Below are 53,397 nucleotides of genomic sequence, written 5' to 3'. Positions count from 1 at the left end.
AATAATAAATTTATAAACCAAACACTCTCTTAATTTTTAGAAAGAGGTGTCCAAATCATTTTGACAACGTACATGCAGCAGGTACATTCTTCAATCAACCTCTTTCGGTTATAGATGAAGGTCGAACGCAAATTTATACAACAGGCTCTAATACAAATGCTGTTGTTGCCCAAAATTATTTTTATACAAGTACTGGAGTTGTAAGTGATGCTTCCTTTGTGAGGTTAAAATCACTTTCGATAAACTACAATGTACCTCTTAAGAAAAATTATAAAGTAGCTTTATATGCGCAAGGTTTTAATCTGCTAACGCTTACGAACTACAAAGGAGGGGATCCCGAACAAATTGAAGATTTTTTACCTCCATTAAAACGTATCGCATTTGGAACAACTATCTCATTTTAAAAAATTGAAACCATGAAAAATAATAGAACAATATATGTGATGAATAGATTCATCCTATTGATTGCCATATTTACATTGGCTGCTTGTAATGATTGGATTGAAACTGATGATCCTAAAGGAGAAATAAAAATTGAAAAGGTTTACAACAACGAGCAAACTGCTAATGCAGCAGTTGCGAGTATTTACAAAGACATGAAAAATGATGGTTTGTTGTCGGGAAGTACAAATGGATCAAGCGTATTATTTAGTTTATATGCAGATGAACTTGATTTTTATGGTTCTACGAGCAATAACCTTTCAATGTTTTATACCCATCAATTATTGCCTTCTAATACACTTGTAACGTCTATATGGGCAAATAATTATAGAATTATTTATGAAACAAATTTAGCTATTGAGGCATTAAATAATTCAACGAATTTATCCCTTGAGTTAAAAAATAAATTGATAGCAGAAGTCTTGTTTATAAGAGCATTTACGCACTTTAATTTAATGAATGTATATGGTAAAATACCCTATATCACTACATCCAATTATCAAATCAATCGATATGTTTACCGTGACGAAATAAAGATTGTTTACGATAATATCGAAAAAGATTTGCTTCAAGCAAAAGGTTTATTGGTAAATAATGTAGCGTCTAATGCAAATAACAGGGCAACTATATATGCCTTATCAGCCCTATTAAGTAAGTTGTACTTATACCAAGAAAAATGGGATAAAGTAGTGAGTGAATCGCAAGAAATTGTTCAAAATCAGAACTTTTCATTTCAACAACCAATAGAAAATCAATATAAAAAGGAAAGCAAGTCTACAATATTTCAATTTTCATCAACCATAAATGGTGAAAATACGTTAGAAGGATCATATTTTATCATTAATACAGGACCTCCAACTCGGGTAGCTTTACGACAAGATTTTATAAACCAGTTTGATCCACAGGATAAAAGATTACAATTTTGGATAAAGAAAGTAAGCAATACAACAAATACACAATCTTGGTATATACCGTATAAATATAAAGAAAATGCAAATACAGGTTCAAGTAAAGAGTTTTCTATTGTATTTGGTTTGTCAGAAATAATCTTGATGAGAGCAGAAGCTTATTTACATACAAACGAATTGGCATTGGCAGTAAAAGAAATTAATATCATTCGAGAGAAAGCAGGATTAAATCCGTTTAATTCTTCTAATCCAAATGAAATTCAAAAAGAACTTATACTTCAAAGAAAACTAGAATTATTTACAGAACATGGAAATAGATGGTTTGATTTGAAACGTTGGAAAATAGCCGAGGAAACTCTAAAACCTATAAAATCAAATTGGAAACCAAGAGATTTAATTTTACCAATTCCAGAAAGCGAATTATTGATTAATCCTAATCTAAATCCTCAAAACGATGGCTATTAAATATGTCAATTCAATACTAGTTATGCTGCTTGTCTGTTTGGGATGCTTTGCAAACGCGCAAGAGAATCAAAAAACTTCGAATTGGACAAAACATACTTTATTTACAGACGTAAGTAGCGATGGAAAGTGGGTTGTTGTAAATGATATGCAAGATAAAAATAATGTTATACTTATACAGACAGAATCAGGTGTTAGAAAAGAATTGGGGTCAATCATTCTTTTGAACTTTTTGAAAAATAATGATATTCTATCTTTTGTTGATGATAAATCAAATTTGCATCTAATTGATTTAAAAACACTAAAAACAATCTTGCAAGTTGAGGTACTACATAAAAGATATTTTACAAATCATGGTCAAACGATAATTTCATACCTAAGAAAGGGCGAAAAAGAGAAAAAAGATTTACAGTTACTTAATTTGAAGAGTAACAAGTCATATACGATACACGATGTAGAAAACTACCAGTGGCATCCCGCCAAAGATGAGTTAGTTTTTCTAACATCAAATACGGATTCTAATACTAAAACATTAAAAAAATGGGAATCGGGTTCAGAAAATCAGCAGTCTCTTTTTATATGCTCTAAAAATGAAGTAAAGATATTAGGATGGCAAAGCGATCAAAAAAGTATACTTCTACTAGAAGACACGGTTGATGGAGGGATACTTTACACGATTAATACCCAAAATAAGGAGGTAAAATCTTTGGCTTGTAAAACATTATTTTCTGATGAGGAAGTTCGTAAAATAAATGGTTTTGATACTACCAGTGATCGTAACGGAATAGTCTTTTTTAATGTAGATATCGTAAAGAGTAAAAATGATAATTACAGTATTTGGGATACCCAAGATGCTTTAATCGCACCTAGAAAAGCTGTTGCAGAAAAATATGTTATGAATAAACAGAGCATAAGATGGGATACAAAAACGAATGAATTTTCTATCATTTCTTCAAATAAATTGAATGCTGTTATCATTAAACCTAATTTTAATTATGCATTAGCGTATGACTTTTTAGAAAATGAACCTTCTACAGAACAATATACAGTTGCCGATTTATACCTAAAAAATTATGAAAAAGGAGAAGAGAAATTAATTGTTCCTGCACATTATTTTTCTTACGACTATCTTTCATTTTCACCGAGTGGAAAATATATCATGTATTTTAAAGATAAAAACTGGTGGGGGTATGATACAGAAAATGATAAGCACATTAAAATTACCATACCATCAAATTATTCTTTATATAAAATAAACGATATGTATTATAAACATCCAACACCATATGGAGTAGAAGGGTGGTCTATAAATGAAAATGAAGTATTTGTGTATGATGAGTTTGATATTTGGATGTACAATATAAAAAATGGTACTGCTAAAAGATTAACAGCAAGTAATGGGGATATAAGTTATAGATTTAATAAAAAAGAACGAAAAAATACCTCTCACATTGATATCAATCAAAAGTTGATGTTAGATCTATCGACTAAAGATGAGCAAAATGGTTTTGCTTTTTTTGAAAAAGGTAAAATTATACCAATTGTCTTAGAATCCAATACGATTGAAAATGCCGTATGCATTAACAAACAAACTTGTTTTTTTAAGAAGTTTAGATATAACTTATCTCCTGTTATAGAGCGTGTAGATTTGGCTACGAAAAAAAGAAAGATAGTATATCAAAGTAATCCCGATTTGGCAAAGTTAGATTTAGGTAAAAGTGAAAGTATAGAATACAAGAACATAAAAGGAAACAAATCGAAAGGGATTTTACTTTACCCAACTAATTTTAATCCTACCAAACAATATCCTGTTATTTACTATATATACGAGAATATGACGTATAAAGTAAATCAGTTTGCAAGTCCAACAAAACATACAGAAGACGGTTTTAACATTCTTAATTATATATTGGATGGGTATTTTGTTTTTTTACCCAATTTAGATTATCAAATAGGAAATTTAGGTGAGTCAATTGTCGTGAATATAGAAAATAGTGTAGAAGAACTAGTAAGTCGATCTTATATTGATAAGAATAGATTAGGACTAATAGGGCATTCGTTTGGTGGTTATGAAGCGGCATTTATAGCAACACATTCCAATTTGTTTAAGGCAATTGTAGCGGGTTCTGGCGTGATGGATTTGGTTTCTTGGTCGCATGATGTACAATGGGAAGGTTGGTTTAGAGAGCAAGCATGGAGGTTAGAAAGTCAGCAGTTTCGAATGAAAGATAGTTATTATACGGATAAAAATAACTACATAAGAAACTCACCTTTCTATCAGGTGGAAAACATGAAAACACCTTTATTGTTGTGGGCTGGTAAATCTGATTATAATATAAATTGGTATCAAAGCATATATATGTATATGGCAATGAAAAAATTAAATAAAGAAGGTAAATTGATTTTATTTAATAACGATGGTCATTATTTAACTCGTAAAGAGAATCAAGAAATGTTATATAATTCAATCTTAAATTGGTTTAATACATATTTAAAATAAGAGAAAGGAGCTATTACGCTCCTTTCCTTTAAATTATGGTTGCCAATGCATCAAGTTTTGACTACATTGAGTACCATTTTTAAATTCAAATACTTCTTTAGAACCAATTGTACAACTTACAGTTCCTATGTTATTACAAGTGGCATCTACCTGTTCACATTCTTCTAAATCATTGTAAATATATGCAGTTGCATACTCTGTAGATTTGTTAGAAGATTTACCTTCAGTGGCAAATGCAAAAGCAACAGCCATCATTCCTACCCCAATAGGTAGAGCTTTTTTTAGAAAATTTGTTTTCATTTTGTATAATTTTAATGTGGTGACTTACTCTATTGTACAGGTTTTCAGTCTTCCCCTGAGCTGCGCAACGATTTATTTTTTCAATTGATAGCGATAAATTTCATTATCAATTACAGCAAAAACAGAGTTTTGGTATATTTTAAAATCCCTAAGTTGTTGTTTAGGTTTATGATAGAGGTAAAAACTGTGGAGATAATGGTTGTTTACAAGATCATATACATCTATGATGCTTGCACTTTGGTGTTCTTCTTCAAAATTTCCCAGCCGTTTGCTGTGGATGTAGAGATAATCACCATAGGTAGCTATCGTTTCATTCACTCGAATTGTTTTAGGACCTAATCGATAGTTTTGGTCTTTTTTATAAAAAGCAACATCAAGTTCTGGTTCATTTAAAGGATCGATGCTTTTCATAACATTTTTTTCATTCATCATAGAATCAAGGATGATAATTTCATTTTTATAATAATAGACATATATAAAGATCTGATATTGTTCATTCCAAATGAGTAATCCATCCAAATCAAATGCTCCATTTTGTTGGCTTTTTAGAGTTGTATCGTTTATTTTTAGTTGAAATCCATCAACTGTTTTATACAATAAAGCGAGTGCTGTTTGTTTAGTTTTTTGACTTGTTACAGAAAGACCAAAATGATCATCTTTTCCAGGAACATATTGATTATAATAAGCATTATCAATAGTTTCAGGAGAAGTCGTGTAATCATTTAATATTCCTTTTTCTATAATTCCTACTGTACCATCTCCTAAGTAGAAATAAGGGGAGTTAACGTATGTTATTATTCGTTTATAAGGGAGTAGCTCATTTTTTATTTTGATCCGATTATTAGTCACATTTTGTGTATTATAATCATAAGTTCTAAGAAATAAAGGTGCATTAGGATGAGCTAAATAAGCATAGCAACTATCAATACCTGTTAAATAATATCCTGTGGACTCTAGATTGAGTGTAGTTAGTTTTTCTGCAAAATGCGGAATGTATTTACGTGTAAAAGCATTATTATATTGAGATTTTTTTTCAGATAAACCGTATATAATGGTTACACTAACAATTCCTATTATTGTAAGAGTAGTTTGTTCAATTATATAGCCTTTACATGTTTGAGAGGATTTTGTTATCCTAATGGCAATTAGAGCTAATCCAACAAATACGAGATTAAAAATCAAATGTTCTGTCCACCCCATTTTTTCTAAAACTCCACCGCAAGAACATGGTGTAAATGCTGTGAAATGTAGAATAATGACAATATAAGTAGTGAACATAACCATCAATAAAAGTGAAATTAGTAAAGCAATTGTTCGGAATCGATCAAACATCAAAAGAACCGCTGTTACCAGTTCTATTGTTATAACTCCATACGAAATAGGAATCGCATAACTGGCTAATAAGGGCGATTGTCCCAACTGTGTTTGAAAGGTTTCAAAATCGATAAGCTTACTGACTGCTGCGTAAATAAACAAAATAATAAATAGGTAGCAGATGAATGTTTGTATAAACGGTGCAATTTTTCTCATCTTTTAGAAGTTTTAATTCATAAAAAATAGCTTTTTAACATCTAACATCTAACATCTAATATCAGTTTTCATCTTCATCAATAGTTCTCGTATAGGGATCTTTATCACGAGGTGGGTCGTTTTTAAAAGGAATGCTATCCTTAATACTATCTTTAGAAGAAGTAATAGTAATACGTTCTGAACGAATCGGGGTTTCAATAAGAATATTTTCATCTTCTATACAGCTATTGAATACAAAACACCCAAGTACGATTAAATAAATAGATTTCATAGTTTATTATTTTAAAGTTTGTATCGAAATTAGGTTTAGCGTAATAAATAGGAGGTATGTCAATGCGTCAAAAACATAAAATGCATGTCTAATTTATAAATTCATACACTTCAAGTTTTTAAGAAAACCGAAAAAATGTCAACCTGAATTCATTTCAGTTTCTAATATCGTCAGTCTGAGTGACGTTTGCAAAACGTTGTATCGAAGACTTAGACGATGATAACGAATTATAAAAACTCCGACGATTTAGAATCGAAATGACAACGAATTTGAATTAATAAAAGGGATATAGAAAATGTCATAAGTTTTGGAGGCGAGTGTCAAAAAGTTGAGAGGCATGATTAAAATGTTTTACTGTTTGCGTAGCAAATGATCTAAAACATTCAATGGCTGAACTAATTTTGACCGTCGAAAATCAAAGACTTGATGTTTTGTAATCACATACTCTATTAGCACAGACTTTGCATTAAGGTAAAAGTTAGAAGAAAAAGAAATAGAAAGATTCTGCACTTCGAGCGCCTCAGTGCCCGTTGTTAAAAGTGAATTTGAATATTGAAAAAGGCTTATAAAACCCCGACGATTTAGAATTAAAATGTAATTCAACTCGAAATTATTGAAATAAAAAAGTTGGAGTGTTTGAGCGAAGCGAGTTGCCAACTTTATGGAAATAATTTAGCAAGTTGAATCATTGAGAATCTACTGTCGGCATCTTTTTTTGTTTCGTTTTTTTAGATGAGTTTCCCCGAAGGGCATATGAATACCGACAATAAAAATAGATAAGTAATGAATAAAAAAATGAAAGTAAGAAATAAGTATTACCTGAGCCACACCGTGGCTCCTCCTTTTAATTTCAAATGTTTTTGTGTCAAAACTTCCCCGAAGGGCATATGAATTCAATATTCATAAAATAATATAGTTCATGAATAAAAAATGAAAAAAGAAGAGATTCTTCGACAACCCCAGAATCACAAAATCCATCACGAAAGAGAACGAAGAAATTAATAAGAAAAAACAAACAAACCTTACTTCAAAATTTTAATTTTGCTTACCACATTACCACATTACCACATTACCACATTACCACATTACCACATTACCACATACTCCCAACATCAAGGCAAGATGAAGGCAAGATGAAGGCAAGATGAAGGCAACATGAAGGCAACATAGTGGCAGTAGAGTGGCAATAAAGTTGAGGTAATAAAAAAAGAGAAGTAAAACTTCTCTTTTTTATTCATCATTTAAGTTTCTTTGAAGTAATCGATTAGACTTATATACTCAAAGACACTCAAAACTAAAGAAATTCATAGAACAATAAAGATTACAACAGGTATATTTTATAAAAAGAATGTATAATTTATAAATTATACACTTTTAAACGATTAAGTACTTAATAAACGATTTAATATTTATAATAAAGTATTTTAGTAGTAATCAATAAATCTATACCATGAAAAGAGTTGTAATTTGCACATGCATACTCTTACTACTTCCGCTTATAATAATGGCTAATCAAGTTGATTCCTTAGCCTCAAAAGATAATGCCTATTTAATCGAAAGATTGGATGCATTAATAGATGAAAAGCATCATCCAAATGCGATGTTCTATGTGCAAGCTTATATAAGAAATGCTAAAAAAGAAAAGGATAAGCTAAATTTATTTTATGCTTATAAAGAAGGAATCTTTTTTTCGAGTCATTTAAACACGCAATTAGAATATGCAGATAGTGCAATAATTACTGCACGAAAATTAAAAAACAAAGAATTAGTTGCATCAGCTTTATTATCGAAAGGCTTAGCCTATTACAAAGCAAAATATTATAGAGACGCGTTGCAAAATTACTTAAATGCTGATCAGGAGTTAAAATATTCAAAAGACCAATATTTATTACATAAAGTAACATTTAACATGGCTATGATAAAAATAAAATTACATCAATATAACCAAGCAGAAGAATTGTTACTTAAATGTAAAACCTTTTTTAAAACAAAACCAGAGAACAAAGATTACCAAGCCTATTTATTAAATACAATATATCAATTAGCATGTCTCCATCAAGAAGTTGGTAACAAAGCAAAAGCGAAAGAATTCAATCAACTTGGATTAAATAAGAGCAAACTTGAAAATAACGAATTTTTCTACAGATACTTTACGATAAATAAAGCAATTGATGAGTTTTTAAATGATCAATTTGAGACTGCTATTCATATATTATCGACTAAAGAAGATATTTTAATAAAAACGAATGATTTTAATACACTAACCAAAATCTATTACTACAAAGCAAAGGGATTTGATAAATTGAATAATCAACAACATAAAATATTATATTTTAACAAAATAGATAGTATTTTCAATGAATTCAACTTCTTAGATATTAAATACAGACCGATATACGAAAACATTTTAGATGAGGCATTAGCAGCTTCTGATACGAGTAGGCAGCTATATATAGTCAATCAATTACTAAAAATGGATGAGTTAAATTATAAGTTAGATGCAGAAATGATACAAGTGGTGTACAAAGAATACGACACAGTGCAATTACTTAAATTAAAGGAAAAAATATTGAATAAGTCTCAAAAATTATATTACGTATTAGCTACGTCTTTTACTGGAATTATAGTATTGATCGTAGGAATTGTAAAAACGAGAAATAAAAATAAATATTTAATCGAAAAATACAATCTGTTTATTGAAGAATCTGCTCAATCAAGTTACAAAGAACGGAAACCATCGATTAAAAATGAAGATGAATTGAACAAAGAGGCATTTGAAAGTTTATTGTTAAAATTTGAAGAATTTGAACAAAATAAAGAATTTTTAAACCCTAATATAACAGTGGTAAGTTTAGCAAAATCTTTTTCAACGAATACCACTTATTTATCAAAATATGTCAATCAGTACAAAGGAATTAATTTTTCATCGTACATCAATCGGTTGAGAATAAAATTTATTACTGATTTATTGCAAGAACAGCCACAATACCTTAATTATAGTGTAGGGGCATTAGGAGAAATAGTAGGTTATATGAATCCAAGACAATTTTCAAATGTATTTTACAGTGAAACAGGTTTACGACCTTTAGATTTTATAAAAATTCAAAAACAAAAAAATAACGAGAGTATATAATGGCTTATTAATGTAATTTATTGACATACAGGTGCTAAAAAAGACTTGGCTATTGCTTTAAACATATTGCTGTTGCAACTTTACAAAACCATTGCGCAATGGAGATCAATGTTTAATTTAAAATTTAAAAAAATGGCAAAGCAAAAAGGCTTTTTAAAACTTAGAGGTTCAATCGGAGATTTAAACTTCTACAAATCAAAAGATGGTTATATGGTGAGAGAAAAAAGTTCTATAGACCGTAATACCATAATGAGTGATCCGCGTTTTCAGCGTACCAGAGAAAATATGCAAGAATTTAAGAATGCAGGTACTGCTGGAAAAACATTACGAAACGCATTCAATGCGATCATAAAAAATGCAAAAGACAGCAGATTATCCAGTCGTCTCACAAAAGTAATGCATGGTATCCTAAAAGAAGATACTACGAATGCTCGTGGACAAAGAAATGTACACAAAGGAAATCAATTATTGATGAAAGGATTTGATTTTAATGCAGGGGCATCATGGTTAAAAACAGTCTTAATTCCGGTACAAGTAGAAATAGAGCGTATTTCTGGTGAAACAAAATTTACATTAGAAGCATACAAACCCTTAGATGTGATAATAGCACCACAAGGAGCAACCAATTACCGTTTTGTAGCAGCTTCTACAGAAATTGATTTTGAGAAAAACGAATACATTACAAAAACATCGTATACAAACTATTACCCATACGATGAAGTAGAGGTGAACGATGTAGAATTGTTAAACAATCTTTCTCCAAATTCAGAGCATACAATCGCTTTAGCAATTGGAATCGAATTCTATCAAGAGGTGAATACCGTTTTGTATCCATTGAAAAATGGAAGTTTTAATGCGGCACATTTAATCGAAATCAATTTACCATGACGACAATTGTAGTAAAACGAACGTATTATCCAAATGGTACAAATGGTAGCTTATTCCTCAACGATAAGTTTATTTGTTATACTATCGAGTTACCATGGAAAGAGAACGAACCACGCAATTCATGTATTCCAGAAGGATATTATGCAATCCAAAAGAGAAGCTCACCAAAATTTGGTCAACATTTTCTGATTGCAAATGTACCCAATCGTTCATTGATCTTAATTCATCCTGCCAATTATGCAAAAACAGAATTGAAGGGATGTATTGCTCCTGTAACAAAATTAACAGGTGAAGGGAGAGGAGAGTTATCAAGAAAAGCATTTACAAAACTTAAAGCTTTAGTAAATGATAAACTTGATCGTAATCAAAAAGTAAATGTAAAGATTAAAAATAAAGAATATGACAATTCTTAATCGTTTTACAGCACCTACACCTAAATTGTTCCAACGAATACGAAATGTTGGATTAACCTTAGCTGCAATTGGAGGTGTATTAATAGCTGCACCTATTGCATTACCAACAACAATTATAACGATAGGTGGTTACCTAACAGTTGCTGGTGGTGTTTTATCAGCAGTGAGTCAATTAACAGTAAACGACAAAAACTATAGTAATGATGATGAATAATAGTAATACATCGCTAATTGTTGGGACAATAGGAGGAACTGTGACAAGTTTGGTAGCGACCATTCAATGGGAACAACTTGTTTATACGATTTGTATGGGAATAGTTGGTGCAATTTGCAGTTATGGAACATCATATTTATTGCATAAGAAAAACAACCCCTTCGACGAAGATTAAGTGTATGATTAGAAATAAGATTTGGAAATCTTAATTTATTAATGTAAATTTTAACAACATTCATTTAAGTTTCATTGAGGTAATACTAATTATTACAGAAATGAAAAATAACGAATTACAAAGAATGGTGATTTATCCAAAAGATGTATCAATTATTACGGGAAAGGGGTATAGGCAAAGTCTACGCTTACTCAATAGAGCCAAGCAGTTAATCGGAAAAGAAAAAAGTGACTTCCTTACATTTGACGAATTTTTGATTGCTTTTAAGATGAAATCGTAAAACCAAAAAATGAAAAAGGTTCTCAATTAAAAATTGAAAACCTTTTTCTATATTATATAATTTCTAATAAGTATTATTTCCCGATACAGAAAGTAACAAACTCTCTATTTAAAAGGGGTGCAAATGATTGTGGTGTACTATTGGTGTACAAAAAGTATTAATATTTTAACGAAATATTAGTAATATCCGATAAAAGAATCAACCTTATTTATTACAATTTAATATTACTGATTAAATAATTCTTGATTTGTTTTGCTCTTTAATGATATAAATAATTTGTTTTTGAATCCAAACAGGTGTGTATTTTAATTAATTTTTAAATAACCTATTCGTCTACGTTTAAATACTGAATTTAATATTTGTATGAAGAAAAATAAATTAAAATAAAAATTTAAAATCAAGTCCCTTATTTGGTTTAATTACTTTTTCAAATTTTTCAATTTCTTCATTCAGTTGAGAAGAGTATTCTTTTTTCATAAAATCTCTGAAAATAGATATGTCATCTTTTTCTCTAGTTTCAATTAAAGCCTCGATATAATCTACTTTAGATTCTGAATTAACGATTGCTAGAGGGAGGTTGTAATATTGTTGAATGTAATTCATTAATAATCTCGAGCTTCTTCCATTTCCATCATAAAAAGGATGAATTGACACCATATTAAAATGAGCGTCAAAAGATAAATTTAATTGATCTTCTATGGTTTGAATTGTACTCATTTTATTTTGAATATTAATGACCAAATCATTCATCAACCTTTCCACTTTATCATAATTAGGAAAATAAGTATTTCCAGCCATTACATTTCCTTTTCTAAATTCTCCTTTAGTAGCATCAACAGTTCCAAGCATGGTCTCATAGACTGATCCTGTATTTTTTAAAACAAATGCTCCAATATTTTTAATTAATTCTATAGAAATAGGTGTTTTATTATTAGCTTCTTCAAGTATGTAAATTAAAGCCTTATAATGATCCGTAACCATTAAAGAATGTTCTAAAGGTTTTCCTTTAGGAGTTAAACCATCATTAATTAAAACTGAAGCTTCTATTTCAGATAAAGTTGATCCCTCTAAAACAGTTGAATGATAAACCACAGAAATTAGATTAGATTTATCATGATCGATTATTTTATCTATTCCAAGTTCTTTATATTTTTTAATTAAGGATTCCATAGTTTTAATTTTTATATATCAGGAACATATTTTTAATTGAGTTTATCTTGACTTTTTATAAAAAAATAAAAAAATTGTGGAATACGTATTCTAAAAACAATCCCTCATTCTAGAGGATGAAGCGCTAAGCAAAGATATAATAGAATTGTGCGATGTCAAAAGAATTTTTATCAGAACTTAAGATAAATACCTTGAGCTAAACGTTTTCCGTTTTTTCTAGCTCTAAGCACAATAATACTTTACGAACATTATTAGAAGAACCATAATCATTAAAGTCATCCAAAAAAAAATATTTCGCCAAAAGGAGATTTTGAAATTTTTGTTTCTATTTGATTTTTAGATGATTTCATTTTGTTTTTGGTTAATTTTATGTCACAAATTTTCACTAAATTTGTGACAAAATTTAATTTAAAAAATGTAATTACAATAATTCTATATCTTGTAATTTTCTACCAAACTCATCATCTGCTGCTAATTGAAAGAAATCATCTTATAAACCTAACACTCTTAAAACATTAAAATAAGCTCCCATTGCTACACTAGGTTTTCCTCAATTCCCATCATCATTTCATAATGACCTATATTATTTGTGTGTATAAAAATATCTTTAAAAACCTTTAAATAAGCTTCAATAGATTGATCTGGTAATTCAATGAATAAATCATCAGGTAATGTATGAGAACCTTCATTAATCCAACTAAGTAATGATCTGAAAATTTCTTTTTCTTGGGGATTTTCAAATTTTGAAAGTAAAGTGTCATCTCTTTTATTCCCAAGAATGCTAAAATAATTTTCTATAACTCTTCTCATAGCATTTTGAACAGTTATTCCAGAATTGTTATTATATTCTTTTATTTCATTCCATAATAATTCATACGAAGATGAAATAGGATTCTTATCATTGTATGGAAAAATGTTAGCTACAGAATTAATTTTTCTTATGATATAATAGTTGTTTTTTTCGCCTTTTCCTCTATTTATCCCTTCAAATGAAGCTTCTTTGTGAAAATAAATATTATGTGTTAAAAGAATTACTTGTTTAATATTTCCTTTATTATCACGAATATCTTTCAAAATTTCTTTAATTAAGGTACTAACTATGAATAGAATATTACTATCTAAACTTGAAATAGGGTCATCTATAACTAAAATTCTTTCTTCGTTTACTGTTTCTTCTGAAAAACCTCCTTTTGTTAATTGTAAATAATAAAGAAAAGTGATAAAAGTAACTTCGCCTTCACTAAGCGTATGTTCTGCAACCTCTCCGTTTTCCCTTTGAATTTGATAAAAGCCTTCTTCTGAAGCAGGAACAATTTCAAAATTGAGAAATCCATATGATTTTAATAAACGGTTTATTTCGTCTATTGTTGGTTGAATACTTGTTACGTTTTTACTTAAATTTTTTATTTCAATATCAAGCTCTCTATATGCTTTTAGTTTAGCATCTAATTGTAATTGCAATGCTTGAATACCTGTTTCTAAACCACTTTTTTGAGAATTAAATGTCGTTATATCGGCTTTATATTCTTCAATAATAAATTTCCATATTGAACTAACAAGATTCTTTTTTTCTGTATTGAAATTAGCAACTATATCATTATGCTTTTCGATTTCAGTATTTGTAAAAGTCATTAAATCTGAAATTAAATCCAACTGCTCTTTTAATGATACTAATTCAATGGTTCTGCTCGGTTCTTTGGTTTTGTTACTCAATAACTCATTATTTGCCGTATTCTGACTAATCAAAGTTTTAAGATAAGCAGAAAATTTATCCACATCTAATTTAGTGCCTTTGAAACTTTTTTGATTTGTTTCTATGATATTTAACTCATTAACAAGATTTTGAATTAAAGAATCATATTCTTGTTTTAATTTTTTCAAAGACTCTATATCGTTCATATAAGTTTCATCAAAAAAACTTTCTAATTGACTTCTGAAATCTTCTGTTATAGTTTGTTGCTGACAAAAAGGACAAGTTTCATCATCTTGCTGTATGTAAGTTCTACCTTGATTTACCCAATCGTTAATATTCAGTTTTTGAATTAGTTTTGCAATATCGACATCAGATTTACCTACAATGATTTTCTTCCAAATAGAATCATTTTCTATTTCTAAAATTCTATCGTATGTGATTGTATTTAATAATGCTATATTTTGTGGGACTTCTCCAAAAATAGTTTTTGCTTTTTCTTTTAATTGTTCTAAAGTAAATAGAGTTGCTGAATTACTTGAAAGCTCTTGCAAGAGTTTATCTTTAAACCTTTCTTTTGTCAAGGCTCCCACAAATGCTTCTTTAAATTCGATTTCATATTTTTTATAAATTTTAGTCCAGCAATTTTCTTTAAATTCATTTTCTAAATCAAGTTTTTTATCATTTAGAGTTTTTAATGTTTCTCGTTTCTTTGTTCCGTCATCTTTTATGGTCTTTAGTTTTTCATTATTTTTTTCAATAACTTCAATCTCATCTTTTGTAGCCTGACCAAGAGTAAAAACACCATTTAATTTTCCATTACCAAAATTCCGTTCTCTAAATTTTTTGTTATATACTAAAATTTTAAGACGAGTATCGTTTTCCCATACTTTCGTGCAATCAATAAACTTTTCATTATCAGGTTCCAAAAGAAAATTTGACAAAGTGGTTTTTCCACAACCATTTGCACCATAGATAAAATTTATCTTTTTTAGATTATCTATAACAACACCATTTGAAGAATCATAAGTTGCTATATTTTTTAAAGTAATTGTTTTTATCATAATTATTAGTTTTTATTCTCCTCCAAACTTTGCCAACAACAAGCTTTGGAGTTCAGAAAGTTTTATTCATTCACAATTACCTTCAAATCAATGTCAGCAACTTCTTTTAGATAATTTGCTGTTACACCAAGTAAAGTCATTACAGAATCGGATGTTTTTTGTTTAGATAAACTTGGTTGAACGATGAAAATTTCAAAATTCATAGGTTTTCTGTTTTTAGCAATAGTCAACAACCTTTCGATATCTTCTTTAGAACCTTTTTCAATGCGACTTCTTTCATTTCCCCTTCTAGCTTTTATTACTCGTCTCAATAAGTGTTGAAAAAACTCGTATCCTTTCTTATGCTTCCAATGAATTGATTTTTGAGCTTGACCACATACTTCATAAAAATTATCAACCCTTGTATTTACTTTTCCATCTTTTGCAAATTTTAGATGATAAAACTGTATGTTTATTTCATTTTCAAGTTCTTTTATGGTTATAATATCTGCTATTTCTCCTGAATAATCATCATCATAAATAATATCAAAATCTTCATTGATTAAATGTTGAATTACTTTATATTGAATAGAATTAGTTTTAAGAGGATAGATCCCTTGGGCTTCTTTACTTAAGTCAACTCCATCCCAATTCCAATCAATTAAGTTTTCGACTGGATATGGTAGTATAATCTGTTTAAGTTGAACATATTCGTTTCCTTGAAGTGCAGAACCATCAGCAAACCATATTATAGGCGGGAATTTATTAAAATACTCCGTTGTTTTAAAAACTTTAGAAGCTATCTTTATTTCAGAATCAATACCATCTAAAGAAATTATTCTAAAATTAGGATATTGATTTCCTTGTTCATCAGTTTCAATATATAATTCTTTCTTTAATTTGGTAACTCCGTTAGGCGTTGTTATTTGAAACTCGATAGCGTCTCGATTATCTATATTAATCAATTCAATTGAACATTCAGCAGAGTTAAAAGTTCCATTAATTGTTATTTCTATTTTAGCTTCAGGGAAATTATAGAAATTATCATCCCAATCTATATATGTTGGATATTCATCAGGAATTTCATAAATAACTTCAGGAATTAAAGTATCTCGTAAGACTTGATTTGGGTCTATACCTTCATCAACTAGTTTATTTCCTATATTATCACACCAATTAACAAAACCCTTTAAATCATTTCTTAAATAACTCCATATTCTTCCTTTATAAGAGCATCCTAAAGTTATTTTTTCACCTTCCTCATAGCCAGATCCAAAGACAAAAGCTTTTTCTCCTCTTTGTTGTTCAGCTAAGGATAAAGCATCTTGGATATCAGTTCCTACACGCATTGTAAATCGAATTTTTCTATTAAGAAATTCTTTTAATCCAACGTTTTGTAATGAAACACGTTTTACATCATAGAAACTACGATAAACTAAAAGCTTATTTATAAGTTCAGCATTATCATTTAATACAGCTTTTGCTATTTCAGGATATAAATTAGACTTATCTGAACTATGAATAAAAAGAAGGTTATTTTCCTCGTTATAGTATAATATTGTAAGCTTCCAATCTAAACCAAATACTTCCTTGTAATTTACCCATTCAACTTCAGATTTAGAGGCTGTAATAATTACAACTGTATTTTCATGAGGATTATAATCATGGAATTTATATTCCAACTCATCATAATCTTTGATACCATTTTTAAAATCTAATAAATCGTATGAATAATCAGGATTTAAATTTTTATAAATGACTGTACTTAAAGCAAATTTTATATTTTGAAAAGGAATTTTTGAATTATCTAAATGCTGAAAGCCATTAATGAATTCTTCAAAATCAATTTGTTCAGAAACTTGATCAGAACTTAATCTTGATAATAAGACATTCCAATCGGAATCTTGTGCATATAAATCACTTAACTCATTTTCTGTTTCAGAATCTGCCAAATTAGCGATAAAAGTTGCGTTTCCTAAATTATCATCAATAGAAGTTCTTGTAAATCTTCCTGCAAATTGCAATGTGATTGGTAGACTTTTTCTAATGTCATGAAAAGCTGCAATTTTTAGTTGGGGTAAATCAAAACCTTCACCTAGCATATTTACAGCAACTATAATTTTATGCTCGCCATTTATAATATTTTGTAAAATCTCTTTTTTATTTAATACAGTTGAATGAATTAAGACAGGTTTTAGATCTTCATATTCTTCATAATATTTGAAAACTTCATATGCTTTAGCTTTTTTTTGACATCTAGCCATCAAAATATGAGTATGTCCATTAGCTAAGTCTTCACGTAGTTTTTCTACTGCTTTTTGTGCAATTAATTTGTGACCTTTATTTAAGTCATATTCTCTAATAGGTAGAAAATCTATTGGTCTGAAATATCCTTGTTCCTGTGCTTTTTTCAAACTGAAATTAAAAATAACTTTTCCTTCAATTCTTTTTTGATCATTACGAAAAGGAGTAGCAGTAAACTGTAAAATTTTATTATTGTCAAACGCTTTTCTAACTCGCTTCCATGAGTTTGCTTCAACATGATGTGCTTCATCAATAAAAACATTTGAGACATGAGAATTAAGAATAGCTAACACATTAGGTGGCAAATTTGACAAAATATTCATTGTTGTAACAATGACATTTGATTTTTCGATAAATTCAATTAAATCTTCGTTGTTTTGAAAACTTTGATAAATTATTCCAACCTTAGGATTTATAACACCTGGATTAATAATTCCAAACTGTTTTAATAATCCTAATTTTAAGAATTTATTTGAAATTTGAGTTCTTAATGCATCTGATGGAACTGTAATAATTACTTTATTTAACTTTCCTGCAATTAAAGTAGATAACATTGTTTCTGTTTTTCCTGTACCAGTAGGCATTACAACAGTACCAATTTCATCAGAAACTTTTAAATGGCTTAAAATTGAATAAAGTGCAGCTATTTGAGGTTCACGTAATCCATATATTCTTGCATTAATATCTTCTTCTAAAAAATTAAAATTACGAGCCCAAGAATTAACAATTTCGGAATTTGTATATTCTCTTTTTAGAGGGTGTTTTAACCATCTTTTTAAGATAATATCATCTTCAATTGACTGTTCAGTTGGTTTTTTGTTTGATAGTAATATATAATCAAAATTAGTAGATTCAAAATCTTTATTTGATGTAACACAAATTCGTCTACCATCTACTAATATTACAACATAACCTCTATAACTATTTTGAAAAAAATAATCTACATTAACACTTTCTAAAACGATTTGTTCTATTGTATTTTTAAAACCAACTTTGTTAAAGTAAGATAATCTTAATTCAGGAAGTAAAATTTGATTCATAAATAATTATATTTAAATGCAATTTTGATTGGATGATTAGTCAGTAGTGGAGTTTGATTAAATTTCTTTATTCCATCTTGGAAGCCTGTTATTCTTTACAAGAAAAGCTTTTAGTATTGATATTTCTAGTACTCTTGGATGATCAAAACACTCTGAATGATATGTTCCATACCATTTAATTTTTAAAGAATTAATACTTTCTAAAACCATTTGTTTTGGTAAAGAATTACGGCGAAAATCTCCAAATTGTTTTCCTTTTAAAAAACGACCTCTTAAACCATCTTTTCTAAAAACAATATTTCCTTCTTTGCTAGTTCTTCCACTGATACCGACATAAAGTAACTCATTCGAATCTCCATCATAAAACAGATATAGCCCTGCTAGATCATTTATTTTTGGAATATTACAAACTTCACTTAAAATCGAAGTTTGATTGAAAACAAAACTTCCTTTTAATTGATAATTTTCTAGATTTTTAAGTAATTGGTTGGTCATAATATTTATAATTATTTAAGCCCCCAACGCGTCTCGTAACACTTGTTGCAACAACAACTCGTTGGTTTGTTGGCTTTGTTTTACTTGTTCTTCCAACGCATCGCAATAGCGCATTAACTCATCCAATTTAACCACAATGCGTTCTTGAATTTCTAAAGGTGGAAGTGGAATAATTTCATTCAATACCATATCTCTATCTATCCCAGGTATTAAACTTTTACTTCGCTCTTGAAAAGAATTAATTGAAAGGCGTAATATATTTTGAATATAATTAATGATATTGATTGAATAAATATCTCTAATACTCATTAGTTGTCTTGCTATATGAACTTTATCAATTTTTAAGACTGTCATTTTACCAATTGTACCTTTACAAGTAATTAAAAGTTCTCCTTTTTCAGCAATCGATTTTGGGGTTTCTGTCCATCTATTAATAATAACTTCTTCATTTTCTAAATTGCTTGCTCCTGTTATGTACGGAATTCCAATGCCTTTATCATTATATTGACTTGATGTTAAATCTTGTCCTGATTTTAATTCAATGACTTCCCCCAATCTACACCACGTCCAATTTTCAGGGATAACGAAAGGGATTTCTTCATCAGTAATCGGTGCTAATGGTTTTGGTTTCTTGATTTTCTTTTCTTTCACCAATTGGTTTTTTTCGGCTTGTATCTCGGCTAATAAATCGGCTCCGGTTTTGTTGTCGCTGGTTTCATTGCTCACCAATAGGCCTTGCATCGCCTCGCGCAAAAATGCCTGACGTAGATTTTTAATCAAGTCTAATTGGTGGGTGATTTCTTTAGTTGCTAACTTTAGATTTATATTTATTTGATGTAATTCAAGAATATGGTTTTCAATACTTTTATTAAAATATTCTTTATCTTGAATCGAATCTGATTTTAAATCATTTAAAAATTCAATAATTGCTCTTTGTTCATCGATATTAGGAATTGAAAACTTTAATTGTTCAATTTGTTTTGGACTCACATTTGGAATTGCAGCTCCCCAAGCTAATTGTTTAATTGTATCTTGAACACTTCTTGCTATCCAATAAACATATTCTTTTTCAAAAATATTATCATCTAAAACATCGAATCGTCCAACACGCTGATTAAGATATAATTTACCTAATCCAGCCTGTACAATTCCTAATTTACCAATAGTTCCACCTGTTAAACAAATAATAATATCTCCTTCTTTTAACTCATATTTAGAAAGAGAATCATCTTGATCATAAAAAATACAATTAGAAATATCAATCTTTTCATTATTAAAATCAGAAATTCTAATTACTGGAATTCCTTCTTTTTTATATTGAGCAGTTTTAAAAGCATAACCACCACCAATCTTTATATATTTAGAAAGAGGTACAGGCTTATATATTTCAGATAAATCTTTATTGATAACATTTACGTATGTTCCTACAGAATTATAAAAAACATCTAACCAAATATTATCTTCAAACTCATTTAGTATTCTATTACCTTTCGCCATTACCCAATCGCTTGTTTTAGTTGTTCTAATAAGGTATTGGTTTTCGCTAAAGAATCTGCCAATTGCGTCATCAATTCTGCCGAAGAATGTTCAATCACTTCTTCTTGTTTGGTTGGGTTTTTAATGTCCAAATCAAAATTGCGCTCTATCACTTCGTCTATGCTCACTTTCCAAGCCACTTCGCTTTCGGCACGGTTGTTCCACCAAGCCGTAATCGGTTCAAACTCGGCTTCTTTTATCGGTTTGGTTTTGCTGTAAGCTTTTTGTCCTTCGGGCAAACGGTGTTCGTAATACCACACTTCTTTTGTAGCATAATCTGCTGTTTCGTTGTTGTGGTGTACTTTCTCAAAAAACAACAAATTGGTCGCTACCGTGGCATAGGGCTGAAACACTGAGTTAGGCAAACGCACAATAGTGTGCAAACGGCAATCTTTCAGTAACTTTTCGCGGATGCGTTGTTTTACGCCTTCGCCCGTTAGCGAACCATCGGGCAATACAATCCCCGCACGTCCACCAACTTTTAGCAAGTGAATCATCAGAATCAAGAACAAATCGGCCGATTCTTTGGTACGGTAATTTTGTGGAAAGTTGTTTTCGTTGTTGTTGGATACCACACCACCAAAAGGCGGATTCGCCAAGATGACATCTACACGGTCTTTTTGTTTGTATTCCGTCAACGGCTGATCCAAAGAATCGCGGTAGGTAATATTTGGCACTTCTATATCGTGCAAAATCAAATTGGTTGTAGCCAACAAATACGGCAATGGTTTGTATTCCCAACCAATGATATTGTCTTGCAAGGCTTGTCGATCTTCTACAGAATCTACTTGCTTGTAAATATGCTCAATTGCCGCCGTTAAATAACCACCTGTACCACAAGCCGGATCTAAAATACGTTCGCCCAATTGCGGATTCAGGGTTTTGGTAATAAACTGCGTAATAGCACGAGGCGTATAAAATTCACCCGATTTCCCTGCGTTTTGCAGGTCTTTTAGCAACGATTCGTAAATATCTCCGAAAGCGTGTTTGTCTTTGGTACTGTTGAAGTCTATTTCGTTTAGTTTGTTCAATACCTGACGGATATGAACGCCCTTTTTCATGTAATTGTTGTTGCCCTCAAACACTTCGCGTACAATCACCGCACGTTTGTTGCCCGTACTGATGTCGATATTGCGTAAGGCAGGAAACAATTTTTGATCGATAAATTCTAATAATTCATCACCTGTAATGCCTTCGTCGTCACCTGCCCAATTTTCCCAACGATATTCGGTTGGTATTGGCGAGGTATAATCGTCGTATAATAATTCTAATTCTTGGTCTTTATCTGAAAAGATTTTTAGGAAAAGCATCCATCCCAACTGCTCCAAACGTTGTGCATCACCGTTTAGTCCGTTGTCTTGTCGCATGATCTTTCTAATGCTTTCTAAAATTCCTGATATGCTCATTTGTATTTATTCTTTTATTAATTATTAATGACCACTTCTTCCTAAAAGTGGTCTGGTGTGTAAATGTAGTCCTGATTCTAGGATTTCTAAAATATCAGTGTCTTTATCTTCTTCAATTAAATCTACTGGAGCATAATACAGTTTAAACTCAATGTGTTTAAATTGCTCATGCCAATTTTCCAAATGCAAACCATAAGTTCCTTTAGGAGTTGGTTTTAAATGAGAATTAAATCTACTTTGTAATTTTTCTTTTGATTTTCCGACATACAAAATATTGTTAGTGTCAGCTATATTTTTCTTATTTACTTTCGGATATTTAGTGCTTTTATCATCGACTTTTAACTTAGAGATATGATCATAAATCATTTCAACATCTCCATTTCTCAAATTATTAAGTTGGATAAAATAAATGCAGTTTTCTAGTTTACCAATGTTCAAAGGAAGCTTGCCACTTTTGATTGAATCCTTTAAATCAATAACATCAAATTTTATTGTATCTGCATAAGAGATTAATTTGTCATTTAACCGATTAATATGTTCTATATAATCTTTTGTCGTTTGTTTTATATCGAAAGACATAGTTTCTATTTAAAAATTGTTTGGTTAGCTAAAATGATTTGAGATAACTTATCAATTTTAGGTCTTTGTTCTTCCATAATTTGTTGATAAACAATTTCAATATAACCTTCTTCATGGATTAAAGAATATTCGATAGGATAATATTTACTTTCGTAAACTGCCCAATTATCATTAAATCGTTTATAAAGAGTTAAATTTGCTTTTTCAAATAATTCCTCAATAAATTGGAATTTATTAATATATGTAGGGTTTATAGCAATTTTAAATTCTATTTTTTCACTATTAGTAGGATATCTTAACTCCCATAAAAATAATTCTCCTTCTTTCCATCCTTTATTATTAGGTGTCCTAGGAACGATAGAATTAATTTCATGTGGTAAAAATCTTGAAAAATGTTTGTGATCAGAACCTAAAACAAATTTATCTTTAACTAATAGTTCATTCATTTTTTCTCTAATTATGGCAATAGAATCTGGTCTATTTGCAATTATAAAATCGAATAAATCTTGATGTTGACGATATAATTTTTCAGCTAAAATATTGGCAGGATCTTGTTTCATAATGTTTTTGTTGAGATTATCAATGTAGTCTTTGATATAAGTTAAAACGTGATCTTGAATTGTATCACTTTTGTATTCGACCAAATCATTTAAATAAAGCAGAATATGTTCTTGATAAGAAACCTCAATAAAATAATTTTTAAGGGAAGCCTCCTCTCCAAACTTTGTCAAATAAACAAAAATCGGTTTTTTGTTTGAATAGTTTTTTACTACAATATCTTTATAACGTTGAAGCTGATCATTTCCTTCTCCTGAATGAATTTTATTTTCAATAACAATAATAGTCGAATCAAATTCAATTAAAATATCAATATTGTGTTTTTCACGATGAATAATGAGATTTTCTTGTAATAATTGGTGAGTTGATAAAACGTCTAATTTTTTAAATTGACTAAATTCCATCAGATTTACTCGAGAATCTTGGATAATTTGAATTAAAAAACGCTTCAAAAAATAATCTCCAATTCCATGATTACCATTTGGATTAAATATCCAAGCTAGAAAATGAGAATGTCTAATTTCATAATGACTAACGCCCAAAATTTCAAAAATATTAGGTTGATTACGAAGTAATTCTAATCTTTCAAAATTAGGATCAATTAATAATTCTGAATAGAGTTGGTTTACTTTTTCTTTTGATAAATCAGCCATTATGCTATACTATAAATTTCGTTTTCTAATTCTTTAATTGCTTGTTGATATTGTATTCTTCCGCCAAAAGATTTAACGATTTCCATCGGAGAACCGTAATCAGAAATAGGATTTATTTTCAAAACTTCCATTGATTCTATATTCTCAATACCTTCATCCGCATATTTATCAATTAAAGCATCGATTACTTTAGCTGCTTTATCACCGTATTTCGTAAAATAATTACGTTTTTTCACATTATTAGCACGTTCTTTTCGTGTTAAAGGAGGTTGATCAAAAGCTACGTGACAAATGATATCAAACAAATCACATTCTTTGTTTACCGCTTCTAATAAATCATGAATAGGAATTCCTTGTTCTTGTAATTCTTTAATAATTGCCTCTTTACGATCGGTTTCACTCCAAGTTTTTAAGAAGCTATCCATAGAATGATAACGCTCCTTAATCATTTGTTTGGTATAATCTTTTAATCCAATTGTAATTGGTTTTCCGTTGTTATCAAAATACAATTCACGTTGATTTAATACACTTACATCTACACCATTGATATAGATTTTTTTAGGTTTTTCCTTTTTTTCTGTAAAAGGTTGATGAATATATGGTGGTTGTGGATCATTAATTGAGTTATCAGGATTAGAAATGTCAGGATTGTCATCGTCTCCAAAAGTGTCATCAATAGGTTCGTCATCTCCTACAACTTTTATACGTACGGGATCACCATCAAATGCTGGGTCAGCAAATAAATCCGTTGCATTTCTGAAGTCTAAAATAGTAAAGTACAATTTTCCAAATTCTTCATTAACCCGAGTTCCACGACCAACAATTTGTTTAAACTTTGTCATAGAACCTATTTCAGTATCTAAGACAATTACTTTACAAGTTTGTGCATCAACACCAGTAGTCATCAATTCTGAAGTTGTAGCAATTACAGGATAAGTTTGTTCAGGATCTATGAAGTTGTCTAATTCACGTTTTCCTTCATCATTATCACCCGTAATTCGCATTACGTATTTGTGATTTTTAGCAACTAAATCAGTATTTAGATTTGCAATTGCAGTTCTCATTCGTTCAGCATGATCTATATCTCGGCAAAAAATGATGGTTTTGTTATAACGATTTGTATTTTTTAAGAATTCGGTTACTTTTTGAGCGACAATTTCAGTACGTTCATCTACTACCATTGTACGATCAAAATCTTTACGGTTGTAGATTCTATCTTCTATGATATTACCTTCCTTATCCGTTTTTCCATCGTTAGGTCTCCAACCTTCTAAATCAATATCTAAACTTATTCTAATGACTTGATAAGGCGCTAAAAAACCATCCGAAATACCTTGTTTTAATGAATAAGTATATATAGGCTCTCCGAAATATTCTTCATTGCTGACTTCTTCTGTTTCTTTTGGTGTAGCAGTTAAACCAATTTGAGTTGCAGAACCAAAATATGTTAATACTTCTCTCCATGCAGATTCTTCCTTTGCACTTCCACGATGACACTCATCAATAATGATTAAATCAAAAAATTCGGGACTGAATTGTTTGAAGATGTTTTTTTCTTCTTCATTTCCAGTTAATCCTTGATAAATTGCTAAATAAACTTCATATGATTTATCGACTTGTCTTTTCTGAACTATAGTCATTTTATCTTTGAAATGTTTAAAATCGCCACGTTTAGTTTGATCGATTAAGGAATTTCTATCTGCTAAAAATAAAATTCTTTTTTTGGCTTTAGATTTCCATAAACGATGTGCAATTTGAAAGGCTGTGTACGTTTTTCCTGTTCCTGTTGCCATAACTAAAAGAATACGATTTTGCCCTCTAGCAATTGCTTCAAGTGTACTATTTATAGCATTCTGTTGGTAATAACGAGGAGTTTTTCCTGAACCATCAAAAAAATAATCTTGTTCTACAATTTCTTTTGCGGATTCTGTTTCAATTCCTTTATATTTTAGGTATTTACTCCATAATTCTTCAGGAGATGGAAATTCGTTTAATTCTAATTCAGTTTCAATTTGATTTAGATTAGTTTTGTCATGAAATAAAAACCGATCACCATTTGTAGAAAAGATAAATGGTAAATTTAAAATTTCAGCATATTCCAAACCTTGTTGCATTCCTGCACCAACTGAATGGTTGTTTTCCTTCACTTCAATTATACCAATTGGTATGTTTGGTTTATAATAAAGTATATAATCTGCTCTTTTCTTTTTACCTCTAGTAGTTAAGTTACCACGTATATGAATTCTTCCATCAGTAAAAGTCTTTTGTTCAACATATTGCTTCATTCTATCCCAGCCAGCAGATTCAATAGCTGGAGTGATGAATTTTGTACTTATATCTTGTTCTGAGAATTTACGTTTGTCCATAATTTGTGTTTGTGTAAATATACAAAATGTTAAAATGCTAATAAAGTAATAACAACGGACATTTCCTTACGTGAAACCGTATTTGTATCATTATTTCAAAGACAGGAAGTTATGGCGACAATATATGACGTGATGATAATAAAAAGGTAATGAAATAGTAGTAAGAGATAATTGCTCTTGAAAGAAAAAAGTATATTTATCAAAACTTAAATTGATGTGCCAAGTTTATGCTGATGTCACGTTTTGTACGTGTTCTGATTTTGATTCAGATACTATTGAAAAACTGAATCATCATTGGATTTTATCGTTGCAATGAATTTTTAGAAGTTGATTTATTAGTTTAAAAATTATACTTTTCTTCTCTAGGAATAATTTTGATTTTATTTCCGATTGAAGTTTTCCAATAATGAGTTGATGAATAAAAATCTGAAAAAGCATATGGTAACTCATCTTTTTTTACTTTTTCAAGTACATTTTTAAACCATTCAACATATTGATTATTTTCGCCTTTAGCATTTTTTAGAAATTCTTTTTCTTCTGATATAAATAATCTCGTTAATTCATCAAGATCTATTTCTTTAAGATTAACATCATAAAATTTTTGAATCCAATTTGTTATATTAAGATTGTTTCTTTTTCCATTAACATCTACTAGAAATATACATCTCCAATACATTCCTGACGATGACAATGACGGAATAACTCTCAAATTATTGTAACCTTTTTCATGTAAATTTCTTGCCAGATAAAGTATTTTATGCATATTTATAATATAAAAATTTCTTTCCATTATTTTGAGATTTTATTAAAGTTAGATAAAATGTAATAAATTATAAATAAAACATTAGAAATGATTTATTTCCTCTTATGTCTTACCAAATCAGTTACAACACCCAAAATAATGACCACATCTTCATCTTGTAATTGAATACAATTTTTGTATTTCGGATTTAGAGAAATCAATTGTTTGTTGATGGCATCATAACGTTTGAAGGTATATTCGGAATTGTTGACCGATACCACAATATCATCATGATGTCTTGGTTCGATATCAGATCGAATGATAAGTAAATCACCTTTCAGATATTCAGGATACATACTTTCACCACCCACACGATTAAGATAAGTTGCTTCGGGATGATTCAGTAAAATTTCATCTAAACTTATATTATTTTGTACAAAATCAGCAGCAGGAGAGGGGAAACCAGCCGAAACATCACCAAAAAATTGAACAAATCGTTTTTCACCATCTGTTTTGATAGGGATATTGATTAACTCTTCTGAGAATTTCGGAACTTGAATAAAATGTACCATTTAATAAACATTTAAAATATCTGTAAATTTTGTTGTGTAGCAAGGTGACAAACGTTCTTGCTTCATTTTCCATTTTCTACGCACATCTTGAGAAGCTAATTTAAGCATATGATCGCCATAATTCGCATTCAATTGATCCATTACACTCATCAACGCTTTATGTTTTGGAGAATCTTCGTGAAATAAATTCATTTGTGCTTGATTATCGGGCGTAATAGCCGAAACGATAACGCCAGCTTTTTTATAATCAGGAACTTTGCCTTCGGTAGGCACCAATTTATCCAATAAAAATAAAGCAGATTTGGACAAAACAATGCTCGAATTCGAATCAAAATCTAAGGTTGTACTTAAAGAATTTGAAACAAAAGATTGTTTTTCATCAAAACGATTGGTCATCACAAAAACAGTAATAATGTTGCATTTTGATTGTTCTTTTCTAAGCTTTTCGGCACAAGAAACAGCAAATGTAGAAACACGCTCTTTCAGATTTTCATAATCATTGATTGTTTTCTCAAAACTTCGAGTAGTGGCAATTGATTTTTTGCGTTGAACTTCATCTAATTTTAAGATGCTTTCGCCTAATAATTCCTTTTTCAAACGCAATTCGACGATGGAGAAATTTCGTTTGATGTATTCATCATTCAATAATGTAAAATCATAGGCATTTTTACAACCAACAAAAGCTAAACGTTTAGCTAAACGTCGCCCAATTCCCCAGATATCCTCACATTTTAACCATTTTAAGGCTTTAACCATTTTCTCTTTCGAATCAATCATATAAACTCCGTTATGATGTTTAGGAAATTTCTTTGCTATTCGATTCGCCACTTTAGCTAAAGCCTTAGTTGGAGCGATACCAATACAAACAGGGATTTTGGTAATGGTATATATTTTTTGTTTAATTTCTTGGGCGTACTTTACCAAATCATAGTTATCAAAGCCTTTGAAAAGAAGAAAAGATTCATCAATCGAATAAATTTCTATATCAGGACAATACGATTTTAAAATCATCATCACGCGATTACTCATATCCGCATATAAGGCATAGTTTGATGAGAATACATTAATTTTATTTATTCTGAAATTATTCTCGTATTCAAAAGCAGGAGCACCCATTGGGATCCCTAAATCTTTGGCTTCATTAGAACGCGCAATCACACAACCATCGTTGTTAGAAAGCACTACTACAGGCTTTCCGTTCAACGTCGGATTGAATACTCGTTCGCACGAAGCGTAAAAATTATTGCAGTCAACTAAAGCATACATAATGTTACAAAGTTGAGCAAATAAAGCGCTACAAGGTGTCGTCGAAAAGTGTTAAATATTATTCAAATAAACTCACTTGTCCATCTTCCCGTTGATAGCTGAAATCTGTAAATGGTACAATAGGTTTACAATTAAGCCAATTCATTAAATTTTCACCATCATTTAGGACTACTGGCATACGATGTTTAGTATTGTGGATATAATCCATAATGCCGACAGCTTCAGTCGTAACAATCGTAAACGTATCATCTGAATACAATCCTGCTAAACACATCAAATTATTGTTGATTCCGATATCATATTTGATTTTATCTTTGCCTTCGTGTCGCCATTCATAAAAACCATCAACCAATATCACACAACGATTGGTGTAAGCATCTCGAAAAGATGGTTTTTCATCAATAGTTTCAATTCGTGCGTTTAGTGTATTATTCGAATTAAAATCATTTCCAGCCCAATGCGGAACTAAACCCCATTCCAACAAATGAATAAAATCTTGTTGATTGGTTATCACAGGTAATTTCGGATGATCAAAACCTTTGAAATGAGGATTTGGCGTAAATCTTACCTCAGGTTTGAATTTCAACCTCGATTTCTTTTCAATCTGTTCTTTTGTTTTGGTAACTTTTACATGAAAACACATAGCATCTACTTTGGAATAAAGGTAATCATTTTCTATCTTTACATCATTAAAATAGTAATTACGTACGCGTAAGCTATCGTTATGGTTTTAACTGAAATTGCGACCTTCATTTAAAAAGACCGATTAGCGATAGACTTACGCCCATGTCTATATATGGCGTGGGCTAGGTCTTTCAGGTCTTTTAGGTTGTCGCAAACCTCAGTTAATGATTGTACATAGTTCCACGCCATCTTTATTTATGGAATATCTACAAAAATTATCTGAACAAGGTAAAAGTCCTTTACAAGTTATTCATCTTATTTTCAATCGTATTTTGTTTGAAGAAAAAGATCAATCTTTAGAAAAACTAAATTATATTAAACTCAATCCTGATTTTGTAAACGAAGTAAAACTGTATCAAAAAACCAATGATATTGGAGTTAATAACCAATATCTACTTGATAAAATCAATGAATTTTTATTAATTGATAACACTTCAATCAAAACAGCAATTATATATTTGATTGTAAAATCTCCTAAATTAATGACGATTACAGAATATTTATTAATTCGTAATTCTCTAAATTTCGATTCGTTGGTTGCTTATACATTTAAAGACTTTGAAAATTTCTTAAATTACAATAAACAAGATTATAGAATTAATATGTTTTTCTACTTTTATTTTCAAGATATTTATGATGTTCTCATAGAAAATGATCATATTTATAAAGAAGAATATGATAAAAAATTAGAATACTTTTTGAATAAATCAGTTGAGTATTCTAATTTTCTTTAACACGATTTTAAAAATTATTTAGTTTTAATTTTAGCTGATCCATTAATCGATTATATTCAACTAAATCAATTTCTACAACATTTTTTTCTCCGTTAAATTTGCTCTTTTTTGCTTTATCTAATTCAAATATTTTAGATTTTATATCCTCAAAATTAATATTATTTTGAGGAGCTTCTTTTTGCGGTACAACACTTAAACTTTCTGCAATTTCTATCACTTTATGTGTATTAGAATTGGTTTGATTAATCATCTCAATCATCGTTTTATTGGTGTTAATATATTGAGTTTTTATTTCAAAAAGTGTAGGATTTAATCGTTTATTTATAAACTCACAATGAATTTTTGATATTGTTCTTTTGAGTTCAAAAATTTGTCTGTGCAAAGAAATATTTGCATCTCTTGGAGAAGTTTCGTTGTCAATAAAAAACTTAAAAATATCTTGAAAAAGATCATCATAAGTTGGATAATCATATAACCTTTTCATCTTAATAGCATGGTCTCTTATTGATTCATCTAATTTAAAAGTAACTAACTTATTTTTCATTTTACTACTTTGTTAACATTGTTAATACTATTGATATTTAATGTGTTATATTGTAAAGTAGTATTTTAAAGCATTTGCAAATACTACTTTTGTTTTATAATAAACTGAAAATTAAGGAAATATGTAATTCAAATCGGTTACCCGCGATTACTGCTTGCTATTTCCTAATTTTACTAAAAATTCTAATTTTTGGCTATTTTTCAAAAATTATGAATTCGTTTAAATCTTTATAGTTTTTATAAAAATATGAATCATCTTTTACTTTAGTTTTTAATTCAGTTTCTAAGAAAATTGTTGCAGATTTTCCAGCATCATCGTGGTCAAAATAAGTCTGAATAGAATCATATTTATTTATCAATTCTATATTTTTTCGAAGCAAAGCAATTGAATTTAAAATCAAAAAATCGTAAAGAAATTCGTCCTTCGGAAATAAAAAAAGGTAACTAATAAAATCACTCCAACTTTCAAAAACTTTTAATTGCTCTTGATTATTTTTTATCAATGAAATATCTTTTTTTACTAAACACATTTTGACATATTTATTTCGAATTTCATATCCATTTTCATTGTTCGGAAATGCAATTGCGTAATATGTTTTCTGATTTAGTTTATAATGAATTTCTTTACAATATCGATTTACAATTTCTAAAGGGAGTTTTCTCTCTTCTAAATATTGAATTAAAGGAAATGAAGTAATTTTTTTTAATTCTAAGACACTATAATTATTTTTTGGAGGTAATATATCATTAGAAATTTTTTGCTGTTGAAAAGAAAAAGAATTTTCGTTGAAGTATTTTAAAACTCCTTTAATATCAGTTTTCAAATAGTGAATGAAAAAATCTACATTTTTTCCTCCTAATCCGTTTCCATGGTCGAACCAGATGTCATATTTATAATTTTTAGATATATGGAAAGATGGAGTTGATTCGTTTGGTCTAAATGGTGAGATTACCCATATTGACTTATCTAATTTTTTTATAGATTTTAACAAATAATTGTTTGTTAAAATTTGTTCTAAATCAAGTTTATTTATGTCGTTTAAGTTCATTTTTTCTAAGTTTAATTTTTAAATTAACCCGTTCTACCCGTTCAAACCTTTCTATTACTAAGTTTAAGACTATTTTTTCTACTAGTTCATACCCGTTCAGACTTATCCGTAAAATATATTTTGAATAAGTATGAATAAGTAAAATGATATAACTTACCCATAATTAAATCCTTTAAACAGAGGCTTTGAATAAGTAGAACGGGTTGAACGGGTAGTTTTTTTAATTCTTCATAAATTCGTAGTAATATTCTGATAATTTTATTTTGTATTTTTTTGTTCTTTCTTCTCCAATTCTAAGTTGTTTATATCCTATATTGTTTAAAAGTTTTCCAAGCACAACTGGGTGCTTATTTACAAATACTTTTCTTAATTCAAAAGAAAGTTCAGTAACAGTCAAAAAATCATTTTCATTCTCACTATGATCTACAAAAGATATAATCTCTTCCTCTTCTCGAGAATAAGCTCTGAACTTATTGTTTTTATCGTCATTATAGTTTAATTCATCATTTGTTAGAAAGGGATCAAAATTATTGTCTTTATAGGCTAAATGATAAGCTTGTGACCAAACCATATTAATGTCAATATTAGAATATGAAAAGTCAATAAAATCAATCTCAAAAACCAACCATCTTACATTACTATTATCTTTTAGTATCCCAATTTGATTGGTAGAGCCTAAAAAAGAAGCAATACGTTCAATTCTTTCCGATTTTCTACCATAAGGTAATCGCTCATTAATGCTATCTTTTGAAATTAGTGATTTGGTAAATTCTATATCTTTGGACATAAAATTTTGCATTTCATCTAAATTGATAATCAAGCATTTGGCTATTTTGATAATAGAGTCTTTATCGTTACTGATGTTCTCTGCTATATAATCTTCCAAAATAGGAGGGCATAAGTATCGAATAAAAGTACTCTTACCAATATTTTGTTTGGGACTGTAAAATATTATTGCGTTTTTGTTAACTATTTTCTTTTCACAAGCACAGAGGATAGTGCGAACAAGAAACTTTCTGAATTGTTGATTAAAAAACTCTTGATGTTCATTTACTACAATTTTTGATACCAAATCTCCAATGTAATCTTTCCCATCCCATATAGGTAAAAGGTTATGGAAGTAGTTTTTGATAGGATTGTAATGATTACTTGTAGCTTTTAAATAGATTAAAAGCTTGTCAAAAGAAACTCGAATATCATTTCTTTCGATTTCAACATACAGACGTTCTAGATTCAATTCATTGTAATTATATTCTCCATAAACTGATGATTCATAAAGGAGACTAATGCTATTAAATCTAATATCATATCTGGGACTAAGATATGACTCAAGCTGGTCGAATACAGAACGTAACGACTTTTGGTCTTTTTTCATAAACTAAATGATTTATAATCTGAATTATAAGTTTTTTGCTTATCTTTGACCTATGATTTAAAAAGACAAAGCAAAAAACTTTGTTAATGATATTTGAAGTGATTATTGGGGAATAATCACTTTTTATTTTCTACTGTTTGCATATTTTGAAGCTTCGTTTTGTAATTGAAGTTTACTTTTCGATTTATTAGATAATAACCATTCATCTATTTCTTCTTTGTCAAAAAATAGATGCTTCCCATTAGGTTTGGAAAAAGGAATAATATTTCCTTGAACCATTTTATAAATTGTCGATTTAGAATAGCCTGTATAATTTGCTAATTCATCAGGGTTTAATACCTTCTTTTTATCAAGTAATAGAGTTTCTATACTTAATAATTTTTCTAAAATTAAATTGTCCATTGGTATAATGTTTTTATGATTATACCAGCAAAACTACACTAACCGAAAAGTGGAAAAAGTGGAAAAAATGGTTTACCATTAAAATTTATTAAAGAGTTCAATAATTTCATCACTTAATTTTGAAATCGTATTCTTATGATTTCCAAACTGTTTATAATTATATATATTATTATCATTAGAGTTTATGAAATAAATTAAGAAATCATCATTAATTTTATTGAAGGATACATTTTTTTGGATTTTTAAATTGTTGTAGAATTCTCTTAATGTAGGTACATCTGCTTTTAGTCTAATAGGCTTTTTTAAAAATAAATCTTTGAAGTCTTTTAATTCTAGATTATTTTCTGCTAAAAGGTCATTGTCAACGAAGAAATTGTAAATTTTTTTCAATTGTTCGTCAGTAAAAATAACTTTACATTTTTCTTTTAAGTTATTTGAAGTTTTACTATTCCGATTTGTTTTAACGTTATTTTCAGTATTTAAAATATTATAATGTTTTTCTAGTTGTATGTTTGTCTGAGTTGCTTTTAATATTTTTGAATTACCAATTTCATCAATATTAATTTGATTATGTTCTAGTGGGAATTTAATATTAATCCACCATGAAACTATTAGAAATGAGATATTAACTATCAAAAATAATATTATATCTAATTTATTCAACCCAGTATTCTTTATAAGTAATATTATAAATACAGAATTTGTAATTAAAAAAAGTAGAAAATGAAATAGTTTAATTCTTTCATTTTTTTGAGTAAAATGAAATTTACCTTCTTCTATAAAATTTCTTATTTTTTTATCAAAGATAAATTTATAATAAATAATAAAAGTTGTAATAATTATAACAGCAATTACTGACAATAGAATAATTTTTATCATAATTCTAAATTTAAAGTTGGTAATAAGTTTGATGCTTCTTTTAATCTTTTGTCAACGATTTTAGCGTAAATCTGTGTTGTACGAATATCTTTATGTCCTAAGACTTTCATAACGGTGTATAAATCTGCTCCAGCTTCTAATAATAGGGTTGCAGCTGTATGTCGAGCACAATGAAACGTAATATGTTTTGTAATTCCTGCTTTCATGCACCAACGTAATATTTCAGTATTAGTTCCTGTACCATAGTTTAGATTAACAAAGACTCTTAGATTCGCATAGTTTCGTTCACCGAGAAGTTCTCGTGCTTGTTTACTAATGTACATATATTCTAAATCATCAGTTTTTTGTTGAGTAAAAAAGATTCGATGTTCATCATTTTCATCACGCACTTCATTCCAAGTTAGTTTGAAAACATCACTCCATCTTAAACCTGTTAAACAGCTAAAAAGAAATGCACGTTTTACGACTTCATATTTACAATCGGTAACAGCTAGACTTTGAAGTTCTTCAAAAGTTAAATATTCGCGTTGAGATTCTTTTTCTTCGAAAGGTTTTATTTTTAAAAGTTTATGATTTGTGATATAACCTTCTTCGTAAGCTTGTTTGATAGTCGCTCTAAATCTGTTGAAATAAGAATATTTTGAACCATGTTTTAAAGGTGTACCATGTTTGGTTTTTGCATCAACGTCTAAAAACCTTTTAAAACCATTTATAGAATCTATGGTTATTTCTGAAAGAGTAGTAGAAGGATGGAAGTATTGATCGATGTAACGTTTTACAGATTTCCAAGTTCCATAATTCGATAAATACGATGATCGATGTTCTTTTAATAGATCAAAATATTCATAAAGTGTAATATTCGCTTTTTCTCTATCTACCATACCAAACTTACCTTGTAGAAATTCTGTTTTTCGAATGGCTAATATATTTTCTGCTAATTCAAGATTTTCTTTATTTTTTTTCTTTTCATCAGCATTAGTTGGATTAGGATTAATATATAGTTTTAAATACTCAAATTCTCGGAGATGTTTTCTCTTCCCTTCTACAGTAGTTGTAGATCCTTTATAATATTCGAGATAAAGCGTAATTTTATTTTCTGAAATTTTTCTTTGTTTGAGCGTGATTTTCATAACGATTATATTTGATGGTGTACATTTGTACATCAAAATTTAAAAATTAAAATAATTGGTGTACAATTGGTGTAAGAAAAGGAATAACAACATCCTTTTAACTACCACCAAATATAAAAACAAAAAACCTAACAATCATTATATTAAGTAGTTGTTAGGTTTTTATTATCCGTTATTATCCGATTTATTTCCCGATACAAAACTTGCCAAATATCGTCCCAAGAATATCTTGGTCAACATCTATTTCTCCTGTAATATGACCTAAATAAGTTAAAGCTTCACGAATGTCCATGGCTAATAAATCGCCAGGAAGTCCCATGTCCATACCTTGTTTTATTTTGCCGATTTGTGAAAGCGTATTTTGCAGTGCTTCTAAGTGACGCGAATTGGTTACAATCGTGTCATCTTGATTGCTTCCTTTTAATTTGATTTGATGGATCAAATTTTCTTTTAAAGCCTCGATATTGTAGTGGTCTTTTGCCGATATTTCTAAATGTACAACATCTTTAAACTCCTGTTTGATAGCATCAGAAATGGATGATTCGTTATTGTTTACATCAATTTTATTCGCTACATTAAACAAGATTTTACCACGTCGTTGCAAATCATCTAATTGATTGGCAATTTGGTTATCTGCTGTAATATTCGCGTCATACAAATAAATGATAATTGTTGCATTGTCAATTTTTTCAAATGTTTTTTCTATTCCAATACGTTCGATACTGTCACCAGCTTCACGAATCCCTGCGGTATCAATGAAACGAAATCCAACACCGTCAATATAAATAGTTTCCTCGATTGTATCTCGTGTTGTTCCTTCAATGTCCGAAACAATGGCACGTTCTTCGTTTAATAAAGCATTCAACAAAGTAGATTTACCTGCATTGGGTGCTCCGACAATAGCAACAGGAACTCCATTTTTAATCACATTTCCAAATGAAAAAGAATCAGCTAAACGTTTAAGAATCGATTGTAATTGGTTTAATAAATTATAAAATTGCGATCGATCTGCAAATTCGACGTCTTCTTCAGAAAAATCCAACTCCAATTCCATCAAAGCAGCAAAGTTGATCATCTGTTCTCTCAAATCTTTGATTTGATTCGAGAAACCACCACGCATTTGTTTGATGGCAATTTCGTGTGATGCTTTCGAGTCTGAAGCAATCAAATCGGCTACAGCTTCTGCTTGTGTTAAATCCATTTTGCCGTTCCAAAAAGCGCGGAATGTATATTCTCCTGGATTGGCATTACGAATGCCAATTTTATTTAATAGTTCTAATACTTTTTGTTGGATATAAATTGAGCCATGTGTCGAAATTTCGACAACATCTTCACCCGTATAAGAATGCGGATTTTTGAAAATAGAAAATAGCGCTTCATCAACAATGGTATCGCCGTCCATCACATAACCCAAATGTATAGTATGAGAAGAAGCTTCATTCAAAGATTTAGTAGCATTAAATTTTGATTGATAAATCTGAGCAACTTTAGAAATTGCTTCTGGTCCAGAAATACGAATAACCGCTATAGCGCCCATTCCATTGGCTGTTGCCAATGCACAAATTGTATCGTTGTTTAGCATATTGCAAATTTACAATTTTATTGGGAGAGATGAAATTATTTGACAAATCTTAATAAAAAGTTAAAATATGATTTTTAAATCATTTTAAATAAGTGTTAACGTTATAAAAAAAACAATATATTAGAGTGTTTTTAATGGTGTTAACATTTATTTATGTTAATATTTTCTTATGATATTTCTTTCAAATGATTAAATTTGAATGCCCTTACCTTCTGAAAATTCAATTAGAAATAATTGAATTTTTGGAAATAATATTTACAATTATTACTTAATCAATAAATGATTTAGTGAAATATCTTATAAAATCAGCAGTAATAACCATTACTGCTGATTTTTTTTATTTCGAATTGTAGCTCGCTCTCACTGTGATCTGAGCTGTTTTTTGTCGAGAAATTGTATTAAACGATCCACCTGCCGAATATTCTTCATTGTCATTTTTTCCTGTAATCTGGAAAATTCCTAAATCGGCTTGTTTTAATTTTCCTAAACTCGATCCAGATTTTGTAGCAATATTTTCTGCTCGTTGTTTCGCATTTTCAGAAGCCTGTGCAATTAATTCTAATTTCAAATCTTCTAATTTTGAGTAATAATAATTAGGACTCGAAGAACTTAATTCAATTCCTTGACTAATTAAATTTGAGATTTCGCGCGAAGCTTTTTCAATTTTATCCAATTCTTTTGACTCAATTGTGGCGTCTTGCGATAAATTGTAGCCTGTAAATTGACTGAAAGAATTACCATTAGAATCGCTTCCATATTGAAAATCTTTTGTGATATTCACCGCTTCAAATACAATTTCATTTGGTTTGATTCCTTGCGAAATGAGAAAGTTTTTTACAATTACCTGATCAGTTTTTAATTGATCCGAAGCAACTTTCAAATCAAAATCTTTTCGACTAAAAGTAGCTCGCCATTTGACTAAATCAGCATCAAAGTTTTTCAATGCATTTCCTGTCACATTAATGGATTCTGTTGTTTTGAATTTATATTTATAGGCATTTCCTAAAATACAAGCTGCGGCAATTAATCCGACGGCTAAAATAGAAGCGACAATAACTGAAAATTTATTCATAATAATATGTTTTTCAGTAAATATACGAAAAAATGAAAAACGATTATTCACTACTAATAGTGAAGTTATGCCAATAAAATAGGAAAATCTTGATTGATAATAAAAATGACTAAATTTCCTTCAGAATAATCAATAGTCACTAAATCTTCTGTAGCTTTATTGCGCGTTCCAATACGAGAAAGTAAGTTTAAATCTTCGTTGTTTAATGGATATTCTAAACCTTTTGTGACTATATTTTTACATTCAGGAAAGGGTAGAAGTGAAATTGTTCTTCCAAAATAACCTTCTAATTTTGTTTCTTTTTCTGCGAAAAAATAATGGCTATAATTATCGTAAAATAAAATATTGATTTGATTTTTAAAACGAAAAGCAGCATTTAAATTTCCGATAAAATGGTCTTGTTGTCGACCACTTGCACCAAAAACATCAACATGTTCAAATCCTTTATCAATAATGATTTGCAATGCTTTTGCAAAATCGGTGTCGTTTTGTTCTGGTGTCGATATAACCTCAATTCCAGCAGGAAAATCATTCTGCTGTGTTGAATCAAAATCGCCCGAAATAACATCGGGCGTTATATTTAATTGCTGTAAATAATGAAAAGCTCCATCTGTACAAAAAATAAGATCATAATCTGTAGCAGTTGGAAAAATGGTTGGAATTTCACCATTCAGAAATAAAAGTGCTTTGTTATTCACCTGGAATCCATTTTACTTCTTCGTGATTATTATCTGCGGCAATTTTACGACCTAATACAAATAGATAATCAGAAAGTCGATTTAAATATTTTTGTAATTCAGAACGAATATCTTCTACTTCAGCTAATCCAACTGTTAAACGTTCTGCGCGACGACAAATGCAACGTGCCACATGTGCGTGTGATGCAGCTTGGTTTCCACCTGGAAGAATAAAATGTGTCAATTGTTCTAATTGTCCTTCCAAATCATCAATCCATTCTTCTAATTGTACAATATCTTCTTCGGAAATAGTCTTCGGAATACGAGGTTTACCATTTGCTAAATATAATTTATCGACTGGTGTAGCTAATTCTGCACCAAGATTGAATAAATCTTTTTGGATAATTATAATTTCTTCCTCCAATGCAGGATCGATTTCATAAGAACGGATTAACCCTAAATAAGAATTTAATTCATCAACTGTTCCGTATGAATCAATTTTTAAACTATTTTTTGAGACACGAGTTCCACCATATAAACCTGTTGTTCCTTTGTCTCCTGTTTTTGTATATACTTTCATGTGATTTCAACTAACTAATAATTATCGAAGATAAACATTTTATTGCAAATTTTTAGGTAAAAGAGGTTTTGTTAAAAAGTGATACCCAACTGCAACAATAATTAATACAACGAATGTTAGAATCCATAAAACATCAAATCCGTACGATGTTGCAATATGCGTTCCGAGGAATGGAGAGATTATAAATGCAGCTGCATTCGACATTCCATTTAAGCCCATATAAGCACCACGATTATTTCTTTGAGCTCGGAAAGCCGTAACGGTAGACATTAAGGGTAAAACCAACATTTCACCAATAGACATCATAAAAATGGCTACATATAGCATACCGATGGTATGATTGAAACTGAAAATAGAATAACTAATTGCGGTTATAAAAGAACCAAATACCAAGAGTTTAGTAATGGTGTATTTTTTTTCGGTATAATGGATCAATAACATTTCAAAAACCACAATGATAATTCCACTGAATCCCATTAATAGTCCAATTTCTGATTGCGTCATTTGAACGACATCTTTATAGAAAAGCGGAAGTGTGTTTAGAATTTGGAAAAATGCAACCGAAAATAATAAACATATAATATTGAATAAAATAAAAGGCATGTCGGTATATGCATTACGTTCTTTTACTTCTTTTTGTTCGATTTCTTTTACATCGTCTTCTACCATGTTTCGTTCTTTTCTACCATAGAAAAAAGAAACGAATACAATTCCTGCGATAAGTGCTGCTCCTGCATTACAATAGAAGAGCAAATCGTACGAATAATTGGATAAGAATCCACCCATCGATGGTCCAATAGAAAAACCTAAATTAATTGCCATACGGTTTAAAGAAAATGCACGGGTAATGTTTTGTTTTTTAGCATAACGTGTAATGGCAACCGAGTTAGCTGGACGAAACATTTCGCTTATTGTACTTAAAATAAGCATGATGATTGAAAACGATAAGACCGTTGAAAAATAAGGCAAGATTAAAAATAAGGGCGCACTCAAAAATAAACTTAAAGCTTGTACTTTGAAGTTACCAATTTTATCAGTAATCCATCCGCCAAGCCATGAACCTAAAACTGCTCCAATTCCATAACAACTTAAAACAATTCCAGATTGTTCTAAACTAAAATCAAGTTCAGAAATCAAATAAATTCCTAAAAAAGGTAAAACCATCGAACCCATCCGATTTAACAACATGACGATGGCTAACATCCAAGATTCCTTCGATAATCCACTATAAGCGTCAATGTAAATTTTCAGAATTTTTTTCATCTCCTCATTTTCTTTAAAAAAGTGGTACAAAGTTAAGTTCTTTTTTCGCAAAAATTCGTTTATTTATCAAGCTTTCTGATATTCTTTGACTACTTTTGATACCACTAATAAAATAAACTCATCACTATGCTATTTTATCACTTCATTCTAAAGATCTTAATTGTCATCAATGGGCTTGGAGCTGCCTCTGGATTGGTTGTAGATAAACGCTATGTTTATACTATTTCTGATGATAATCCACATTTATTTGTCTACGATAAGAAGAAAAAAGAAGTTGAAAAAATAAATTTGAATCCTGAAGTAAAGTCTGAAGGAAGCCATAAAAAAGATAAACCAGATTTTGAAGCAATTACGAAATACAAAGATCATTTATATATTTTAGGTTCAGGATCAAAAGAAAATCGTTTCGATTTGATTTCATATAATCTTAAAACGAAGCAAGTAGAAAATAAAACGTATCGTGATCTTTTTGAAAAGTTTTTAAGTGTTTCGAAATTATCTAAAAAAGATTTTAACATCGAAGGTATCATTACAGATGGACATTGTACTTATTTTTTTAACAGAGGAAATGGACCTGCTGCTGCAAATGGAATTTATAGAGTGGGAGGTGCTTTAAATGATTTGAAAAATAAACCAATTGACTATTTTCCAATTACATTACCAAAATTAAATAACGAAATCACAACTTTTTCTGATGCGATTATGGTTGATGGTAAAATATTGTTTACGGCAACGGTAGAATCTAAAAGTACAACTCAGTTTAATGGAGAAATAAAAGGCTCTATTATTGGCGAGTTGGATTTAGCGATTATGGAGGTTACACGTTGGCAAAAAATATCAGACGATAAGAAAATCGAAGGATTAGCGTTATACAAAGAATCTCGAAAAAACTATACCTTGTATTTGTGCGAAGATAATGATGATGATTCGAAAAATGCATCGATTTATATCTACAAATATCAAAAAGAACTTTAAATTTTAGAATAACGATGATCAAAATACGGACATTGATTTTCGATTTATTCTTAAAAAATTGTGAAAGTATTTTCAAGACTATTATATTTGTCCGTCAAAATTTATTTATCAATTAAACATTATGCGAGGAAGATGGCTCATTGCAGCATTTGCAATCATTTTAAGTCTCTTGTGTATCAGACAACTAAGTTATACTTGGTACACCACTAAAGTAGAGAATGAGGCTGCGCGTTTGGCGAGTAAGCCAGAAGACGAACCAAGAATTTTAGATAGCTTGGCTCAGCATCCTCTTGATTTAGGAATTATCAAGTACGATTACGAGTATGCTAAAAACAATGAAATCAATTTAGGATTAGATTTGAAAGGTGGTATTAACGTAATTTTACAAGTTTCTGAAAGAGATTTATTACTAAATTTATCAGCGAAAAGTCAAAATCCAATGTTGGCAGCAGCTTTGGACGCTACTGATAAAGCCCAAAAAACAAACGGTAACGTACCTTATGTAGAATTATTTTTTCAAGAGTTTGATAAAATAAAAGGAGGAACAAAATATGCAGCTGCGGATTTGTTTGGTAACAAAAACAATGCAGATAAAATTGCTTATAACGCTTCTGACGATCAGGTAAAAGAGGTGATTCGTAAAGATATCGAAGCTAAAGTTGCCACTGCATATGATGTAATTAAGTCTCGTATCGACCAATTTGGAGTTGTAGAACCAGTTGTTCAACGATTAGGAGATAAAGGTGATGGACGTATCTTGGTAGAATTACCAGGTGTTTCTGATACTGACCGTGTAAAAAAATTATTACAATCTACAGCAAAATTAGAGTTTTGGCAGGTTGTTCGTCAAGATCCAACAGTTTTACAATATTTTTCTGGTGTAAATACAGAAAAGTACAATGTAAAAAATGACAAAGGACAAACGATTAAATCGTTAGCTGAAGTTATGCAACCAACAGGTTCTAATGCGAGTTTTGTTGTAAATGTTAAAGATACCGCTGTTGTAAATCGTGTGTTACAAGACAAAAGTTTTGTGCCTGGTTTACCAGCAAACATCAGAGGATATAAATATTCTTGGGCGAATAAGCCAATGAATTTAGGAAATCAAGCTAATGATAAATCAGCGCCTAAATTATTAGAATTTTATGTTTTAAAAGGGAAAAATGGTTCTCAAGAGCCATTAATTGAAGGTGATAAAGTAGTTTCAGCTTCTGCAGATCGTAACCCAGGCTCTATTACAAATGAACCAGTAGTTTCGATGCAAATGAATCCAGTAGGCGCACAAGAATGGGCACGTATTACGGACGAATTAAAACCTTCTTCAATTGATCGTGACGGTCAAGGTGTTGCAATTGTGTTAGATAATATGGTGTATTCTGCACCGAATATTAAAAACCAAATTACAGGAGGTAACTCTCAAATTTCGGGTAACTTTACGTTAGAAGAAGCAAAAGATTTAGCAAATATTTTACAAGCAGGTTCTTTACCAGCTTCATCTAAAATTGTTTCAGCGGAGGTTGTAGGACCTTCATTAGGACAAGAAGCAATTAACAGTTCTTTGATTGCATTTGGTTGTGCGTTTACATTGGTATTAATCTGGATGTTGTTCTACTACAGCCGTGCAGGTATCTATGCGAACATAGCATTAATCGTTAACTTATTATTCTTATTAGGATTCTTAGTTTCATTAAAAGCTACTTTATCTTTACCAGGTATCGCCGGGATTATCTTGACGTTGGTAACAGGAATGGACGCGAATATCTTAATTTACGAACGTGTAAAAGAAGAATTAAGAAAAGGAAAATCATTACGACAAGCAGTAGATTTTGCTTACTCTTGGAAAGGTGCTTTCTCTGCAATTATTGATGCGAATTCAACATCATTTATCACAGCTTTAATTTTATTCTTCTTTGGTAAAGGTCCAGTTGTAGGTTTCGCAACAACGTTTATGATCGGTATTTTTACTTCTACATTTACAGCGATTTTTATTACCCGCTATTTTGTAGAAGGTCGTTTAGCAAAAGGAAAATCAGTTCCTTTCTATACATCTTTTACAGCGCATTGGTTACAAAATATCAAAGTTGACTTATTAAAAACAAGAAAGATTTCGTATGCGATTTCAGCTGTTTTAACTACTGTAGCATTGATTTCTATTTTCACAAAAGGATTTGATATGGGTATCGAGTTTCAAGGTGGACGTACATATACAGTTCGTTTTGATAAACATGTAGATCCTCAGCAAATTTCTGAAAGTTTAGGTGATGTCTTTGTTTTGGACGGAGAAAAAATGCAACCTCAAGTAAAAACATATGGTGGTCAAAACCAAGTAAAGATTACAACTGCATACAAAGCAGATGAGGATGGAACTAATGTAGATGACGAAATAAAAGATAAATTATATACAGGGCTTAAATCTTATTTACCAGCAAATATGTCTGAGAAAGATTTCTCAGAAGATAATGCGACAATAGGTTTAATGTCTTCTGCAAAAGTAGGTCCTACAATTGCTGATGATACGACAAGAGCTTCATTTATTGCAGTTTCTTTAGCATTAGTAGCAATTTTCTTCTACTTAATCATCATGTTCAAACGTTGGCAATTCTCATTATCAACTATCATTGCTTTGGCGCATGACGTAATTATTGTATTAGGTGTTTTCTCTTTATTTAAAGGTGTTTTACCATTCAATATGGAGATTGACCAAGCCTTTATTGCTGCGATTTTGACAGTAATTGGTTATTCGATGAATGACTCGATTATTATCTTGGATCGTATTCGTGAAAACTTAACAGTTGAGAAAAACCATAAATTGTATAATATTATTAATATTTCTACATCAGAAACATTATCTCGTACAATCAATACGTCTTTATCAACGTTCTTAATCGTATTAATCATCTTTGCATTTGGTGGAGAATCAATCAAAGGATTTATGTTTGCGAAATTGATTGGTATTGTAATTGGTACTTTCTCATCTATTTTCGTTGCATCTCCTTTATTGTACGACTTTACGAAAAAAGGTCAAATGAATAAATAAGATTCAATTTTAAATAAATTTTAAGAAAGCCATCAGAGAAATTTGATGGCTTTTTTTCTTTTACTCCATTTAGATTTTATACATTTGTTTTGTGAATAGTTTAGTAATATACCCAGCGTTTTTAGACTTTCAAGAAGTCGTGATTATTATGGTAGTTGCCGTGGTAATTTTTGGACCAGATAAAATTCCGGAAATTGCACGTGGTTTGGGAGCTGCAGTACGAAAACTGAAAGAAGCTTCAGAAGATATCAAACAAGAAATTATGAATCCTGTTCAGGAAGTAGATCCAACAAAGGACATTCAAAATACAATTAATGAATTAAATCCATTGAATGAAGTGAAAGAAACTTTTCAAAAAATTAATCCAATGGAAGATTTCCAAAAATCGTTTGAAGAGGTAAGTAATCCAGTTGATGAATTACACAATGCCATTCATCAAGAGAATACTGTCGAAACAGCTTTGAGAGATACAGATTCACCAACAATGAAGCCTGTAGATCCAGTTCAAGATATAGAAACTCCAACTTCAACTGAACCAATTGCAGAAGAACCTGTAGAACCAGTTGTTGAAGAACCTACGATTATCAAGGAACCAAAAACTGTCGATGAAGCATTAGGATTAGGTGGATCAGTAAGTAGATAATGATACAAGATTTTTTTGATTGGGACGTACAAATATTTTTGTATTTCAATAATTTAGGTATAGAAAGTTGGGATTGGTTTTGGTTATTGGTTACCAATAAAAAAACGTGGATTCCGCTTTATGTCATATTTCTTGTTTTGTTGTACATTAAACTTGGATGGAAAAAGACATTATTAGCCGGAATTTGTGTTGCGTTAATGATAACGTGTGCTGATCAATTTACCAATATCCTAAAAAATTCTTTCCAACGTTATAGACCATGTTATACAGAATCTATTCAAGGCTTATTCCGTCCAATAGATTGTGAGGGGAGAGGTCGTTTTGGTTTTACATCTGCTCATGCTTCTAATCACATGGCGATTGCTATTTTTATGGGAATTATTTTAAGACGCTATTACAAATGGTTATTGTATGTTTTAATTGTTTGGGCATTAATGGTTGCTTACAGTAGAGTATATGTTGGTGTACATTTTACAGGTGATATATTTTTCGGAACCTTAATCGGTGTATTTTTCTCTATCATATTCCTAAAAATATATTATTTCTTGGAAAAAAAATATTTGCAGAATATCTAAAATAAAATTGACTAAATCAATACATATCAAAAAAGTCTATAACAAATTGTTATAGACTTTTTTAGTAAACTTAATTAAGTTATTAATACAATTATGTAAAATAGAAATAAAACTATTCGATTGTTTCGTCCAGTTTCTTAGGCTTTTTCTTCAAACGAAGAGCTTTCTTTTTTGCTAAGAATGAATTCAAATCTTCATCAATTTCAGTAGAATTTTCATCACCCAAAAGATAGCCCCAAGGTTTTAGTTCGGTCACATTATCAAAAACAATTTTCATCAACGCAAGGATTGGTATAGATAACAACATTCCCATAATTCCCCAAGTCATTTCGCCAATAACCAAACCAATAATGACAATTAGTGAATTTATTTTTACTTTAGATCCTACAATTTTTGGCATCACAACATTTCCGTCAATTGCGTGAATTGCAATGAAAGCAATTAATACAAAAAATAATTTTGAGGTAGACATTGTTGCGAAGGTGATGATAAGCGTTACGATTAATGAAATAATAATCCCAACATACGGAACAACGTTAAGTACTCCTGTTAAAATAGCCAATACAAATTTATATTTGAGCCCAAGAATCGAAAATGCAATAAATGATAAAATTGAAACTATTAGCATCTGTAAGAATAAGCCAATTAAATATTGTTTGACCATTTTTTGAATAGATGTAATCACATTATATACTTGATCGTGCGTATTCGAATTGAAAGCGTAATAAAGGAATTTAACCAAATGTCCACGGTAAATAAGCAAGAAAACGATGTATAAAAAAGTAAATAAAACGGTTACAGTCATTGACGACACGATTGAAAGTACCTTTTCTATGACAATTGTACTTGTCTCGATAGTGGTTTTTACATTTTTTGTCAAATATTCCATTTGCGCATGCGAATTAATACCAAACGTGTGATGAATCCATTTCTGTAAATCGATAAAAGCTTCAATTATCTGCATCTGAAAAACAGGCCATTCATTCGCTATATCAGCCATTTGTATGGCGATTAAATAGAAAATTCCTAATATAAATGCTGCAAATAATAGAGTTGTTATGATACTTGAAATTGCTCTTGGAAGAAACAAATATCTTTCGAAAAAAGTAGAAATAGGCGATAGTAATATCGAAATTAAGAAGCCTAAAATTAATGGAACTAAAATCGCTTTACCTATTATTGATATATATGTTAAACAAATGATTGACAATAATGTGCAAGTTAGTTTTAAATAAAAAGGCCATTTTCTAATGACTTCCATAATGTAAAGTATTTTATGTTGACAATATTATAAAATTGATTCTATAAATATAGTTTTATTTTGTTAGATAATATTTGATTGTATAGTTTATTTCATTAAAAAAACCACGTTGTAAAAACGTGGTTTTCAGTATATAATGAAAGATGATTATTTTTTCTTCGTCTCTTTATTTTCTTCAATAATAGTCATTTCATCAATCAAACGTTGTGCATTTGCATATTTGTCAACTACCCATAAAATATAACGAGCGTCAACCATAATATTACGACAAATTTCTGGATCATAATTTAAATCTGACATAGTTCCTTCCCAAACACGGTCAAAGTTCAATCCGATTAATTCTCCTTTTGCATTTAATGCTGGAGAACCAGAGTTTCCTCCTGTTGTATGATTGGTTGCGATAAAGTTTACAGCTAATTTACCGTCTTTATCAGCATATTTACCATAGTCTTTGTTGTCATATAAACTAACCATTTGTTTTGGTAAATCATATTCGTAATCTCCAGGAACATATTTTTCCATTACGCCATCCATGTGTGTTACAGGTTCGTAATAAACCGCATCACGAGGTTGATAACCATCAACTTTACCATATGTTACACGTAAAGTAGAATTCGCATCTGGGAAGATTTTTTTATCTGTAAATACATCCATTTGCGCTTTCATATAGGTACGCATCAATTTGTTGATCTTATCTTGATTCGCTAAATAGGTAGGCGTTACATTTGTTTGATTCGATTCTAAAACAATACGAACTTGACTAATCAATGCATCTTCTTTTAGCGCTTTAATAAATTCAGCATCGTTTTCAGCTAAAGCTTTGATATTACCTAAAAGAGATTGTCCATTCATTTTTTTCGTTCCGTTAATCACCGAGTTTCCTAAAGCAGTTTTAATGTTTGCTGCAGTTGTATTCGGTAATAATTTTTGTGGAACTACTTTGAAATAATTATCAGCCAAATCAGAAGAAATTGTTTTGTCTAATTCTGGATTATAATCCTTGTGCATAGACGCTACCGTATTCAACGCTTTTGCTTTTGTTTCAGCATAATTTTTTTGCCCTACAGCATTCAAAATATTATTCAACGTTAAAGCCATTCTGAACGTTTCTGAATTTGAGAAAAACGACTCAGAGAACATAGTGTTCGCTAAATTATAATCTTGATTTGCTTTATTCACGTCATTTAATTCAGAAATAATGTTCGCATATTGAGCGTTTAATTTCGAATTTTTAGCAATACGATTCATAAATTCTTGTTCGTATTGTTGACGTTTTTCTACCGCTTTCGAACGATTAAGCCCTAAAACTTCACCAATCCATTTTTTGTGTGCATTCGAAATACGTGCTTGTTTAGACGCATACGCAATACGAGTTGCATTGTCTTCTCGCATTTTTTTATCGATGTGCGATAATGCAATTGTACGAACATTAATACGTGCCGGATTGATGACATCTTTGATTTGTTTGATAGAAGAAGCTGGTAAATATTCGTCCGTTACACCTGGAAAACCATAAACAAACGTGAAATCGTCTTCGTTAATTCCCGAAATATTAATTGGTAAGTGATGTTTTGGTTTGTAAGGTACATTGTCTACTGAATATTCTGCAGGTTTATTGTTTTTATCCGCATAGATTCTAAACATAGCAAAATCTCCAGTATGACGTGGCCAAACCCAGTTATCGGTATCATTTCCATATTTACCAATTGCTGACGGTGGTGCACCAACTAAACGTACGTCTTTGAACGTTTCTGTTGTAAATTGGTAGTATTTATTTCCTTTATAGAAAGGTTTAATGAAAACTGTTTGGTACGATTCTTTTTTGCTTTTTGCATTAAAATCTTCGCTATTTTTTTTGATGATTTTGTTACGTTCTTCTTCAGACATATTCTCATTCACACCTTTTAAAATAGCTGTAGTTACATCTTTTATATCAATGATAAAAGTCGCTGTTAACCCTTCGTTTGGTAATTCGTCTTTTAACTCTTTAGCCCAAAAACCATCTGTTAAATAATCATTTTCTAAAGATGAATGCGCTTGAATTTCTCCATAACCACAGTGATGATTAGTTAATAATAAACCATTTGGAGAAATAACTTCAGATGTACAACCACCACCAAAATGCGCAACTGCATTATTGATACTTTTATCTCCAGTACTGAAAATGTCTTTTGATGAGATTTTCAATCCCATGTCTTTCATTTCCTTTTCATTCAATTCTGTCGGAATCCACATTCCTCCACCTTGTTGTGCAAACGCATTGAAACTTGCAAACAAAGCCATTAAAATAGACCCTTTAACGAATAGTTTCTTCATTTTTATTTGATTATTTTATTGTATCGATTTCTTAGATTTTCAAAGATAAAGAAATTTACATAAAACCAACTTGATTTCTTAAAACCATTGTAAATAGTGAGTTTTTAAGGATTAATTTTTAATATTTTTGAGCATTAAATGTAGATAAATGAAAAGAGTACTGTTAGTTGGTTTAATAGCTTTAGGATTGCAATCGTGCACTATAAAAGAAGAATATGTTATTTATGAAGATGGAAAAATTGATTATAATTATTCGTTAAATGGCAATGATTTAAAATCATATATTCAAGATGAAGGTGGTTACAATTCACTTTTGAATGAAAAAAAAGAGGTGGTAGAGAACTTAAAAAAAGGATTAACAATTGAATCATTGCATAAAATAATGATTGAAGATGAAGATTTTTTGAATGATAAAAGGAGTAATGCAATCGCTTATTTTGAGGAAAATAAATTACTATATGAAAAATTTAAACAGCATAAAGTATATATTGATTTTAATGAATTAACGTATTCAACCGAGTTAAATTCAGTATCAACTGTCATCAGTAAAGAAAGTGAAGAGTTGAATACGTTTTTATTCAATTTGTTTATAGCGATTGATAATCCATTCAATACAAATTATTTAAACAATCAGAAGAATATAAATTCAACCAGTACCGAAATTGTATTTAATAAAGAAGATTTTAAGACTTTAGTCAGTGGCTTAATGCCGAATTTTGATGCTGGAACGGGAGATAATATGGTGTATAATAATATGTTTAATTATCAATTAATTATTCATGCGCCAACTAAAATAGTAAGTAGTACAGTTGAAGATGCCAATTTCTCCTTGGACCAAAAAACGATTCGACTAAATTTTACATTCAATGATATTATTTCGGGTAAGAATAAATCAGCCAAAATTACCTATTAAACGCATAGTTTCGTAAATTTGATTTTCGAAACACATTGTAAAATGAAACAAATTGTCGAGTTCCAAGATTTGGGAATGAACAGAAATTACCAAGAAATATGGGATTATCAAGAAAGTCTTTTAGCCGAAAATATAGCCGCAAAACAGTACAACAGAGCACAAGAAAAGGAGGGAGGAACTGATTTTAAGAATACCAAAAATCATTTGCTTTTCGTAGAACATCCGCATGTTTATACACTTGGGAAAAGTGGTCATTTAGAAAATATGTTGGCGTCGAGCGATAAGTTAAATGAAATTCAAGCAACATTTGTTAAAACGAATCGTGGTGGCGATATTACGTATCATGGACCGCAACAATTGGTTGGGTATCCGATTATGGATTTAGAAAATTTTAAACCCGACATTCATTTGTATATGCGCAATTTGGAAGAAGTAATCATCAAAACAATTGCAGAATATGGTTTAAAAGGTGTTCGTTCTCAAGGAGAAACAGGTGTTTGGTTAGACGTTGGTCGACCTTATGCGCGCAAAATTTGTGCAATGGGAGTTAAAGCTTCTCGTTGGGTTACGATGCATGGTTTTGCTCTTAATGTGAATACAGATATGCGTTATTTTGAATATATTGTTCCATGTGGAATCCAAGATAAAGCCGTTGCGTCATTAGAAAGAGAGCTCGGTCATCAGGTAGATATGAACGAAGTAAAAGCGTTTACGAAAAAACATTTTGCTGAAGTTTTTGATGTAGCCTATAAATAAACATTTCTAAGAATAAAAATTATAGTAAAGACCGTTTTTTGTAAAACGGTCTTTTTTATTGGTTTTTAATTTGTTATAAACACTTCAATTAAATGTTTTTCATTTTCGACTATTTTTTAATTTTTTGTTAAAGAATAATTATAAATTTAGCACTTATAAAGAAACGTAATAATGGAAAATAACCAAATCAAAACGAATTATCCAGCGCTCTATACACTGATAATCGTCTTTTTTTTCTGGGGTTTTATTGCCGCAGGTAACAATATTTTTATTCCTTTTTGTAAAAATTATTTCAATTTAGATCAATTTCAATCACAATTAATCGACTTTGCATTTTATACTGCGTATTATGTAGGTGCTTTGCTTTTGTATATTTTTGGCGTTGTAAAAGGTAAAGATCTTGTTGGGCAATGGGGATATAAAAGAAGTATTGTTTACGGACTTTTGTTTTCTGCAATAGGAGCTGGCGCAATGATTATTGCGGTTCAAATTAATGTATATACAGCAATGTTAGTGGGGTTATTTATTGTAGCGTTAGGCTTTTCTTTGCAACAAACAGCGGCCAACCCTTTTGCTGTTCTTTTGGGAGATCCTAAAACAGGAACTTCACGTGTAAATTTAGGTGGAGGAATCAATTCCTTTGGAACAACAATTGGTCCGTTAGTAATTGGTTTTGCATTGTTTGGTACTTTTGAACATGTTTCGGATGACGCGATAAAAAGTTTACCACTTACAAAAGTAGAATATCTATACATTGGTGTTGGATTATTGTTTGTTATTGCAGCAGGAATTTTCTTTTTCTCAAAAAAAGTTCCAGATGGTATCAATAACGAACCAATGGAAAAATCTAACAAAGCATTAACAACATTAATTGTAATGACAATTTTATTGTTTGTAATGTTTGTACCAGTATTTTTGAGTTATAAAAGTGATGAGGCTTTAAAAATTGAAGAATTAAGCAGATTAATTGAAGCTAATCAAAATGTAGAATTAGTCAATCAATATAAAGCAGAAATTGCAACAATCAAAGAACCATTAGAAATGTATCGTATGTCATGGTTATTTGGTGCTTTAGCAGTCGTAGTTGTAGGATTATTGTATGCTTATTTCAGCGCTTCAAAAAAGGCAGAAGGCTGGGGAGCGATGAAATATCCTCAATTAATTTTAGGAATGTTAGCCCTTTTTCTTTATGTTGGAGTAGAGGTCGCAATTGGCTCTAATTTAGGTGAATTATTAACATTGAAAGAGTTTGGTAGCCTAAGTTCTTCACAAATTACACCTTACGTGACGATGTATTGGGGAAGTATGATGATTGGTCGTTGGGCAGGTGCAATTAGTGCCTTCAATTTGACTAAATCAAAAAAACAATTGTTATTAATTATTGTTCCATTAATCGCTTATTCAATTATTATTGGTGTTAATACAATGGCTGGTTTCGATATGTCGCATTTGTATTATTATATTATATGTATTGCTTTACAAATTGTCGCATTCTTTTTATCAAAAGATAAACCAGCTCGTACATTATTAATTTTCGCAATATTTGGAGCAGTAGCAATGATTATTGGATTATTTTCTACAGGTATGACAGCTATCTATGCTTTCTTAGCAGGAGGATTAGCATGTTCTATTATGTGGCCAGCAATTTTCAGTTTATCAATTGTAGGATTAGGAAAATATACTGCGCAAGGATCTGCTTTTTTAGTAATGATGATTTTAGGAGGTGGAATTATCCCGCCAATTCAAGGAAAATTATCTGATATTATTGGAATTCATAATTCGTATATTATCCCATTATTTTGTTTTGCCTACCTTATTTTGTTCGCAATTATGGTAAAAGGATTTTTAACAAAACAAGGAATCAATATTGATGAATTAGAATCAGAAGGTAGTCATTAAAATAGTTTAAATTATGAAATAAAAAAAGCCGAGCAAAAGCTAGACTGCACCCAAAAGTTTGGACAGATTAAAAATTAATAATTATAAAAATGAGTTCGATATTGTATCGGGCTCATT

At 30.0% G+C, this 53,397-nt stretch carries 46 protein-coding genes; 17 read left to right on the top strand and 29 right to left on the bottom strand.

Annotated elements, in window-relative coordinates:
• The first annotated feature begins 218 nt into the window (after positions 1 to 218).
• From IF125_RS11115 to IF125_RS11105, 3 genes are read left to right on the top strand one after another with little or no spacing between them, the layout of a single operon-like run.
• Complete coding sequence (locus tag IF125_RS11115; RefSeq protein ID WP_225542531.1) at positions 219 to 404, top strand: hypothetical protein; 186 nt, start codon at positions 219 to 221, stop codon at positions 402 to 404.
• Between the two features lie 12 nt (positions 405 to 416).
• Positions 417 to 1,814: a RagB/SusD family nutrient uptake outer membrane protein gene (locus IF125_RS11110; protein WP_225542530.1), complete on the top strand. Its 1,398-nt coding sequence runs from the start codon at positions 417 to 419 to the stop codon at positions 1,812 to 1,814.
• Between the two features lie 22 nt (positions 1,815 to 1,836).
• Positions 1,837 to 4,311 carry a S9 family peptidase gene (locus tag IF125_RS11105; RefSeq protein WP_225542529.1) on the top strand — a complete coding sequence of 825 codons (2,475 nt, stop codon included), beginning with the start codon at positions 1,837 to 1,839 and terminating at the stop codon, positions 4,309 to 4,311.
• 33 nt (positions 4,312 to 4,344) lie between these two features.
• Here IF125_RS11105 and IF125_RS11100 read toward each other — a convergent pair whose 3' ends face one another.
• From IF125_RS11100 to IF125_RS11090, 3 genes are all read right to left on the bottom strand, one after another.
• A complete protein-coding gene (locus tag IF125_RS11100) occupies positions 4,345 to 4,611 on the bottom strand; it encodes a DUF6520 family protein (RefSeq protein ID WP_225542528.1) in 267 nt (88 codons plus the stop codon).
• Between the two features lie 72 nt (positions 4,612 to 4,683).
• Complete coding sequence (locus tag IF125_RS11095) at positions 4,684 to 6,141, bottom strand: DoxX family protein (protein WP_225542527.1); 1,458 nt, start codon at positions 6,139 to 6,141, stop codon at positions 4,684 to 4,686.
• Between the two features lie 61 nt (positions 6,142 to 6,202).
• Positions 6,203 to 6,412, bottom strand: a complete 210-nt coding sequence (locus IF125_RS11090; protein ID WP_225542526.1) for a hypothetical protein — start codon at positions 6,410 to 6,412, stop codon at positions 6,203 to 6,205.
• A gap of 1,504 nt (positions 6,413 to 7,916) precedes the next feature.
• On the opposite strand from IF125_RS11090, the gene IF125_RS11085 reads away from it, so the two are divergent.
• From IF125_RS11085 to IF125_RS11060, 6 genes are all read left to right on the top strand, one after another.
• Positions 7,917 to 9,545 (top strand): helix-turn-helix domain-containing protein, encoded by a 1,629-nt coding sequence (locus IF125_RS11085; protein ID WP_225542525.1) that lies wholly within the window; start codon positions 7,917 to 7,919, stop codon positions 9,543 to 9,545.
• A 132-nt stretch (positions 9,546 to 9,677) separates the two neighbouring features.
• On the top strand, positions 9,678 to 10,433 hold the full coding sequence (locus IF125_RS11080) for a hypothetical protein (RefSeq protein ID WP_225542524.1): 756 nt from the start codon (positions 9,678 to 9,680) through the stop codon (positions 10,431 to 10,433).
• Positions 10,430 to 10,846 (top strand): DUF5675 family protein, encoded by a 417-nt coding sequence (locus IF125_RS11075; protein ID WP_225542523.1) that lies wholly within the window; start codon positions 10,430 to 10,432, stop codon positions 10,844 to 10,846. The genes IF125_RS11080 and IF125_RS11075 overlap by 4 nt, the downstream gene beginning before the upstream one ends.
• The gene (locus IF125_RS11070) at positions 10,833 to 11,060 is read left to right on the top strand and encodes a hypothetical protein (protein WP_225542522.1); all 228 of its coding nucleotides are present in this window, start codon (positions 10,833 to 10,835) and stop codon (positions 11,058 to 11,060) included. The genes IF125_RS11075 and IF125_RS11070 overlap by 14 nt, the downstream gene beginning before the upstream one ends.
• Positions 11,047 to 11,235, top strand: a complete 189-nt coding sequence (locus IF125_RS11065) for a hypothetical protein (protein ID WP_225539211.1) — start codon at positions 11,047 to 11,049, stop codon at positions 11,233 to 11,235. Before IF125_RS11070 ends, IF125_RS11065 begins: the two co-directional genes overlap by 14 nt.
• Positions 11,236 to 11,335: 100 nt before the next feature.
• Positions 11,336 to 11,515 carry a hypothetical protein gene (locus IF125_RS11060; protein WP_225539210.1) on the top strand — a complete coding sequence of 60 codons (180 nt, stop codon included), beginning with the start codon at positions 11,336 to 11,338 and terminating at the stop codon, positions 11,513 to 11,515.
• Positions 11,516 to 11,893: 378 nt separating this feature from the next.
• Here IF125_RS11060 and IF125_RS11055 read toward each other — a convergent pair whose 3' ends face one another.
• The 13 genes from IF125_RS11055 to IF125_RS10995 form a co-directional block, all read right to left on the bottom strand.
• Complete coding sequence (locus IF125_RS11055; RefSeq protein ID WP_225542521.1) at positions 11,894 to 12,685, bottom strand: Fic family protein; 792 nt, start codon at positions 12,683 to 12,685, stop codon at positions 11,894 to 11,896.
• Positions 12,686 to 13,219: 534 nt separating this feature from the next.
• Positions 13,220 to 15,439, bottom strand: coding sequence for an AAA family ATPase (locus IF125_RS11050; RefSeq protein WP_225542520.1), 2,220 nt, complete (start codon positions 15,437 to 15,439; stop codon positions 13,220 to 13,222).
• 62 nt (positions 15,440 to 15,501) lie between these two features.
• Complete coding sequence (locus tag IF125_RS11045) at positions 15,502 to 18,762, bottom strand: DEAD/DEAH box helicase (RefSeq protein ID WP_225542518.1); 3,261 nt, start codon at positions 18,760 to 18,762, stop codon at positions 15,502 to 15,504.
• Between the two features lie 57 nt (positions 18,763 to 18,819).
• Complete coding sequence (locus tag IF125_RS11040; RefSeq protein WP_225542517.1) at positions 18,820 to 19,257, bottom strand: hypothetical protein; 438 nt, start codon at positions 19,255 to 19,257, stop codon at positions 18,820 to 18,822.
• Positions 19,258 to 19,272: 15 nt separating this feature from the next.
• The gene (locus tag IF125_RS11035) at positions 19,273 to 20,754 is read right to left on the bottom strand and encodes a restriction endonuclease subunit S (RefSeq protein WP_225542516.1); all 1,482 of its coding nucleotides are present in this window, start codon (positions 20,752 to 20,754) and stop codon (positions 19,273 to 19,275) included.
• Positions 20,754 to 22,199, bottom strand: a complete 1,446-nt coding sequence (locus IF125_RS11030; RefSeq protein ID WP_225542515.1) for a class I SAM-dependent DNA methyltransferase — start codon at positions 22,197 to 22,199, stop codon at positions 20,754 to 20,756. The genes IF125_RS11035 and IF125_RS11030 overlap by 1 nt, the downstream gene beginning before the upstream one ends.
• A gap of 24 nt (positions 22,200 to 22,223) precedes the next feature.
• Positions 22,224 to 22,778 (bottom strand): hypothetical protein, encoded by a 555-nt coding sequence (locus IF125_RS11025; RefSeq protein WP_225542514.1) that lies wholly within the window; start codon positions 22,776 to 22,778, stop codon positions 22,224 to 22,226.
• Positions 22,779 to 22,783: 5 nt separating this feature from the next.
• Positions 22,784 to 23,989: a PDDEXK-like family protein gene (locus tag IF125_RS11020; protein ID WP_188319947.1), complete on the bottom strand. Its 1,206-nt coding sequence runs from the start codon at positions 23,987 to 23,989 to the stop codon at positions 22,784 to 22,786.
• Positions 23,989 to 26,355 carry an EcoAI/FtnUII family type I restriction enzme subunit R gene (gene hsdR / locus IF125_RS11015; RefSeq protein ID WP_225542513.1) on the bottom strand — a complete coding sequence of 789 codons (2,367 nt, stop codon included), beginning with the start codon at positions 26,353 to 26,355 and terminating at the stop codon, positions 23,989 to 23,991. Before hsdR ends, IF125_RS11020 begins: the two co-directional genes overlap by 1 nt.
• Positions 26,356 to 26,695: 340 nt before the next feature.
• Positions 26,696 to 27,145 (bottom strand): hypothetical protein, encoded by a 450-nt coding sequence (locus tag IF125_RS11010; RefSeq protein WP_225542512.1) that lies wholly within the window; start codon positions 27,143 to 27,145, stop codon positions 26,696 to 26,698.
• Between the two features lie 65 nt (positions 27,146 to 27,210).
• Complete coding sequence (locus tag IF125_RS11005) at positions 27,211 to 27,669, bottom strand: LexA family protein (protein ID WP_180906606.1); 459 nt, start codon at positions 27,667 to 27,669, stop codon at positions 27,211 to 27,213.
• Positions 27,670 to 28,935, bottom strand: coding sequence for a Y-family DNA polymerase (locus IF125_RS11000; protein WP_225542511.1), 1,266 nt, complete (start codon positions 28,933 to 28,935; stop codon positions 27,670 to 27,672).
• A 58-nt stretch (positions 28,936 to 28,993) separates the two neighbouring features.
• The gene (locus IF125_RS10995; RefSeq protein ID WP_225542510.1) at positions 28,994 to 29,578 is read right to left on the bottom strand and encodes an SOS response-associated peptidase; all 585 of its coding nucleotides are present in this window, start codon (positions 29,576 to 29,578) and stop codon (positions 28,994 to 28,996) included.
• 205 nt (positions 29,579 to 29,783) lie between these two features.
• Between IF125_RS10995 and IF125_RS10990 the strand changes: the two genes are divergently transcribed.
• Positions 29,784 to 30,353, top strand: a complete 570-nt coding sequence (locus tag IF125_RS10990; protein WP_225542509.1) for a hypothetical protein — start codon at positions 29,784 to 29,786, stop codon at positions 30,351 to 30,353.
• Positions 30,354 to 30,360: 7 nt separating this feature from the next.
• On the opposite strand, the gene IF125_RS10985 is transcribed toward IF125_RS10990, so the two are convergent.
• The 11 genes from IF125_RS10985 to IF125_RS10935 all read right to left on the bottom strand — a co-directional run bounded on the left by IF125_RS10985 (position 30,361) and on the right by IF125_RS10935 (position 40,905).
• The gene (locus IF125_RS10985) at positions 30,361 to 30,897 is read right to left on the bottom strand and encodes a hypothetical protein (protein ID WP_225542508.1); all 537 of its coding nucleotides are present in this window, start codon (positions 30,895 to 30,897) and stop codon (positions 30,361 to 30,363) included.
• A 193-nt stretch (positions 30,898 to 31,090) separates the two neighbouring features.
• On the bottom strand, positions 31,091 to 31,945 hold the full coding sequence (locus tag IF125_RS10980; protein WP_225542507.1) for a toprim domain-containing protein: 855 nt from the start codon (positions 31,943 to 31,945) through the stop codon (positions 31,091 to 31,093).
• Between the two features lie 220 nt (positions 31,946 to 32,165).
• The gene (locus tag IF125_RS10975; RefSeq protein WP_225542506.1) at positions 32,166 to 33,320 is read right to left on the bottom strand and encodes a virulence-associated E family protein; all 1,155 of its coding nucleotides are present in this window, start codon (positions 33,318 to 33,320) and stop codon (positions 32,166 to 32,168) included.
• Positions 33,321 to 33,443: 123 nt separating this feature from the next.
• Positions 33,444 to 33,722 carry a helix-turn-helix transcriptional regulator gene (locus IF125_RS10970; RefSeq protein ID WP_225542505.1) on the bottom strand — a complete coding sequence of 93 codons (279 nt, stop codon included), beginning with the start codon at positions 33,720 to 33,722 and terminating at the stop codon, positions 33,444 to 33,446.
• A gap of 78 nt (positions 33,723 to 33,800) precedes the next feature.
• Positions 33,801 to 34,601 carry a hypothetical protein gene (locus IF125_RS10965; RefSeq protein WP_225542504.1) on the bottom strand — a complete coding sequence of 267 codons (801 nt, stop codon included), beginning with the start codon at positions 34,599 to 34,601 and terminating at the stop codon, positions 33,801 to 33,803.
• Positions 34,598 to 35,731: a site-specific integrase gene (locus tag IF125_RS10960; protein ID WP_225542503.1), complete on the bottom strand. Its 1,134-nt coding sequence runs from the start codon at positions 35,729 to 35,731 to the stop codon at positions 34,598 to 34,600. Before IF125_RS10960 ends, IF125_RS10965 begins: the two co-directional genes overlap by 4 nt.
• A 184-nt stretch (positions 35,732 to 35,915) precedes the next feature.
• A complete protein-coding gene (mnmE, locus tag IF125_RS10955) occupies positions 35,916 to 37,313 on the bottom strand; it encodes a tRNA uridine-5-carboxymethylaminomethyl(34) synthesis GTPase MnmE (protein WP_225542502.1) in 1,398 nt (465 codons plus the stop codon).
• 337 nt (positions 37,314 to 37,650) lie between these two features.
• Positions 37,651 to 38,385: an SIMPL domain-containing protein gene (locus IF125_RS10950; protein ID WP_171622151.1), complete on the bottom strand. Its 735-nt coding sequence runs from the start codon at positions 38,383 to 38,385 to the stop codon at positions 37,651 to 37,653.
• Positions 38,386 to 38,450: 65 nt separating this feature from the next.
• A complete protein-coding gene (locus tag IF125_RS10945) occupies positions 38,451 to 39,083 on the bottom strand; it encodes a thiamine diphosphokinase (protein ID WP_225542501.1) in 633 nt (210 codons plus the stop codon).
• Positions 39,076 to 39,642 (bottom strand): cob(I)yrinic acid a,c-diamide adenosyltransferase, encoded by a 567-nt coding sequence (locus IF125_RS10940; protein ID WP_171622149.1) that lies wholly within the window; start codon positions 39,640 to 39,642, stop codon positions 39,076 to 39,078. The genes IF125_RS10945 and IF125_RS10940 overlap by 8 nt, the downstream gene beginning before the upstream one ends.
• Before the next feature lie 39 nt (positions 39,643 to 39,681).
• Complete coding sequence (locus IF125_RS10935) at positions 39,682 to 40,905, bottom strand: MDR family MFS transporter (protein WP_225542500.1); 1,224 nt, start codon at positions 40,903 to 40,905, stop codon at positions 39,682 to 39,684.
• A 126-nt stretch (positions 40,906 to 41,031) separates the two neighbouring features.
• Here IF125_RS10935 and IF125_RS10930 point away from each other — a divergent pair, with 126 nt between their 5' ends.
• From IF125_RS10930 to IF125_RS10915, 4 genes are all read left to right on the top strand, one after another.
• The gene (locus IF125_RS10930) at positions 41,032 to 41,880 is read left to right on the top strand and encodes a DUF6929 family protein (protein ID WP_225539207.1); all 849 of its coding nucleotides are present in this window, start codon (positions 41,032 to 41,034) and stop codon (positions 41,878 to 41,880) included.
• Between the two features lie 121 nt (positions 41,881 to 42,001).
• Positions 42,002 to 44,917, top strand: coding sequence for a protein translocase subunit SecD (secD, locus tag IF125_RS10925; protein ID WP_225542499.1), 2,916 nt, complete (start codon positions 42,002 to 42,004; stop codon positions 44,915 to 44,917).
• A 91-nt stretch (positions 44,918 to 45,008) separates the two neighbouring features.
• The gene (locus tag IF125_RS10920) at positions 45,009 to 45,560 is read left to right on the top strand and encodes a twin-arginine translocase TatA/TatE family subunit (RefSeq protein WP_225542498.1); all 552 of its coding nucleotides are present in this window, start codon (positions 45,009 to 45,011) and stop codon (positions 45,558 to 45,560) included.
• Entirely contained in the window at positions 45,560 to 46,135 is a 576-nt protein-coding gene (locus IF125_RS10915; protein ID WP_225542497.1) for a phosphatase PAP2 family protein, read from the top strand. The genes IF125_RS10920 and IF125_RS10915 overlap by 1 nt, the downstream gene beginning before the upstream one ends.
• A gap of 112 nt (positions 46,136 to 46,247) precedes the next feature.
• On the opposite strand, the gene IF125_RS10910 is transcribed toward IF125_RS10915, so the two are convergent.
• Both IF125_RS10910 and IF125_RS10905 read right to left on the bottom strand, forming a co-directional pair.
• Complete coding sequence (locus tag IF125_RS10910) at positions 46,248 to 47,396, bottom strand: AI-2E family transporter (protein ID WP_225542495.1); 1,149 nt, start codon at positions 47,394 to 47,396, stop codon at positions 46,248 to 46,250.
• Positions 47,397 to 47,543: 147 nt separating this feature from the next.
• On the bottom strand, positions 47,544 to 49,712 hold the full coding sequence (locus IF125_RS10905; RefSeq protein ID WP_225542494.1) for a S46 family peptidase: 2,169 nt from the start codon (positions 49,710 to 49,712) through the stop codon (positions 47,544 to 47,546).
• Positions 49,713 to 49,860: 148 nt separating this feature from the next.
• Between IF125_RS10905 and IF125_RS10900 the strand changes: the two genes are divergently transcribed.
• The 3 genes from IF125_RS10900 (at position 49,861) to IF125_RS10890 (ending at position 53,280) form a co-directional block, all read left to right on the top strand.
• Entirely contained in the window at positions 49,861 to 50,625 is a 765-nt protein-coding gene (locus IF125_RS10900; protein ID WP_225542492.1) for a hypothetical protein, read from the top strand.
• Between the two features lie 42 nt (positions 50,626 to 50,667).
• A complete protein-coding gene (lipB, locus tag IF125_RS10895) occupies positions 50,668 to 51,381 on the top strand; it encodes a lipoyl(octanoyl) transferase LipB (protein WP_171622140.1) in 714 nt (237 codons plus the stop codon).
• A gap of 171 nt (positions 51,382 to 51,552) precedes the next feature.
• On the top strand, positions 51,553 to 53,280 hold the full coding sequence (locus tag IF125_RS10890; RefSeq protein ID WP_171622139.1) for an MFS transporter: 1,728 nt from the start codon (positions 51,553 to 51,555) through the stop codon (positions 53,278 to 53,280).
• Positions 53,281 to 53,397: the final 117 nt, after the last annotated feature.

The sequence above is a fragment of the Empedobacter stercoris genome (assembly GCF_020281205.1).
Classification (GTDB): Bacteria; Bacteroidota; Bacteroidia; order Flavobacteriales; family Weeksellaceae; genus Empedobacter; species Empedobacter stercoris.
This window is presented reverse-complemented; position numbering and strand designations above follow the sequence as displayed.

Coding starts and splice junctions, on each gene's coding strand:
- IF125_RS11005 (WP_180906606.1), bottom strand. CDS start 27,669: ATGGTACATTTTATTCAAGTTCCGAAATTCTCAGAAGAGTTAATCAAT.
- IF125_RS10940 (WP_171622149.1), bottom strand. CDS start 39,642: ATGAAAGTATATACAAAAACAGGAGACAAAGGAACAACAGGTTTATAT.
- IF125_RS11095 (WP_225542527.1), bottom strand. CDS start 6,141: ATGAGAAAAATTGCACCGTTTATACAAACATTCATCTGCTACCTATTT.
- IF125_RS11025 (WP_225542514.1), bottom strand. CDS start 22,778: ATGTCTTTCGATATAAAACAAACGACAAAAGATTATATAGAACATATT.
- IF125_RS11110 (WP_225542530.1), top strand. CDS start 417: ATGAAAAATAATAGAACAATATATGTGATGAATAGATTCATCCTATTG.
- secD (WP_225542499.1), top strand. CDS start 42,002: ATGCGAGGAAGATGGCTCATTGCAGCATTTGCAATCATTTTAAGTCTC.
- IF125_RS11035 (WP_225542516.1), bottom strand. CDS start 20,754: ATGGCGAAAGGTAATAGAATACTAAATGAGTTTGAAGATAATATTTGG.
- IF125_RS11065 (WP_225539211.1), top strand. CDS start 11,047: ATGATGATGAATAATAGTAATACATCGCTAATTGTTGGGACAATAGGA.
- IF125_RS11010 (WP_225542512.1), bottom strand. CDS start 27,145: ATGGAAAGAAATTTTTATATTATAAATATGCATAAAATACTTTATCTG.
- IF125_RS11000 (WP_225542511.1), bottom strand. CDS start 28,935: ATGTATGCTTTAGTTGACTGCAATAATTTTTACGCTTCGTGCGAACGA.
- IF125_RS10990 (WP_225542509.1), top strand. CDS start 29,784: ATGATTGTACATAGTTCCACGCCATCTTTATTTATGGAATATCTACAA.
- IF125_RS10965 (WP_225542504.1), bottom strand. CDS start 34,601: ATGATAAAAATTATTCTATTGTCAGTAATTGCTGTTATAATTATTACA.
- IF125_RS10985 (WP_225542508.1), bottom strand. CDS start 30,897: ATGAAAAATAAGTTAGTTACTTTTAAATTAGATGAATCAATAAGAGAC.
- IF125_RS10980 (WP_225542507.1), bottom strand. CDS start 31,945: ATGAACTTAAACGACATAAATAAACTTGATTTAGAACAAATTTTAACA.
- IF125_RS10970 (WP_225542505.1), bottom strand. CDS start 33,722: ATGGACAATTTAATTTTAGAAAAATTATTAAGTATAGAAACTCTATTA.
- IF125_RS11040 (WP_225542517.1), bottom strand. CDS start 19,257: ATGACCAACCAATTACTTAAAAATCTAGAAAATTATCAATTAAAAGGA.
- IF125_RS11085 (WP_225542525.1), top strand. CDS start 7,917: ATGGCTAATCAAGTTGATTCCTTAGCCTCAAAAGATAATGCCTATTTA.
- IF125_RS11020 (WP_188319947.1), bottom strand. CDS start 23,989: ATGGCTGATTTATCAAAAGAAAAAGTAAACCAACTCTATTCAGAATTA.
- hsdR (WP_225542513.1), bottom strand. CDS start 26,355: ATGGACAAACGTAAATTCTCAGAACAAGATATAAGTACAAAATTCATC.
- IF125_RS10995 (WP_225542510.1), bottom strand. CDS start 29,578: ATGTGTTTTCATGTAAAAGTTACCAAAACAAAAGAACAGATTGAAAAG.
- IF125_RS10915 (WP_225542497.1), top strand. CDS start 45,560: ATGATACAAGATTTTTTTGATTGGGACGTACAAATATTTTTGTATTTC.
- IF125_RS11045 (WP_225542518.1), bottom strand. CDS start 18,762: ATGAATCAAATTTTACTTCCTGAATTAAGATTATCTTACTTTAACAAA.
- IF125_RS10975 (WP_225542506.1), bottom strand. CDS start 33,320: ATGAAAAAAGACCAAAAGTCGTTACGTTCTGTATTCGACCAGCTTGAG.
- IF125_RS10930 (WP_225539207.1), top strand. CDS start 41,032: ATGCTATTTTATCACTTCATTCTAAAGATCTTAATTGTCATCAATGGG.
- IF125_RS11105 (WP_225542529.1), top strand. CDS start 1,837: ATGCTGCTTGTCTGTTTGGGATGCTTTGCAAACGCGCAAGAGAATCAA.
- IF125_RS11050 (WP_225542520.1), bottom strand. CDS start 15,439: ATGATAAAAACAATTACTTTAAAAAATATAGCAACTTATGATTCTTCA.
- IF125_RS10935 (WP_225542500.1), bottom strand. CDS start 40,905: ATGAAAAAAATTCTGAAAATTTACATTGACGCTTATAGTGGATTATCG.
- IF125_RS11100 (WP_225542528.1), bottom strand. CDS start 4,611: ATGAAAACAAATTTTCTAAAAAAAGCTCTACCTATTGGGGTAGGAATG.
- IF125_RS10950 (WP_171622151.1), bottom strand. CDS start 38,385: ATGAATAAATTTTCAGTTATTGTCGCTTCTATTTTAGCCGTCGGATTA.
- IF125_RS11055 (WP_225542521.1), bottom strand. CDS start 12,685: ATGGAATCCTTAATTAAAAAATATAAAGAACTTGGAATAGATAAAATA.
- IF125_RS10900 (WP_225542492.1), top strand. CDS start 49,861: ATGAAAAGAGTACTGTTAGTTGGTTTAATAGCTTTAGGATTGCAATCG.
- IF125_RS11080 (WP_225542524.1), top strand. CDS start 9,678: ATGGCAAAGCAAAAAGGCTTTTTAAAACTTAGAGGTTCAATCGGAGAT.
- IF125_RS11030 (WP_225542515.1), bottom strand. CDS start 22,199: ATGAGCATATCAGGAATTTTAGAAAGCATTAGAAAGATCATGCGACAA.
- IF125_RS10890 (WP_171622139.1), top strand. CDS start 51,553: ATGGAAAATAACCAAATCAAAACGAATTATCCAGCGCTCTATACACTG.
- IF125_RS11075 (WP_225542523.1), top strand. CDS start 10,430: ATGACGACAATTGTAGTAAAACGAACGTATTATCCAAATGGTACAAAT.
- IF125_RS11070 (WP_225542522.1), top strand. CDS start 10,833: ATGACAATTCTTAATCGTTTTACAGCACCTACACCTAAATTGTTCCAA.
- IF125_RS10960 (WP_225542503.1), bottom strand. CDS start 35,731: ATGAAAATCACGCTCAAACAAAGAAAAATTTCAGAAAATAAAATTACG.
- IF125_RS10910 (WP_225542495.1), bottom strand. CDS start 47,396: ATGGAAGTCATTAGAAAATGGCCTTTTTATTTAAAACTAACTTGCACA.
- IF125_RS11060 (WP_225539210.1), top strand. CDS start 11,336: ATGAAAAATAACGAATTACAAAGAATGGTGATTTATCCAAAAGATGTA.
- lipB (WP_171622140.1), top strand. CDS start 50,668: ATGAAACAAATTGTCGAGTTCCAAGATTTGGGAATGAACAGAAATTAC.
- mnmE (WP_225542502.1), bottom strand. CDS start 37,313: ATGCTAAACAACGATACAATTTGTGCATTGGCAACAGCCAATGGAATG.
- IF125_RS11090 (WP_225542526.1), bottom strand. CDS start 6,412: ATGAAATCTATTTATTTAATCGTACTTGGGTGTTTTGTATTCAATAGC.
- IF125_RS10905 (WP_225542494.1), bottom strand. CDS start 49,712: ATGAAGAAACTATTCGTTAAAGGGTCTATTTTAATGGCTTTGTTTGCA.